At 64.0% G+C, this 55453-nt stretch carries 54 protein-coding genes and 1 riboswitch (1 of these 55 cut by a window edge); of the genes, 28 read left to right on the top strand and 26 right to left on the bottom strand.

Going from position 1 to position 55453, the window contains the following annotated elements; translation table 11 throughout:
* From FJ980_RS07090 to rpmG, 4 genes are all read left to right on the top strand, one after another.
* Positions 1-358: the 3' end of an MFS transporter gene (locus FJ980_RS07090; RefSeq protein WP_140542216.1), read on the top strand. 818 nt of this gene lie to the left of the window's left edge; only the last 358 of its 1176 coding nucleotides appear in the window; its start codon lies beyond the left edge, outside the window; its stop codon occupies positions 356-358.
* A 92-nt stretch (positions 359-450) separates the two neighbouring features.
* The gene (locus FJ980_RS07085) at positions 451-936 is read left to right on the top strand and encodes a hypothetical protein (RefSeq protein ID WP_140542215.1); all 486 of its coding nucleotides are present in this window, start codon (positions 451-453) and stop codon (positions 934-936) included.
* A gap of 32 nt (positions 937-968) precedes the next feature.
* On the top strand, positions 969-1331 hold the full coding sequence (locus FJ980_RS07080) for a nuclear transport factor 2 family protein (protein WP_140542214.1): 363 nt from the start codon (positions 969-971) through the stop codon (positions 1329-1331).
* A gap of 172 nt (positions 1332-1503) precedes the next feature.
* The gene (gene rpmG, locus FJ980_RS07075; RefSeq protein ID WP_006201775.1) at positions 1504-1671 is read left to right on the top strand and encodes a 50S ribosomal protein L33; all 168 of its coding nucleotides are present in this window, start codon (positions 1504-1506) and stop codon (positions 1669-1671) included.
* 490 nt (positions 1672-2161) lie between these two features.
* On the opposite strand, the gene FJ980_RS07065 is transcribed toward rpmG, so the two are convergent.
* Positions 2162-3535 (bottom strand): PleD family two-component system response regulator, encoded by a 1374-nt coding sequence (locus FJ980_RS07065; RefSeq protein ID WP_140542213.1) that lies wholly within the window; start codon positions 3533-3535, stop codon positions 2162-2164.
* 31 nt (positions 3536-3566) lie between these two features.
* Positions 3567-3938, bottom strand: coding sequence for a response regulator (locus FJ980_RS07060; RefSeq protein WP_040995610.1), 372 nt, complete (start codon positions 3936-3938; stop codon positions 3567-3569).
* Between the two features lie 240 nt (positions 3939-4178).
* Here FJ980_RS07060 and FJ980_RS07055 point away from each other — a divergent pair, with 240 nt between their 5' ends.
* A complete protein-coding gene (locus tag FJ980_RS07055) occupies positions 4179-4478 on the top strand; it encodes a DUF3572 domain-containing protein (protein WP_140542212.1) in 300 nt (99 codons plus the stop codon).
* Positions 4475-5128, top strand: coding sequence for a hypothetical protein (locus FJ980_RS07050; protein ID WP_140542211.1), 654 nt, complete (start codon positions 4475-4477; stop codon positions 5126-5128). Before FJ980_RS07055 ends, FJ980_RS07050 begins: the two co-directional genes overlap by 4 nt.
* A gap of 9 nt (positions 5129-5137) precedes the next feature.
* Here FJ980_RS07050 and FJ980_RS07045 read toward each other — a convergent pair whose 3' ends face one another.
* Both FJ980_RS07045 and FJ980_RS07040 read right to left on the bottom strand, forming a co-directional pair.
* Positions 5138-6715, bottom strand: a complete 1578-nt coding sequence (locus tag FJ980_RS07045; RefSeq protein WP_140542210.1) for a hypothetical protein — start codon at positions 6713-6715, stop codon at positions 5138-5140.
* Between the two features lie 125 nt (positions 6716-6840).
* Positions 6841-7416 (bottom strand): GNAT family N-acetyltransferase, encoded by a 576-nt coding sequence (locus tag FJ980_RS07040; RefSeq protein ID WP_140542209.1) that lies wholly within the window; start codon positions 7414-7416, stop codon positions 6841-6843.
* A gap of 65 nt (positions 7417-7481) precedes the next feature.
* On the opposite strand from FJ980_RS07040, the gene FJ980_RS07035 reads away from it, so the two are divergent.
* Positions 7482-8810, top strand: coding sequence for a DNA polymerase IV (locus tag FJ980_RS07035; protein WP_140542208.1), 1329 nt, complete (start codon positions 7482-7484; stop codon positions 8808-8810).
* A 4-nt stretch (positions 8811-8814) separates the two neighbouring features.
* On the opposite strand, the gene FJ980_RS07030 is transcribed toward FJ980_RS07035, so the two are convergent.
* Positions 8815-9318, bottom strand: coding sequence for a hypothetical protein (locus FJ980_RS07030; protein ID WP_140542207.1), 504 nt, complete (start codon positions 9316-9318; stop codon positions 8815-8817).
* Positions 9319-9497: 179 nt separating this feature from the next.
* Here FJ980_RS07030 and FJ980_RS07025 point away from each other — a divergent pair, with 179 nt between their 5' ends.
* Entirely contained in the window at positions 9498-10385 is an 888-nt protein-coding gene (locus FJ980_RS07025) for a DMT family transporter (RefSeq protein WP_140542206.1), read from the top strand.
* Between the two features lies 1 nt (position 10386).
* Here FJ980_RS07025 and dnaE read toward each other — a convergent pair whose 3' ends face one another.
* Together dnaE and FJ980_RS07015 are read right to left on the bottom strand one after the other, a co-directional pair.
* Positions 10387-13911 carry a DNA polymerase III subunit alpha gene (gene dnaE / locus FJ980_RS07020; RefSeq protein ID WP_140542205.1) on the bottom strand — a complete coding sequence of 1175 codons (3525 nt, stop codon included), beginning with the start codon at positions 13909-13911 and terminating at the stop codon, positions 10387-10389.
* Between the two features lie 113 nt (positions 13912-14024).
* Positions 14025-16037, bottom strand: a complete 2013-nt coding sequence (locus tag FJ980_RS07015) for an acetyl/propionyl/methylcrotonyl-CoA carboxylase subunit alpha (protein ID WP_140542204.1) — start codon at positions 16035-16037, stop codon at positions 14025-14027.
* Positions 16038-16305: 268 nt separating this feature from the next.
* On the opposite strand from FJ980_RS07015, the gene FJ980_RS07010 reads away from it, so the two are divergent.
* From FJ980_RS07010 to FJ980_RS06980, 7 genes are all read left to right on the top strand, one after another.
* Positions 16306-17433, top strand: coding sequence for an S-(hydroxymethyl)glutathione dehydrogenase/class III alcohol dehydrogenase (locus tag FJ980_RS07010; RefSeq protein WP_140542203.1), 1128 nt, complete (start codon positions 16306-16308; stop codon positions 17431-17433).
* A 66-nt stretch (positions 17434-17499) separates the two neighbouring features.
* The gene (gene gfa, locus FJ980_RS07005; RefSeq protein ID WP_140542202.1) at positions 17500-18069 is read left to right on the top strand and encodes an S-(hydroxymethyl)glutathione synthase; all 570 of its coding nucleotides are present in this window, start codon (positions 17500-17502) and stop codon (positions 18067-18069) included.
* Between the two features lie 65 nt (positions 18070-18134).
* Positions 18135-18602: a YaiI/YqxD family protein gene (locus FJ980_RS07000; protein WP_140542201.1), complete on the top strand. Its 468-nt coding sequence runs from the start codon at positions 18135-18137 to the stop codon at positions 18600-18602.
* Positions 18603-18628: 26 nt separating this feature from the next.
* Positions 18629-19300 (top strand): DUF1345 domain-containing protein, encoded by a 672-nt coding sequence (locus tag FJ980_RS06995; protein WP_140542200.1) that lies wholly within the window; start codon positions 18629-18631, stop codon positions 19298-19300.
* 98 nt (positions 19301-19398) lie between these two features.
* Positions 19399-20271, top strand: a complete 873-nt coding sequence (locus FJ980_RS06990) for a cytochrome b/b6 domain-containing protein (RefSeq protein ID WP_140542199.1) — start codon at positions 19399-19401, stop codon at positions 20269-20271.
* A 1-nt stretch (position 20272) separates the two neighbouring features.
* Positions 20273-21064 (top strand): molybdopterin-binding protein, encoded by a 792-nt coding sequence (locus FJ980_RS06985; protein WP_140542198.1) that lies wholly within the window; start codon positions 20273-20275, stop codon positions 21062-21064.
* The gene (locus FJ980_RS06980) at positions 21061-21495 is read left to right on the top strand and encodes a GNAT family N-acetyltransferase (RefSeq protein ID WP_140542197.1); all 435 of its coding nucleotides are present in this window, start codon (positions 21061-21063) and stop codon (positions 21493-21495) included. The genes FJ980_RS06985 and FJ980_RS06980 overlap by 4 nt, the downstream gene beginning before the upstream one ends.
* Here FJ980_RS06980 and FJ980_RS06975 read toward each other — a convergent pair.
* On the bottom strand, positions 21492-22496 hold the full coding sequence (locus FJ980_RS06975; protein WP_140542196.1) for a hypothetical protein: 1005 nt from the start codon (positions 22494-22496) through the stop codon (positions 21492-21494). The two genes, FJ980_RS06980 and FJ980_RS06975, sit on opposite strands and share 4 nt — an antisense overlap.
* A gap of 223 nt (positions 22497-22719) precedes the next feature.
* Positions 22720-22806, top strand: a riboswitch (glycine riboswitch).
* A 149-nt stretch (positions 22807-22955) separates the two neighbouring features.
* Here FJ980_RS06975 and gcvT point away from each other — a divergent pair.
* Genes gcvT through gcvP form a run of 3 tightly spaced genes read left to right on the top strand, consistent with a single transcriptional unit; the run spans position 22956 to position 27259 of the window.
* Complete coding sequence (gcvT, locus tag FJ980_RS06970) at positions 22956-24056, top strand: glycine cleavage system aminomethyltransferase GcvT (protein WP_140542195.1); 1101 nt, start codon at positions 22956-22958, stop codon at positions 24054-24056.
* 7 nt (positions 24057-24063) lie between these two features.
* Positions 24064-24432: a glycine cleavage system protein GcvH gene (gene gcvH, locus FJ980_RS06965; RefSeq protein ID WP_140542194.1), complete on the top strand. Its 369-nt coding sequence runs from the start codon at positions 24064-24066 to the stop codon at positions 24430-24432.
* Positions 24433-24448: 16 nt separating this feature from the next.
* Entirely contained in the window at positions 24449-27259 is a 2811-nt protein-coding gene (gene gcvP / locus FJ980_RS06960) for an aminomethyl-transferring glycine dehydrogenase (protein WP_140542193.1), read from the top strand.
* Between the two features lie 110 nt (positions 27260-27369).
* Here the strand turns inward: gcvP and FJ980_RS06955 are convergent, their stop codons facing one another.
* The 9 genes from FJ980_RS06955 to cpaB form a co-directional block, all read right to left on the bottom strand.
* Positions 27370-28542: a GGDEF domain-containing protein gene (locus FJ980_RS06955; RefSeq protein WP_140542192.1), complete on the bottom strand. Its 1173-nt coding sequence runs from the start codon at positions 28540-28542 to the stop codon at positions 27370-27372.
* 175 nt (positions 28543-28717) lie between these two features.
* Entirely contained in the window at positions 28718-29191 is a 474-nt protein-coding gene (locus FJ980_RS06950) for a hypothetical protein (protein ID WP_140542191.1), read from the bottom strand.
* 228 nt (positions 29192-29419) lie between these two features.
* Positions 29420-30382, bottom strand: a complete 963-nt coding sequence (locus FJ980_RS06945; RefSeq protein ID WP_140542190.1) for a type II secretion system F family protein — start codon at positions 30380-30382, stop codon at positions 29420-29422.
* 1 nt (position 30383) lies between these two features.
* Complete coding sequence (locus tag FJ980_RS06940) at positions 30384-31349, bottom strand: type II secretion system F family protein (protein ID WP_140542189.1); 966 nt, start codon at positions 31347-31349, stop codon at positions 30384-30386.
* A 4-nt stretch (positions 31350-31353) separates the two neighbouring features.
* Positions 31354-32775 (bottom strand): CpaF family protein, encoded by a 1422-nt coding sequence (locus tag FJ980_RS06935; protein ID WP_140542188.1) that lies wholly within the window; start codon positions 32773-32775, stop codon positions 31354-31356.
* A complete protein-coding gene (locus tag FJ980_RS06930) occupies positions 32772-33986 on the bottom strand; it encodes a response regulator/pilus assembly protein (protein WP_140542187.1) in 1215 nt (404 codons plus the stop codon). Before FJ980_RS06930 ends, FJ980_RS06935 begins: the two co-directional genes overlap by 4 nt.
* Positions 33987-33999: 13 nt before the next feature.
* Positions 34000-34272 carry a hypothetical protein gene (locus FJ980_RS06925; protein ID WP_140542186.1) on the bottom strand — a complete coding sequence of 91 codons (273 nt, stop codon included), beginning with the start codon at positions 34270-34272 and terminating at the stop codon, positions 34000-34002.
* A 4-nt stretch (positions 34273-34276) separates the two neighbouring features.
* Entirely contained in the window at positions 34277-35716 is a 1440-nt protein-coding gene (locus tag FJ980_RS06920; protein ID WP_140542185.1) for a type II and III secretion system protein family protein, read from the bottom strand.
* A 28-nt stretch (positions 35717-35744) separates the two neighbouring features.
* Positions 35745-36665: a Flp pilus assembly protein CpaB gene (gene cpaB / locus FJ980_RS06915; protein WP_140542184.1), complete on the bottom strand. Its 921-nt coding sequence runs from the start codon at positions 36663-36665 to the stop codon at positions 35745-35747.
* Between the two features lie 254 nt (positions 36666-36919).
* On the opposite strand from cpaB, the gene parE reads away from it, so the two are divergent.
* From parE to FJ980_RS06900, 3 genes are all read left to right on the top strand, one after another.
* Positions 36920-38974, top strand: coding sequence for a DNA topoisomerase IV subunit B (gene parE / locus FJ980_RS06910; protein ID WP_140542183.1), 2055 nt, complete (start codon positions 36920-36922; stop codon positions 38972-38974).
* Between the two features lie 42 nt (positions 38975-39016).
* Positions 39017-41098, top strand: coding sequence for an FUSC family protein (locus FJ980_RS06905; RefSeq protein ID WP_140542182.1), 2082 nt, complete (start codon positions 39017-39019; stop codon positions 41096-41098).
* Positions 41099-41180: 82 nt separating this feature from the next.
* A complete protein-coding gene (locus FJ980_RS06900) occupies positions 41181-41618 on the top strand; it encodes a VOC family protein (protein WP_140542181.1) in 438 nt (145 codons plus the stop codon).
* An 18-nt stretch (positions 41619-41636) separates the two neighbouring features.
* Here FJ980_RS06900 and FJ980_RS06895 read toward each other — a convergent pair whose 3' ends face one another.
* Positions 41637-42758 (bottom strand): DUF2336 domain-containing protein, encoded by a 1122-nt coding sequence (locus FJ980_RS06895; RefSeq protein ID WP_140542180.1) that lies wholly within the window; start codon positions 42756-42758, stop codon positions 41637-41639.
* Between the two features lie 152 nt (positions 42759-42910).
* Here FJ980_RS06895 and FJ980_RS06890 point away from each other — a divergent pair, with 152 nt between their 5' ends.
* Entirely contained in the window at positions 42911-43363 is a 453-nt protein-coding gene (locus FJ980_RS06890) for a MaoC family dehydratase (RefSeq protein ID WP_140542179.1), read from the top strand.
* A complete protein-coding gene (locus tag FJ980_RS06885; protein WP_140542178.1) occupies positions 43363-44244 on the top strand; it encodes a CoA ester lyase in 882 nt (293 codons plus the stop codon). Before FJ980_RS06890 ends, FJ980_RS06885 begins: the two co-directional genes overlap by 1 nt.
* A gap of 65 nt (positions 44245-44309) precedes the next feature.
* Here the strand turns inward: FJ980_RS06885 and FJ980_RS06880 are convergent, their stop codons facing one another.
* Positions 44310-44984, bottom strand: coding sequence for an isoprenylcysteine carboxylmethyltransferase family protein (locus FJ980_RS06880; protein WP_140542177.1), 675 nt, complete (start codon positions 44982-44984; stop codon positions 44310-44312).
* A 76-nt stretch (positions 44985-45060) separates the two neighbouring features.
* A complete protein-coding gene (locus tag FJ980_RS06875; protein WP_140542176.1) occupies positions 45061-45645 on the bottom strand; it encodes a nitroreductase in 585 nt (194 codons plus the stop codon).
* 285 nt (positions 45646-45930) lie between these two features.
* Between FJ980_RS06875 and FJ980_RS06870 the strand changes: the two genes are divergently transcribed.
* Positions 45931-46896 (top strand): hypothetical protein, encoded by a 966-nt coding sequence (locus tag FJ980_RS06870; RefSeq protein WP_140542175.1) that lies wholly within the window; start codon positions 45931-45933, stop codon positions 46894-46896.
* 9 nt (positions 46897-46905) lie between these two features.
* On the opposite strand, the gene FJ980_RS06865 is transcribed toward FJ980_RS06870, so the two are convergent.
* The 5 genes from FJ980_RS06865 to FJ980_RS34605 form a co-directional block, all read right to left on the bottom strand.
* A complete protein-coding gene (locus tag FJ980_RS06865) occupies positions 46906-47847 on the bottom strand; it encodes a GNAT family N-acetyltransferase (RefSeq protein WP_140542174.1) in 942 nt (313 codons plus the stop codon).
* 83 nt (positions 47848-47930) lie between these two features.
* Positions 47931-49904, bottom strand: a complete 1974-nt coding sequence (gene thrS, locus FJ980_RS06860) for a threonine--tRNA ligase (RefSeq protein WP_140542173.1) — start codon at positions 49902-49904, stop codon at positions 47931-47933.
* A gap of 164 nt (positions 49905-50068) precedes the next feature.
* A complete protein-coding gene (gene blaOXA / locus FJ980_RS06855; protein ID WP_140542172.1) occupies positions 50069-50881 on the bottom strand; it encodes a class D beta-lactamase in 813 nt (270 codons plus the stop codon).
* A gap of 145 nt (positions 50882-51026) precedes the next feature.
* Positions 51027-51407, bottom strand: a complete 381-nt coding sequence (yidD, locus tag FJ980_RS06850) for a membrane protein insertion efficiency factor YidD (protein ID WP_140542171.1) — start codon at positions 51405-51407, stop codon at positions 51027-51029.
* A gap of 65 nt (positions 51408-51472) precedes the next feature.
* Positions 51473-51634 (bottom strand): hypothetical protein, encoded by a 162-nt coding sequence (locus tag FJ980_RS34605; protein WP_181181129.1) that lies wholly within the window; start codon positions 51632-51634, stop codon positions 51473-51475.
* Between the two features lie 92 nt (positions 51635-51726).
* Between FJ980_RS34605 and FJ980_RS06845 the strand changes: the two genes are divergently transcribed.
* Entirely contained in the window at positions 51727-52632 is a 906-nt protein-coding gene (locus tag FJ980_RS06845; RefSeq protein WP_140542170.1) for a LysR substrate-binding domain-containing protein, read from the top strand.
* A 9-nt stretch (positions 52633-52641) separates the two neighbouring features.
* Here the strand turns inward: FJ980_RS06845 and FJ980_RS06840 are convergent, their stop codons facing one another.
* On the bottom strand, positions 52642-53088 hold the full coding sequence (locus FJ980_RS06840) for an iron-sulfur cluster assembly scaffold protein (RefSeq protein WP_140542169.1): 447 nt from the start codon (positions 53086-53088) through the stop codon (positions 52642-52644).
* A gap of 237 nt (positions 53089-53325) precedes the next feature.
* Here FJ980_RS06840 and folE point away from each other — a divergent pair, with 237 nt between their 5' ends.
* From folE to FJ980_RS06825, 3 genes are all read left to right on the top strand, one after another.
* On the top strand, positions 53326-53958 hold the full coding sequence (folE, locus tag FJ980_RS06835) for a GTP cyclohydrolase I FolE (protein ID WP_095765060.1): 633 nt from the start codon (positions 53326-53328) through the stop codon (positions 53956-53958).
* Between the two features lie 43 nt (positions 53959-54001).
* Positions 54002-54460 (top strand): phosphoribosyl-AMP cyclohydrolase, encoded by a 459-nt coding sequence (gene hisI, locus FJ980_RS06830; RefSeq protein ID WP_140542168.1) that lies wholly within the window; start codon positions 54002-54004, stop codon positions 54458-54460.
* An 84-nt stretch (positions 54461-54544) separates the two neighbouring features.
* A partial coding sequence (locus FJ980_RS06825) for a patatin family protein (RefSeq protein ID WP_140542243.1) occupies positions 54545-55453 on the top strand: 909 nt, incomplete at its 3' end.

The following is a 55453-nucleotide window of genomic DNA, read 5'->3' as shown; positions in this document are numbered from 1 at the left end:
CCGCCGCTACCTGCTGCTGGCCTGCGCCACGGTCGGGCTCATCGGCACCGTCTTCATGCCGTTCTTCGCGCAGAACTGGCATCTGATGGCGGCCCTTCTGTTCGTCTGGGGCGGCGTCGTCGCCGCCATGTACACGATCGGCCTTGCCCATCTCGGCTCGCAGCTGTCCGGCCACGAACTGGCATCCGCCAATGCTGCCTTCGTGCTTTGCTATGGCGTCGGCATGGTGCTGGGTCCGCAGGCGATCGGCATCGGCATGGATGCCTTTGGCCCATCCGGCTTTGGCTGGTCGCTGGCCTTTTTCTTCGCCGCCTACATGGCTCTGATCCTGGTCAGGCTGGTGCGCAAGATTCTCTAGGCAATGCCGCTGAAGCGTCGGGCATCCTGACATCACCGTGTCAGCAGCACCCCTGCTATAACCTGCCTCCGACGCGAGGTAGGAGAATTGCGATGGTCGACAGCGGCTTTGAAACCAGATCCCTCAGGATGGAACTGCTTCTGCTCGTCACATTCCAGGCGCCGGCCGCCGATGTCGAGCGCATCATGGAGGCCGTGGTGGCGATCACGCCGCTGCGCATGGGCAAGTATGACGCCAACGCCTATCAATCGGCGCAAGGCATCGAGCATTACCGGCCGCTCGAAGGCGCCGCGGCCGGCGCTGAGACCGAACTGCGCCGGCGACCCGGCACCGTCGAAGTGTCGTTCGAGATCGCCGATGACCAGGTGCTCGCCGCTCGTGTCGTCGAGGCGATATTCCAGGCCCATTCCTATCAGGAGCCCGTCATCCGCATCCAACCGCTGCTCGCCAGCCGTTCCAAGGGTCTTGACGACCGTGCCAATCCCAACCGCTGGTGGAACACCACGGGCGACTGGAAAAAGGCGGGTGAGGATCGACTCGGCAAGGCGCCACGCCCGGAATCGGTTGCGGCGGAGTAACGCCGGAGCCTTGCAGCGTTTGGAAATCGCCGATGAATGACGACGCAACCCGCATGCCCGCACGCGATCCTCAGGACCTGGCGCGGCTTTTGGTTGCTCGCCAGCAGGCGGGAGACGCTGAAGGAATGGCCGCTCTCTACGCGCCCGATGCCATCCTCGATATCGGCAGCGGGCAGTTGGCGCGCGGCAGGGACGCCATCCGCGCGTTCTACGCCAAGTTGGTGATGGCGGGGCCAAAGTTTGAACTTGGAGATCAGCGTCCGGCTATGATCAACGGAGATTTGGCTCTCACCTCCACGCGCCTTCCCAATGGCACGGTGACTGTGGAAATTGCTCGCCGGCAAGGCGACGGCACATGGCTCTGGGTGATCGACCAGCCATCCATCCTTCCATGAGCCGTGACTCATCGTCGTATCCGGAACGATCCTCGGACGCTCGCGGGCTCGGAGGGCGCTCGGGCTTGACTTTCCGGGCGCGTTCTTTATGTGTCGCGCCAAGTTTCCCGCGTCCGGGTGTTTCCCCGTGCTTCAGCGGCCAAAACTCCACGAACATTAACGGACGAAAATCATGGCCAAAGCCGCAAACATCAAGATCAAGCTTCTGTCGACCGCCGACACCGGGTTCTTCTACGTCACCAGCAAGAACAGCCGTACCAAGACGGACAAGCTCTCGTTCCGCAAGTACGATCCGGTCGCCAAGAAGCACGTCGAGTTCAAGGAAACCAAGATCAAGTAATCTGGTTATCCTGAGAAACCAAAAACGCCGCCCAGAGGGCGGCGTTTTTGTTTTAGGTCGCCCGTACGACAAAGGAGCCGTGCCACGATCAAGCACGGGGTTCCGATGTCGGTTTTTGAGAAAAGGGGGCCGGTCGGCGGTTGGCAGCGGTACGAGGAGGCCACTATGTGCCAGCGCCGGCCGGCCGACCCCACGGACCCAGGAGATGCGGCGGACCTGAGCATCATGGGGTATTTTTGGATCGAGCCGGCTACTCTACCCTCGCGCCGGCCTCGTCTTCTGTCTATGCGTCGCAGATTTGCGCAAGACCTTATAAAAATCAACCATTTCTTAACCACCGCTCACGAATCGCTTGGGTTAAGGTAAATTCGTAACCCTGTTGGGACGGCCGAGAATCGTCGCCTTTTTGCCGAGCATGTCTCCCGAAACTGGAAACCGGTTTCGGGATAAAGACCGGCGCGTGCGGGGTCTGAAAGATCGCGACGTGTTTTCAGGCAGCCTTGGCGACCACCCTGTTGCGGCCGCCGCTTTTGGCCTCATAGAGCGCAAGGTCGGCGCGCTTCATCAGGGCGGCGACGCTGTCGGTCCCTTTCAGAAGCGAGGACACGCCGACGCTGACCGTGACCTCGATCGCCTTGCCGTCGGCACCGATGGCAAAAGGCGCTTGCGCGATCTCGGCGCGAATGCGTTCGGCAACCTTCTCGGCGACCGCGCCGTCGGTGTCAGGCATAACCACGACGAACTCCTCGCCGCCAAAGCGGCAGGCGAGATCGATGCCGCGCACATTCTTGCGCAGCCGCCGGGCGAACTCGCGCAGAACGTCGTCACCGCCGTCATGGCCATGGGTATCGTTGATCGACTTGAAGCGATCGAGATCGGTGATCATCACCGACAGGGGCCGCCGCCGCGCCACGGCGCGATCGAACAGCGTCTGCAGATGGCTGTCGAGGTAGCGGCGGTTGTGCAGCCCGGTCAGCCCGTCGATCACCGCCATCTCGATCGTCTGCGCGACGCTGGCGCGCAATTGGTCGTTGTAGCGCTTGCGCCGCACCTGTGTGCGCAGGCGCGCCGTCAGCTCGTGCTGGTCGATCGGCCGGATCAGGTAGTCATTGATGCCAAGTTCCAGGCCACGCAGGATGCGGCCCTCCTCGCCCTCGTCGGCGAGCAGCATGATCGGCAGGAAGCGGGTGCGGTCGAGCGAACGCAGCTGCGAGCAGAGTCTCAGCGCATCGAAGTCGGAGAAGGCAGTCGAGATCAGCACGCATTCATACGCCGTCTCGGCCGCCTGGAAGAATCCCGCATTCGGGTCGGTCGCGACATCGAGCTCGGCGCTGTTGCGCAGCATCTTCTGGATGCGTTCGACGGAAGTTTTGCGCTCATCGATGAGAAGCACCCGCGGCTTGGCGTCTTCGGTCGCGAAATCGCGGCTCAGAAGCTCCTCGATGCCGATATTGCGCGTGGTCGAGGCGCGCAGCCTGAGCTCGTCGGTCAGCGACTTCAGCCTGACCAGGCTCTTGACGCGTGTCATCAGCTGCAGGTCGTTGACCGGCTTGGTCAGGAAATCGTCAGCGCCCGCCTCGAGGCCGCGCACCCGGTCCGACACTTGGTCGAGCGCCGTGATCATGACGACAGGGATATGCGAGGTCGCCGGATCACTCTTCAGGCGCTTGCAGACCTCGAACCCGTCCATGTCCGGCATCATCACATCGAGCAGCACGACGTCGACCTTGCCGTTCTCGCAGGTCTCGATCGCATCCGGGCCGTTATTGGCCGTCAGTACCTCGAAATACTCGGCAAGCAGCCGAACTTCCAGCAGCCGCACATTGGCGGGGATATCGTCGACGACGAGGATCCGCGCAGTCATCTCAAAACTCCGGTTCTGCTGGTCTCGGGCATCAGGCGTCGCCCAGATAGGATTTGATCGTCTCGATGAAGCGCGGCACCGAGATCGGCTTGGAAATATAGGCCTCGCAGCCGCCCTGGCGGATGCGCTCCTCATCGCCCTTCATGGCGAAGGCGGTGACGGCGATGACGGGGATCGAATGCAATTCGTCGTCTTCCTTCAGCCATTTGGTCACTTCCAGGCCGGACACTTCCGGCAGCTGGATGTCCATCAGGATGAGGTCCGGCCGGTGCTGGCGCGCGAGATCGAGCGCCTCCAGGCCATTGCGCGTGCGAACCGTGTCGTAACCGCTGGCTTCGATGAGGTCCCGAAAGAGCTTCATGTTAAGCTCATTGTCCTCGACGATCATCACCTTCTTAGCCATCAGTTTCCCGTCCCGACCGCCCTCGAAGCCGAAGGCCGTCGCAATGCGTCCCCTTCGGACCGCACCCAACCCATTTCCACTCTAGCCCAATATGATTGACGAAACGGAAACCGGAGGTTGGAAAGCTGCACCAATTCCACCTTCGGACGTTGCATGGGAAAGAGCGGAGGCTTGCCGCAAGCGACGCTTGCCGTTACTGCGGAAGGAGACTCGAAAAAATCCACCATTGCAAAGGTAACGATGGCGAACGCAGCGTCAATGCGCGAGGAAGCGGAAACCATTGCCGTCAAGGCCCTGGCCTTCGTCGCCGCCGACCCGGAGCTTCTGCCCCGCTTCCTGGCGATCACCGGCATCGAGGCGAACTCGATCCGCAGGGCCGCAGCTGAGCCGGGCTTCCTTGCCGGCGTTCTGCAATTCATCCTGGCGCACGAGCCGACGCTTCTGCGCTTCGCCGAGGAAACCGGCACGCCGCCAGCCGCCGTCGGCAAGGCGCTGCGCGCCCTTCCGCTGGGCAACGACGATCACGAGCGCTCGACATGAGCGACGATCCCGAGACGGCGCGGCAGATCGAAGAGCTTGCCGCCGATGACCGGCCGCTGCTGGTGCTCGATGTCGACGATGTCGTGCTCGAATTCGTCCGGCCCTTCCCGCATTTCCTGAAGTCGCGCGGCTTCAGGCTGACGCTGGCTTCCTTCCGCCTCACCGGCAACATCGCCGAGACGGCGAGCGGGCGGCTGATCGAGCAGCCGGAAGTGACGGCGCTGCTCGGCGATTTCTTCGACGCCCAGGCGGATTGGCAAAGCATCGCAGAGGGCGCGGCGGACGCGCTGGCGACGCTCGGCCGAAGCGCCGAGATCGTCCTGCTGACCGCCATGCCGCACAAGCACCGCGCCGTGCGCCGCGCGCATCTCGATGCGCTGGGACTCAATTATCCGCTGCTGACGACGGAAATGGCCAAGGGACCTGCCATCGCGAAACTGCGCGACGTCAAGGGCCGGCCCGTCGCCTTCGTCGACGACCAGCCTTCCAACCTGGTTTCGGCGCGCAATTCCGTGGCCGATGCCCACCTCTTCCATTTGATGGCTGACAACTCGCTGCGCGCCTTCCTGCCGCCGACGCCGGAAGACATCATCTCGGTCGACGACTGGCGCGATGCGGCGCCAAAGATCGCAGCCGCGCTCGGGCTTTAAGCCAAGTGCTCAGGGCTTCAGCTTCGCTCCGGCCCCGCCATTGTCACCGCCGTCCGAATCATCGCCGCCGGTGGAATCATCCGTTCCGTCCGCGCCGTCATCGCCTGAGTTGTCATCCTGGCCCGCGCTGTCGTCCTGGGCGGCGTCCGGTCCCTTCAGCATGGCGCCGTTGACCGTGACTGATCCATCGGCCTTGGTGTTGATCATCCACTCCAGCCGGCCGTCCGGCAGCGTCTTGCCAAAACCTTTGACGGCCAACGCAAATGGGAAGGCCTGCGCCATCTGCTCATCGCTTTTGGCGGCTTCCTTCAAGGCATCGACGATCTTGTCATAGCCGGCGACATCGACGGTCACGGTCGCATCGGGTTTCTCGCCGGGAAAGGTCATCTCGCCTTCCAGCGCAACCTCGATATTGCCGTTCTTCACCGTGCTGTGCCCGATCACGACCTTCGGATTCTTGGCCTTGAAATCAGCGACCAAAGCTTTGCCGAATTCGTCCGACAGCGGCGGATTCTTATTGAGATCAAAGGCTTCGATCGCCTTTTTCGCCATTGTATCGAGATCGATATTCGCGCCGCCGAAATTCAGGTCGATGTCCGTGGGCAGCAATGGGGTGGTCCATTCCGGCAGGGTCTGATGCGGGATCGTCAGGCCGGCAGCCTTGATCGCGTAATCGACCTTGCCGTTCTGGGAGACGCCGTCCATGCCGAATGCGGTGCTGAACTGCGTGGCGCCGAACTTGCCGACCGGGCTGTCCACCTCGAAATTCTTGAAGCCGTAATTGCCGTCGACCCTTTCCCAGATGGGCAGCGCGGCCAGCATCAACGATTTGAGCTCGGCCTGGCTGGCCTTGAGCTTGGCTTCGTCTTCATTGGCCACGGCAAAGGCAAGCAGGTCGAGCAGCGGCTTCGTCCGCACGCCTTTGCCGTGTGCGTCGACCGAAAGTTCCGGCGTCTTCAAGGTGAGCGGAAAGTTCATCCCGCTGTCGGGGTCGTTCACCTTGATCATCTCGACGAAATCCGAGACTTTCTGCGTAGCCGTGAAGTCGACGCCGCCATTGGCGGATTTGGTCGCGGTAACGTTGGCGGTGCCGGCGCCGGTCGAGACATCTGCCTGCTGCTTGGCTTGCCGGGACGTCATGGTCATTCCGGCCAATGAGCTGGTCGCGCTGGTGAAGGCGGCAAGAGCCGGATCGTAGACGCTGGTCAGCTTGCCGTCCTTGATCGTGAACTCCATGCTCTGACGGCCTTCCGGTCCTTCGAACTCGAAGGATGCGCCTTGCGAGAAATTCGACGAGACGTCCCAGGACCCGTCGCTGCGCGGCTTCACCATCAGCGCGTATGGCGCCAGGTCGAATTTCAGGAGCTTCTGTTCCGGCAGCGCATTGACGAGCGCCTTGACGTCAAGCGCGATCTTGTAGGCGTCGCCCTCGACCGAAACCTTGAGCACGCCCTTGTCGAACGCCTGCTTGCCGAAATAGCGCGCCAGATTGTCGGAAAGATCTTTGGCGCCTTGATTGTCGACGGTCTGGGCAAAAGCCGGCGCGCTGAGCGCGAGGGCAAAGGCAAATGGCAAAATACGCTTCACGTCAGTTCTCCGTGATTTCGGAAGACGAAATATTCATGCTTCTGGTAGGCAAGAAGCGTAACAGCCGCAAGACGCCGACTGTAGGCCAAAAGCGCATCCGGCTAAAGCACCAGACGCATTAGCGCCTAAAGCACCAGGCGCATTAGCGGCCGGCCGGGCTTGCGCTCCACCAGCCTCTCGAAGCCGGCCTTCTCGAATACCCGCGACGAGCCGACGAAAAGCCCGATCGAGCGCGAATCGCGCGACAGGTCGATCGGGCAGGCTTCCAGCAGCCTCGCTCTATTCTCGCGGGCGAAGGCGATGCCGCCCTCGACAAGGCGATGCGTGATGCCCCGGCCCCTCGCCCTGGCGCGGATGAAGAAGCAGGAGATCGCCCAGACATTCGGGTCGCCGGCATCGGCCGGATCGACCGGCGCCGAGCCCCTGCCCTGATTGTTCCACTCAGGCACATCGGCGCGCGGGCCGATCTGCATCCAGCCGACGGCCTTGCCGTCCTCGAGCGCCAAGAGTCCCGGCGGCGGGCCCGTTTCGATTCGCGCCTTGATGAGATCCTTGTTGCGCTCCTTGTCGCTGGCGCGGCGCTCCGCCGGCGACAACCGGAAATGCGTGCACCAGCAGCCGTAGCAGGCGCCCTGCTTGCCGAACAGGTCCTCGAAATCGGGCCAGCGTTCAGGAGTCAGCGGTGCTATGGTCGTGCTCATGCGTTCTCCCCAGGCCAAGCTTGTTGCCAGCCTTGCGCTGTCGTACCATTGCATTTGTTCTCTTTATGTTCGCAGCGATGGCGGCTCCTGTCAACAATCCCGAACACGGTTTTTGCCGTGACTGCCTGGCTTTCCAGCGCGGCGAGACGCGTCGCTGCGATCGCTGCGGCAGCCCGCGCCTCGTCCGTCACGCCGAGCTCTACCGGCTGCGGATCGCCCACATCGATTGCGACGCCTTCTACGCGGCGGTCGAAAAGCGCGACAACCCGGCGCTGAAGGACAGGCCGGTCATCATCGGCGGCGGCCGGCGCGGCGTCGTTTCCACCGCCTGCTATATCGCCCGCATCCAAGGCGTCCGCTCGGCCATGCCGATGTTCAAGGCGCTCGAACTGTGCCCCGAAGCGGTGGTGATCCCGCCCAACATGGAAAAATATGTCGGCGTCGGCCGCCAGGTGCGGGCGTTGATGCAGGCGTTGACGCCGCAGGTCGAGCCGCTGTCGATCGACGAGGCCTTTCTCGACCTCGCCGGTACCGAGCGGCTGCACGGCATGCCGGCGGCGCTGGTGCTGGGGCGCTTCGCGCAGACGGTCGAAAAGGAGCTCGGCATCACCGTTTCGGCCGGCCTCTCCTACTGCAAGTTCCTGGCGAAAATTGCCTCGGACTTTCGCAAGCCGCGCGGATTTTCCGTGATCGGCGAAGCCGAGGCGCCAAGCTTCCTCGCCGCGCAGCCGGTGACGATGATCTGGGGTGTCGGCAAGGCGCTGGCCGCGACACTGGAGCGCGACGGCATCCGCATGATCGGGCAGCTGCAGCGCATGGAGCGCGGCGACCTGATGCGCCGCTATGGCGTGATGGGCGACCGGCTCTACCGCCTGTCGCGCGGCGAGGACGACCGCACGGTCGATCCCGAAGGCGACGCCAAGAGCGTCTCGGCCGAAACCACCTTCGACAACGACATCGCCGCCTTGGCGGAGCTGGTGCCGGTGCTGCGCGGGCTGTCGGAAAAGGTCTCGGCGCGGCTGAAGAAATCCGGCATCGCCGGCCGCACCGTGGTGCTGAAGCTGAAGACGCAGGATTTCAAGACCCGGACCCGCAACCGCCAGCTCGGCGACCCGACGCGCCTGGCCGACCGCATTTTCCAGACCGGGCTCGACCTGTTGCGCCGCGAGGCCGACGGCACAAAGTTCCGCCTGCTCGGCATCGGCGTCAGCGACCTCTCCGACGACGAAAAGGCCGATCCGCCGGATCTGGTCGACGTGCAGTCGCGCAAGCGCGCGCTTGCCGAAAGCGCGATGGACACGCTGCGCGACAAGTTCGGCAGGAAAGCCGTCGAGACCGGCTATACATTCGGCAAGGGCCGCGCCGCCAATCCGCCCGAGCCGCTGGAAGATTGAAGCGTCAGGTCCGCTTGAGGTCGATCCGGCTCGTCACCACCATCTTGCCGGTTGCCGGATCCATGTCGGTCACCGTCATGCGCATATTGTCCGGCCCGATCTTTTCTACGGTCAGCTCCGCATTGCGGTCGCCATTGACGACTTTCGCCCAGTGGATGTCGAGGTTGATTGCGTCGCCCTTGCGGCTTCCTCTGAGCCCGGCAGGTCCGCTGCGCGAACCAATGTAAGTTCCGGTGTAGCTCGCCCCGTCGACCTTCAGGTCGGCGCGGATTTCCCGCGACATGATCAACAACGCACGACAGGTGCCGTCAAGCGAGAGCGAGTCGGCCGTCGCGTCCGAGGTGAAGTTGCAGTTGATGTTCATCACCGGCGTGTTCGTTCTGATCCTGACCGTCCCCTTGCCGGCGAACTTTCCCTGCAGCGATCGCAGGAAAGCCGCCTCGTCGGCATGCGCGGCCGTCGCGCAGAAAAGACAGGCAGCGGCCAGCACAGCGGCGGTCGATTTCATCAAGATGTTTCCCTCTCGCGATCATGCGCCCTCCGACGGAAGGCGTGGACTTAACGGATGCCCAGGCGCCAGGTTCCGCCGCCGCGATGACGGTTTTTTGACGCCCCGCTCCACTGGCCCAGTGGAATGATGCCGCTAACGGTTGCGGCCCGGGTCCGGGCTTGCGACATAGGACCCCAATGGCGCCCGCTCCCTCGATCCCAAAAGCTGCGTTCTGGATGGCTCTGTCAATCGCCTCGATGCTGGCGATGTCGGTTGCCGGCCGCGAGACGACGGCCGAGCTCAACGTCTTCCAGGTGCTGGAGCTGCGCTCGGTGATCGGTCTCTTCATCCTTTCGCCGCTGGTGATGATGAGCGGCGGTTTTGCCGCGATGCGCAGTGAGCGCCCCCTCGCCCATATCGCCCGCAACATGATCCACTATACCGGCCAGGCCGCCTGGCTCTACGCGCTGACGCTCATTCCGCTCGCCGTGCTGATCTCGATCGAGTTCACCACGCCGATCTGGACGGCGATCCTGGCGGTCAGCTTTCTGGGGGAAAGACTGTCCCGGTCGAAGCTCACGGCGATCGTGCTTGGCCTGATCGGCGTGGTCGTCATCGTGCGCCCCAGCGCCGGCTCGATGGATCCCGGCCACCTCGTCGTCCTGGGCGCCGCGGTCTGCTTCGGCATCTCGATGGTGCTGGTCAAGTCGATGACCAAAACCGAAAGCGTGGTGCGCATCATCTTCTGGATGCTGATCATCCAGTCGGCGGTTGGCCTGATCCCGGCTCTCTATAGCTGGCACAACCCTTCGCCAGGGCTCTGGCCGTGGATCTTCGTCATCGCCTTCACCGGTATGTCGTCGCATTTCTGTCTGGCCCGCGCGCTGGTCCATGCCGATGCCACGATCATCTCGCCTATGGACTTCCTGCGCGTGCCGCTGACGGCGCTGGTCGGCTGGCTGCTATACCATGAGCAGATCGACGTCTTCACCGCCGGCGGCGCAGGCTTGATCCTCGCCGGTAATCTGCTCAACCTGCAGAAGAAGACGCCGCGGGTGGCAGAGGCGGAGGCGGCAACGCCCTGAGCTAGACCAGCTCCACGTCCACCACGCCCTGCACCGCGCGCATGGCCGAGGCGATCTGCGGTGAGACGCGATAATTACCCAGGCCGATCTCAATCTCGCCCTGCGCCTCTCCCTTGAGAACGATGATGCTGACTTGACTGTCGCCACGCTGTCTGAGCTGCGATTGAATGATCGACGATGGTCCATCGTCCCGGACAAAGATGCGCAGCGCTTTCTGGATGCGGCTGGCTTCATCGTCCAGTGATTGCACCGAGTTGATGCGCAGGTTTACGCCCTCAGGCCTGTCTTCGGCCGCAACCATGATCACCACCGAACTGCCGGGCTCCAGCATGTCGCGATACTGCGCCAGGCCTTCGGAAAACAGTACGGCCTCATACTGTCCCGTCGTGTCGGAAAACTGCACGACGCCCATCTTGTTGCCGGTACGGGTCTTGCGCTCCTGCTTGGAGGTGACTGTGCCGGCGAGGCGCCCGGCGGCGGCGCCGCGTTTGACCGCAGCCGAGAATTCCGCCCAGTTCTGCACCCGCATCTTTTGCAGCGCTGCCTTGTACTCGTCGAGCGGATGCGCCGAGAGATAGAAGCCGACGATCTGGAATTCACGGTGCAGCTTGTCGGCAGCAAGCCACGGATCGGTCGCCGGCAGGTTGAGCGCCTGCGACTGGCTCCCAAGCGAAGCGCCGAAAATGTCGGCCTGGCCGGAGATGGCGTTTTGCTGCGCCAGCGAGGCCAGGCCCATCATCCGCTCGACGCCAGCCATCATCTGGGCGCGGTCGTGGCCGAAGCAATCCAGCGCGCCTGCCATGATCAGGCTTTCGAAGACGCGCTTGCCGACGATCTTCGGATCGACCCGCTCGCAGAAATCGGCAAGGTTCTTGAACGGCTTCTCGCCGCGTTTCTCGACGATGTGCTCGACCGCCGCGTCGCCGACGCCTTTCAGCGCCGCCAGCGAATAGAAGATCTTGTTCTCGCCGACCTCGAAGGGACGGAAGCTCGACATCACCGATGGCGCCACCACCTCTATGCCGAGGCGCATGGCGTCCTGGCGGAAATCGGCCAGCTTGTCGGTATTGCTCATGTCGAGCGTCATCGACGCCGCAAGGAACTCGACCGGGTAATGCGCCTTGAGATAGGCGGTCTGGTAGGAAACGACCGCGTAGGCAGCTGCATGCGACTTGTTGAAGCCGTAGTCGGCGAACTTGGCCAGGAGGTCGAAGATGAAATCGGCCTGCGGCTTTGAGACGCCGCGCTCGACCGCGCCCGTGACGAAGCGCTCTCGCTGCTTGTCCATCTCGGCGCGGATCTTCTTGCCCATGGCGCGGCGCAGGAGGTCGGCTTCGCCGAGCGAATAGCCGGAAAGCTCCTGCGCGATCTGCATCACCTGTTCCTGGTAGACGATGACGCCCTGGGTCTCCTTCACCAGATGGTCGATCTTGGGATGGATCGAGGCCATCTCCTCCTCGCCATGCTTTCTGGCGTTGTAGGTCGGGATGTTCTCCATCGGGCCGGGGCGATAGAGCGCCACCAGCGCGATGATGTCCTCGATGCAGTCCGGCCGCATGCCGATCAGCGCCTTGCGCATGCCGGCACTTTCAACCTGGAACACGCCGACCACCTCGCCGCGCGACAGCATCGCGTAGGTGTCGCGATCGTCGAGCGGGATCGTCGCGAGATCGATGTCGACGCCGCGCCGGCGGATCAGCTTCACCGCCGTTTCCAGCACCGTCAGCGTCTTCAGGCCGAGGAAGTCGAACTTCACCAGCCCCGCCTGCTCGACATATTTCATGTTGAACTGGGTGACCGGCATGTCCGAGCGCGGATCGCGGTACATCGGCACCAGCTCGGACAGCGGACGGTCGCCGATGACGATGCCCGCGGCGTGCGTCGAGGCATGGCGGTAGAGGCCTTCGAGCTTCTGCGCCGTGTCGAGCAGCGTCTGCACGATCGGCTCCTTCTCCGCCTCCTCGGCGAAGCGCGGCTCGTTGGCGATGGCATCCGCCAGCTTGACCGGATTGGCCGGGTTCTGCGGCACCATCTTGGAGAGCTTGTCGACCTGGCCGTAAGGCATCTGCAGCACGCGGCCGACATCGCGCAGCACGGCGCGCGCCTGCAGCGTTCCGAAGGTGATGATCTGCCCGACCTGGTCGCGGCCGTATTTCTGCTGGACGTAGCGGATGACTTCCTCGCGCCGGTCCTGGCAGAAGTCGATGTCGAAGTCCGGCATCGACACCCGGTCCGGATTGAGGAAGCGCTCGAACAGCAGCGAGAAACGCAGTGGGTCGATGTCGGTGATGGTGGTCGAATAGGCGACCAGCGAGCCGGCGCCCGAACCGCGCCCCGGCCCGACGGGAATGCCTTGCGCCTTGGCCCATTTGATGAAGTCGGCAACGATCAGGAAGTAGCCCGGGAACTTCATCTTCTCGATGATGCCGAGCTCGAATTCGAGCCGCTCGCGATATTGCTTTACCGTGTAGCCCGGCGTCGGCCCGTGCGCGGCCAGCCGCGCCTCCAGGCCTTCGCGCGCCTGCCGGGCTAGCTCGGCCGCCTCCGCCTTCTCGGCCGCGTCCTTGTCGGCAGCGTCGGCGCCGGTGAAACGCGGCAGGATCGGGCTGCGGGTCTTCGGATAATAGGAGCAGCGCATCGCGATCTCGACCGTGTTGTCGATCGCTTCGGGCAGGTCGAAGAAGAGCCGCGCCATCTCGGCCTGGCCGCGCAAGAAATTGTCAGGCGAAAGCCGCCGGCGGTTGTCGGCGGCGACGACCGAGCCTTCGGCAATTGCGATCAGCGCGTCATGCGCCTCATAATCCTCGCGTTTGGAGAAGAAGGCCTCGTTGGTGGCGACTAGCGGCAGGTCATGCGTGTAGGCAAGATCGACGGTCGATTTCTCGACCATGCGGTCATAGCCGGCGACCCGCTCCAGCTCGACATAAAGCCTGTCGCCGAACAGGCCCCTGAGGAACAGCAACCGCTGTTCGGCGAGATCGCGCCGGTCCGCTTTGAGCGCACTGCCGATCGGACCGCGCGGCCCACCGGTCAGACAGATCAGCCCGTCGCACCGATCTTCCAGCATAGCGCTGGTCAAATGCACCGGCTCGCCTGGCGGCGTCTCCAGATAGACCTTGCTGATCAGCCGCACGAGATTGCTGTAGCCGTCCTCGCTGGCGGCGATCAGCACGACCGGCGACATCTCCGGCCCGTGGCGGCGGCGATCACGCTGGCCGTCGCTCGCTTCCCCGGAAAAGGCCAGATCGATTTGGCAGCCGATGATCGGCTGGATGCCGTCCTTGACTGCCTTCTGGGCGAATTCGAGCGCGCCGAACAGGTTATTGGTGTCGGTGACGGCGATCGCCGGCGCCTCATCCTTGACGGCATGGCCGACGACCGCGCCAAGCTGCAAGGCGCCCTCGAGCAGCGAATAGGCCGAATGCACGCGCAGATGGATGAACCTACGCGCCGGCGTTTCGGGCCGGCTGGCCTTCACCGCCGCTTCGCGCTGCAAAGGATCGCGTGGAAGTCGTTCATCCGCCATGTTTTTTCACGCTGTGCCAAGACTCATCGGTGCAGATGTATTGTCCCGGACGGGGCCATACCAGTCCAGCACAATCGACCGCGACACAGGCTTGCGTCCCGCACCGCGCTTTCTCAGGCAAACCGCATGATCACCGCATCGACCGCCAGGCTGTCGCCGGGCTTCGCGTTGAGTTTTGCTATCGTGAGGTCGCGTTCGGCGCGCAGCACGTTTTCCATCTTCATCGCCTCGACCACGGCCAGCGTCTCGCCGGCCTTGACCTCCTGCCCCTCCGCCACGGCAATCGAGACGACGAGACCAGGCATCGGGCAAAGCAGCATCTTCGAGGTGTCGGGCGGCAGCTTCTCCGGCATCAGCCTTTCGAGCTCCGCGATGCGCGGCAGCATGGCGCGCGCCGTCACCGACATGCCTTTCCAGGCGATGCGCAAACCGTTCAGCGTCGGACGGATCTGCGCCGCGACCTTGTCGGCGCCGACCGTGCCCTGCCAGATCGCGTCGCCCGGCCGCCAGTCCGAAGCGACGGTCAGCGGCTTGCCGCCATCGATCGACAGATCGACCTCCATCGGGATGGAAATCATGCCGTCGACGATCTCGACCGGAAGATAGTCCGCGCCGATCTTTACCACCCAGTCGCGCTTGAGATGGCCGGAATGCGGCGCCAGCCTGCCGCTGAGGCGGTCGAGCCGGTCGCGCCGCAGCAGCTCGATCGCCGTAGCGACCGCGGCGAACACCGCCCTCTCCTCGCCATCCGGCCCGACCGGCGCAAAACCGTCAGGATATTCCTCGGCAATGAAACCGGTCGACAGCCGCCCCTCGCGCCAGCGCGGGTGCTGCATCAGCGCCGAAAGGAACGGTATGTTGTGCTCGATGCCGTCGACGACGAAGCTGTCCAGCGCCTCCGACATGGCGTCGATCGCCTCGAGCCTTGTCGGCGCCCAGGTGCAGAGCTTGGCCACCATGGGATCGTAGAACATCGAGATTTCCGACCCTTCGGCGACACCCGTGTCGTTGCGGACCACGACATCGCCGAACCTGCCTTCTTCCGGCGGCCGGTATCGCGTCAGCCGGCCGATCGAAGGCAGGAAGTTGCGGAAGGGATCCTCCGCGTAAAGGCGGCTTTCCACCGCCCAGCCGTTGAGCTTCACGTCGCTCTGCTTGATGCCGAGCTTCTCGCCGGCGGCGACGCGGATCATCTGTTCGACCAGGTCGATGCCGGTGACCAGCTCGGTCACCGGGTGCTCGACCTGCAATCGCGTATTCATTTCAAGGAAATAGAAATTCTTGTCCTTGTCGACGATGAACTCGACGGTGCCCGCGCTCTGGTAGTCGACGGCCTTGGCCAGGGCCACCGCCTGCTCGCCCATCGCCTTTCTCGTCTTGGCGTCGAGGAACGGCGACGGCGCTTCTTCCACCACTTTCTGGTTGCGGCGCTGGATCGAGCATTCGCGCTCGCCGAGATAAAGTGCCGTGCCATGCGCGTCGGCCAGCACCTGGATTTCGATATGGCGGGGATCGACGACGAACTTCTCGATGAAGACACGGTCGTCGCCAAAGGAGCTTTTCGCTTCCGAACGCGCCCGCTCGAAGCCGTCGCGCACCTCCGCTTTGCTCCAGGCGATGCGCATGCCCTTGCCGCCGCCGCCGGCCGAGGCCTTGATCATGACCGGATAGCCGATCTCGCCGGCGATCCTTTCGGCATGGTCGGCGTCTTCGATGACGCCCAGCCATCCAGGCACGGTCGAGACCTTGGCCTCGTTGGCGAACTTCTTCGATTCGATCTTGTCGCCCATGGCCTTGATAGCCTTGGGCTTCGGCCCGATGAAGACGATGCCTTCCTTCTCCAGCGCCTCGCAGAAAGAGGCGCGCTCCGACAAGAAGCCATAGCCCGGATGCACGGCTTGCGCGCCGGTTTGCTTGCAGGCGGCGGTGATCTTCTCAGGCAACAGATAGCTCTGTGCCGCCGGCGAGGGTCCGATATGCACCGCTTCGTCGGCCATCTCGACATGCACGGCATCGCGGTCGGCATCCGAATAGACCGCGACGGTGGCAATCCCCATCTTGCGCGCCGTCTTGATCACGCGGCAGGCGATCTCGCCGCGATTGGCGATCAGGATTTTCTTGAACATTCGGATGTCGTCCTCCGGCGAAGCGGTCCAGTTCTATGGACAATCCCGCCATGTCTCAAGTGTCCGGCCGGTGCGCATCTGACTTGCTCGAATTGCGACTGCCGCGCCGAAAAACGTCGCAAGGGAAGTTGGCCGCCAGCAAGGAAAGCGATAAGGTGGTCGATGGGCTCGGAGAAACAAACGGCGGGCAGAGATTTCGTCCCGCCAGGCGGGAACGGCGGCCTGCCGTCACCTGAAACTTACTGATTGCCTTGGGAGGAAACGCCTGATGAAAACGCGTGCCGCAGTCGCCGTTGCCGCCGGAAAGCCGCTGGAGATCATGGAGGTCGACCTCGAGGGGCCGCGCGAAGGCGAAGTGCTGGTCGAGGTCAAGGCGACCGGCATCTGCCATACCGACGAGTTCACCCTGTCGGGCGCCGATCCGGAAGGGCTGTTTCCGGCCATCCTCGGCCATGAGGGCGCCGGCGTCGTCGTCGATGTCGGCAAGGGCGTTACCTCGGTCAAGAAGGGCGACCATGTCATCCCGCTCTACACGCCGGAATGCCGGCAGTGCCCGTCGTGCCTGTCGCGGAAGACAAACCTGTGCACCGCCATCCGCGCCACGCAGGGACAGGGCCTGATGCCCGACGGCACCTCGCGCTTCTCGATGGGCAAGGACAAGCTGTTTCATTACATGGGCTGCTCGACCTTCTCCAACTTCACCGTGCTGCCCGAGATCGCGGTGGCCAAGGTCAATCCCGACGCCCCCTTCGACAAGATCTGCTACATCGGCTGCGGGGTCACCACCGGCATCGGCGCGGTCATCAACACCGCCAAGGTCGAGCAAGGCGCAACCGCCGTGGTCTTCGGCCTCGGCGGCATTGGCTTGAACGTCATCCAGGGCCTTCGCCTGGCCGGCGCCGACATGATCATCGGCGTCGACGTCAACAACGATAAGAAGGCCTGGGGCGAGAAGTTCGGCATGACGCATTTCGTCAATCCGAAGGAGATCGACGGCGACATCGTGCCTTACCTCGTCAACCTGACCAAGCGCGGCGCCGACCAGATCGGCGGCGCCGACTACACCTTCGACTGCACCGGCAACACCAAGGTGATGCGCCAGGCGCTGGAGGCCTCGCATCGCGGCTGGGGCAAGTCGGTCATCATCGGCGTCGCCGGCGCCGGCCAGGAGATTGCGACCAGGCCCTTCCAGCTGGTCACCGGCCGCACCTGGATGGGCACCGCCTTCGGCGGCGCGCGCGGCCGCACCGACGTGCCGAGGATCGTCGACTGGTACATGGAAGGCAAGATCCAGATCGACCCGATGATCACGCATACGTTGAAACTGGAGGACATCAACAAGGGCTTCGACCTCATGCATGAGGGCAAGTCGATCCGCAGCGTCGTGGTTTACTGAGGAAAACAAGCCGCCGACCTATGGCCAGCGACTTAAGTTGCACAGGTTCAACAAGGGAGGAACTCAATGCCTGAAAAACTGCATCCGAAGATCGACAACGGCTTGCCGAGGGAGAGCGCGAGCTTTGCCGGCGGCACGTTGGTATGCGCCTGCACCAGCAATCCGGTGAAGGTGAAGGTCAAGGGCCAGATCGCCCACAACCATGCCTGCGGCTGCACCAAATGCTGGAAGCCGGACGGCGCCATCTTCTCGGTCGTGGCCGTCGCCGGCACTGGCGATGTCACCGTCACCGAGAACGGCGACAAGCTGAAGGTGGTCGACCCCGCGGCGCTGATCCAGCGCCATGCCTGCACCGGCTGCGGCGTCCACATGTACGGCCCGGTCGAGCGCGACCATGCCTTCAAGGGGCTGTCCTTCATCCATCCCGAGCGCTTCGAGGAGGATGGATGGTCGCCGCCGGGCTTCGCCGCCTTCGTCTCCTCGATCATCGAATCCGGCGTCGACCCGAGCCGCATGGACGGCATCCGAGGCCAGCTGAAGTCGATCGGGCTTGAGCCCTATGACTGCCTCAATCCCGGCCTGATGGACTATATGGCCACCTGGACCGCCAAGAAGTCCGGAGCCTTGGCGGCCTGACAATTGCGACATTTCATGCGAAGGGGCCGGCCTGTGTCGGCCCTTTCGTACATTTGGAGATAAGGTTGCCTGCCCCCATCATTTACGTCGACGCGGATGCCTGTCCGGTCAAGGCCGAGGTCGAGAAGGTCGCGGAGCGCCACGGCGTCGTCGTCACCTATGTCTCCAATGGCGGCCTGCGGCCGTCGCGCGATCCGATGATCCGCAACGTCGTCGTCTCCAAGGGCGCGGATGCGGCCGACGACTGGATCGCCGAGAACGCCAGGGCCAACGATGTCGTGGTGACGGCCGACATTCCGCTTGCCGCGCGCACGGTGGCGCTAGGCGCGCATGTGCTCGGCCCTACCGGCCGCCCCTTCACTCCGGAATCCATCGGCATGGCGGTGGCGATGCGCGATTTGAAGCAGCATCTGCGCGAGACCGGCGAGAGCCGGGGCTTCAATGCCTCCTTCACACAGAAGGACCGTTCGCAGTTTCTCGGCGAGCTCGACCGCATCTTGCGGCGCGCGCTCAAATCCGTCACACCGGACTGATCCAACGTCTTCAAGGGCCCCGGGCCATGGGTGACGATCTCAAGACGCCGATGCATCGGCACATGCAGTTCGCCCTCGCCGCGGCCATCGGCATCGTGGCACTGCTGCTTGCCTTGTTGCTGCGCTGGCCGCTCCCCTACTCGATCGGCGCCAATGTGTTCTTTGCAAGCTATATCGCCCTGGTGCTGACCCTGATGCCGAGCCTTACCGGCCGCTATCTCAGCAAAAATGCGCGCGCGACCGACCTGCCCGTGCTGCTGATCTTTGCCATCACGCTCTTTGTCGTCGGCGCGGCCATCGTCTCGCTGTTCCTGCTGATCAACCGCAAGGATGCCGCGCATCCCCTGCAGCTCGCCTTCGCCATACTGTCGATCCCGCTCGGCTGGTTCACAATCCACGCCATGGCGTCGCTGCACTACGCGCACGTCTATTGGAAGGATGGCGACGGGATCGACGAGAAAACCCACAAGAAGATGCCGGTCGGCGGCCTCGATTTTCCGGGCGGCAAAAGGCCGGAAGGCTGGGATTTCCTCTATTTCGCGACGGTCATCGGCATGACGGCGCAGACGGCGGACACGGCCGTCACCACCTCGCAAATGCGGCTGGTCGTGCTTGTTCATTCGATCCTGACCTTTTTTTTCAACACGGTGATCGTCGCGGCGGCAGTCAATCTCGCGGTCAGCCTCGGCTCTCCGTAATAAATCCGTGATCGCATGAAACATTGCCTTGTGCGGCGACGTATTGAGGGGGAGACAATGACCTGAGAAGCCGCTTGCTTGAGGCGGCCGGAGGCAAGATGGACACTGTTGCCAACAACCATTCCGCCGCCGAGGCGGACGGCAAGGACACGACCCTCATCTATCGGCAATCGCGCTGGACGCGGTTGACCCACTGGATCTGGGCTTTCTCGCTCTTCTTCATGCTGCTTTCCGGCCTGCAGATCTTCAACGCGCGGCCGCAGCTCTATGTCGGCAAGCAGTCCGGCTTCGAGTTCAACAACACGATCCTCCAGATTGGCGCCGAAAACACCGCCAACGGTCCGCGCGGCTTCACTGAAATCTTCGGCCATCGCTTCGACACCACCGGCGTGCTCGGCTGGTCGGGTCCCCCGGGACAAGAGACGCCTCGCGCCTTCCCTTCCTGGGCGACGATCCCGTCCTATTACGACCTCGGCACCGCCCGCGTCGTGCATTTCTTCTTCGCCTGGATCCTGACCACGACCCTGCTCATCTGGCTGATCGCCAGCCTGGTCAACGGCCATATCCATCGCGATCTTGCCCCTCGCGTGTCGGACCTGCGCAAGCTGCCGCGCGACATCGTCGATCATGCGAAGCTGAAATTCCACCACACGCGCGAATACAACACGCTGCAGAAAATGGCCTATGGCGGCGTGCTCTTCGTGCTTTTGCCGCTGATGATCGTCACAGGCCTCGCAATGTCGCCGAGCATGAATTCGGTGCTGCCCTGGCTCAACGAAATCCTCGGCGGCAGGCAGACGGCGCGCACCATCCACTTCACCGTCATGGTGCTGCTCGTGCTTTTCTTCATCGTCCACATCCTGATGATCCTCGCCGCCGGCCCGATCAACGAGCTGCGCTCGATCATCACCGGCTGGTACCGCACCGACCCGCCTGCGAAGCACGACCAGCCGACCGAGAGGAGCGCCTGACATGGCAAAATTCCAGATCAGCCGCCGCAAGTTTCTCACCTCAGCCAGCCTCGGCCTGTCCGGCATCGCGCTGTCCGGCTGCGATGTGTTCGACAGCGGCCTCGGCATCGGCGGCGGATTGCGCAGCTTCCTCGAAAACGCCAATGGCCTGACCTGGCGCGCGCAGCGCCTGCTTGCCGGCCGGGACGCGCTGGCGCCGGAATTCACCGAGGCCGACATCCGCCAGCCGCAGCGGCCGAACGGCGTCACGGCGCCCGATGACGACACCTACAAGGGTCTGCTCGCCAACAATTTCGCGGACTGGCGGCTGGAAGTTACCGGCCTCGTAGAGAAGCCGCTGTCGTTGAGCCGCGAGCAGCTTCAGAACATGCCGAGCCGCACGCAGATCACCCGTCATGACTGCGTCGAAGGCTGGAGCTGCATCGCCAAATGGACCGGCACGCCGCTGTCGCTGGTGCTCGACCAGGCAGTGGTCAAGCCGCAGGCCCGCTATGTCATGTTCCACTGCCTCGACACGATCGAGCAAAGCCTGTCCGGCGACATCAAATACTACGGCACCATCGACCTGATCGACGCCCGCCACCCGCAGACGATTCTTGCCTACGGCCTGAACGGCAAGCCCCTGCCGGTCGAGAACGGCGCGCCGCTGCGCGTGCGGGTCGAGCGCCAGCTCGGCTACAAGATGCCGAAATACATTCACAAGATCGAGCTGGTCGACAGTTTTGCCAATGTCGGCGGCGGCCGCGGCGGCTATTGGGAGGACAATGGCTACGACTGGTATGGCGGGATTTGACGGCCCCTCGCCTTCAGGCCGAGCATGACCTTGCTGCGGCCGAGCTTGGTGCCATCGAGAAGCGTCTCGACAACGACAACCGGCGGCTGACCGGTCGTGGCGACGACCGTGCTCTCGTCTTTGCGCTGCGGGATGAGCAAGGCCGCGCCGTCGGGGCGGCCGCCGGCTATTCCTGGGCCGGCATTGCCGAGCTCACGCTGATGTGGGTCGACGAAGCCTATCGAGGCCTTGGCCACGGCAGGAAGCTGCTCGATGCCTTCGTCGCGGAAGCTGCCGCGCGCGGCTCGCTGCGGATATGGGTTTCGACCCACGAGTTCCAGGCGCCGGGCTTGTATGAAAAAGCCGGTTTCGAACGCATGGCCGAATTCACCGGGTGGCCCGAAGGCCATTCCAATATCATCCTTTGCAAGACGATTGCAGGAAACGCCTAAGCCACTTTCTCAAGCAGCGGTTTCAGCGTCGGATGGATTTCCGGCGCCGCGTGCTTGATCAGCGTCAGCAGCGCGCGCTCGTTGTCGCGCAGCGGCCGCCGGCCGCCGCCGACACGCTCGGCAAGCCATTCGGCCTCGCTGGCGTCGATCGTCTCGGCGCGGCGGGCAAGCGCTTCGGCGGCCCGATTCCTGGCTTCCCATTCGGCCTCGATATCGCCGGGCGAATGATAGGCTTCGAGGATCGCCGCGAAACCACCCGAGACCATCCGGCTGAAGAAGCCGCCAAGCGTCGGCGCTGCCTCGTCGAGGAAGTTCTCGTGGCGCAGCGCCACTTCCCGAGTCGGCGGCTCGTAGCCGGTCGAGCACATGACGTAGTTGGCGATCGCCTTGACGAAGAGGTCGCTCCAGGACGGATCGTTGTCGGCTGCCGCGGTCCGGTCGTTGATCCTGAACAGGACCTCCGCCTCGGCCTTGCTGATGGCGATGTTGCCGTCGCCGCCATAGGCATAGAGGATACGCCGCAGCAGATCGACCTCGGCCTTCGCGATATGGCCGGGAACCAGGCTGCCGCCATGCATCAGCGGACCCTTGCCGTCGATTACCGCATGCGCGACCTGTTCCAGCGCATAGGCCGAGAGCTCGCTGGGCGAGGACTTCGCTTCCTCCAGCACATGCACCAGCAGTTCAAGCTCGGTGCGGCCGTCGACTATGCCGTCGCGCGAGACGGTGCGGACCAGCCAATCGGCATTCTGCTCGGAGATATAGCCGTCTGGCTTTTCCTGGTGGACGATGTAGTCGGTCACCGCCTCGACGAAGAACGGCGCCCATTCGCCGCACTTGTCGCGCGCCGTCTGGTCGAGCGCGAACAGCGCCTCCGCCTCGCCGCGACTGACCAGGCCGTCGGCGAAGACGTCGCGCCGCAGCATCGTCACGTCTTCGGCCGTGATCTTGTTCTTCGAGGTCAGCCCCGCGACCGGAGCGCTCATGATCAATTCGCCCATTTGCCTTCCCTGCCCGTCGCCCGTAGCCGGCGAACTGAGTGCACTACCCCGCCGAGCTTTATCAGCATTGTCTTGAGAAACCGGCAAACGGCGTGGTTAGCGAAGCCTTGTCGGCCAAATCATATCGCTGAAAAGCAGGGCGCGCTTAAAATGTCGCTGGGAGGTGACAAGGTGTCGCCGACGGGCTATGGATGACATGTCGAGGACTCAGGCGACTGAGTCCTACCTGTTTGCGGGAGAGAGCAGCGCGAGCTGTCGCCGAAGGGGAAATCGCCCGAAATCTCTCAGGCAAAAGAACCGTGGACGGGAAAGACAACTCTGGAAAGTCGGGATTCGTCCCGCGCCGAAGGTGTAAGCGCTGCCGACAGAGTTACGGGGCGCGAGTCTCTCAGGCTTCAGACAGAGGGGCACGGACTGGACCGCGGACGGCGGTCGATTGCGTGCGACTCTGGAGAAGACATGACAGGCGACGACACCAGACATCTGCCCCTTGAGGATTTGCACCAGGCCGCGGGCGCGCGTTTCGGCGCGTTCGCCGGCTGGTCGATGCCGCTCACCTACCCGCCCGGCGTGATGAAGGAGCATCTTCACACACGCGAGCATGCCGGCCTGTTCGACATCTCGCATATGAAGCTGTTCGAGGTCGTCGGTCCGGGCAGCGCCGCATTGCTGAACCGCGCCTGCCCGCTCGATGCCGGCGCGCTCGAAATCTCGCAGTCCAAATACACCTTCTTCCTCAACGAGGCTGCCGGCATCATCGACGACCTTATCGTGACTCGCCTGGGCGATGACCGTTTCATGGTGGTGGCCAACGCCGGCAACGCGGTGGAGGACGAGAAGCATTTGCACGCGCTTGCCGCCGGTTTCGATGCCAGGGTCGATCCGCTCGACCGCGTCTTCCTGGCGATCCAGGGACCGGACGCCTGGGCAGCTTTGGCGCGGGCCGGCATCGAGACCGGCTCGCTGCTCTTCATGCATGGGGTCGAGCCCCGGCAAAACTGGTTCATGAGCCGCTCCGGCTATACCGGGGAGGACGGATTCGAGATCGGTCTGCCGGAAGCGGATGCGCGGGATCTGGTCGCCAAGCTGCTGGGAGACGAGCGCGTGCAATGGATCGGGCTTGCCGCCCGCGACAGCCTGCGGCTCGAGGCCGGGCTTTGCCTGCACGGCCAGGACCTGACGCCCGAGATAGACCCGGCAAGCGCGGGATTGATGTGGGCAATTCCCAAGGAAGTTCGCGCTTCCGGCCATTTCATCGGCGCCGACGCGCTGCGCTCGATCATCGAGCGCGGGCCGTCGCAGAAGCGCGTCGGCCTGAAGCCCGACGGACGCCAGCCGGTGCGCGCGGGCGCCGCGTTGATCGATGCCGGCGGCCATCCGGCCGGTCATGTCGCTTCGGGCGGCTTCGGTCCCTCGGCGGGCCACCCGGTCGCGATGGGCTATGTCAACACCGCGCTTGCCAAGGCCGGCACGAAACTCTTCGCCGATGTCCGCGGAACGAAAATTCCGGTGGACGTCACGCCCCTGCCCTTCACTCCACACCGCTACCGCAAAGGATGATTTCCAGATGGCAAAGACCTATTTCACGGAAGACCATGAGTGGCTGCGCGTCGACGGCGGCGTCGCTACGGTCGGCATCACCGACTATGCGCAGGAACAGCTCGGCGATCTCGTTTTCGTCGAGCTGCCGGAAATCGGCCGCAAGCTCGCCAAGGGCGATACCGCCGTCGTGGTCGAATCCGTCAAGGCGGCCTCGGACGTCTACGCGCCGGTCGACGGCGAGATCACCGAAGCCAACGCCTCCCTGTCGGCCGACCCCTCGCTGGTCAATTCGGCCGCGACCGGCGACGGCTGGCTCTGGAAGATGAAGCTGGCCAACGAAAGCCAGCTCGACAGCCTCATGGATGAAGCCGCCTACAAAGCCCATATCGGCTGATATCAGGATCCTGGAAATGACCGCAGCACCTATTCCCTTCTCGGCCCGCCATATCGGCCCAGGCGTCAACGACGTCAGGGCAATGCTCGCCGTCATCGGCGTTCCATCCGTCGAAACGTTGATCAGCCAAGCCGTGCCGAGATCGATCCGCCTCGACCTGCCGCTCAACCTGCCCGCTCCGGCGAGCGAAGCCGAAGCGCTGGCCGAATTGTCGGCGATCATGGCGAAGAACACGGTGCTGAAGAGCTTCATCGGCGCCGGCTATCACGGCGTCTTCGTGCCGCCGGTCATCCAGCGCAACCTGTTCGAGAACCCGGCCTGGTACACGGCCTACACCCCATACCAGGCCGAGATCAGCCAGGGCCGGCTGGAGATGCTGTTCAACTTCCAGACCCTGGTCGCCGAGCTCACCGGCCTGCCGGTGGCGTCGGCCTCGCTGCTCGATGAAGCCACCGCCGTTGCCGAAGCCGTCGGCATTGCGCTGCGCCACCACCGCGACAAGCGCACCAAAGTGGCGCTTGCCGGCACGCCGCATCCGCAGACGCTGGACGTCGTGCGCACCCGCGCCGAGCCGCTCGACATCCAGGTCGACGGCGAGACGATCGACGACAACACCGCCGCACTGCTCGTCTCCTGGCCGGACACGCTCGGCGTCTATGGCGACCACAAGGCGGCGATCGAGAAGGCCCGCGCCGCCGGCGCGCTGGTCGTCTTCATCGCCGATCCGCTGGCGCTGACGCTGACGGATGCGCCGGCGAAGCTCGGCGCCGACATCGCCGTCGGTCCGATGCAGCGCTTCGGCGTGCCGATGGGCTTCGGCGGCCCGCATGCCGCCTATTGCGCCGTCTCCGACAAGCTGACCCGCCTGATGCCCGGCCGCCTTGTCGGCCAGTCGACCGATACCAAGGGCCGCCCGGGCTACAGGTTGGCGCTGCAGACGCGCGAGCAGCATATCCGCCGCGACAAGGCCACCTCCAACATCTGCACCGCGCAGGCGCTGCTGGCCAATATGGCGACGGCCTATGCGATCTGGCACGGCCCCGCCGGCCTGCAGGCGATTGCCGGGCAGATCCACGCGTTGGCCGGCCGCCTCGCCTCGGGCCTCAAGGCAACCGGCGTTTCGGTGCTCGGCGCGAGGCGCTTCGATACGGTCACGGCCGAGGTGAACGGCAGGGCCGCTTCGATCGCGCAAGCCGCCGAGAAGACCGGCCGGCTGTTGCGCGTCATCGATGCCGACCATGTCAGCATCGCCTTCGACGAGACCTCCACGGAAGCCGATCTCGAGGCGATCGCGGCCCTGTTTGGCGCCAAGCCCGGCGCGGCTGAAGGCAGCTCCATGCCGGGCAAGCCGCGCGGCAAGGAATTCCTCACCCAGCCGGTCTTCCACGACAATCATTCCGAAACCGAGATGATGCGCTTCCTGCGCAGGCTGGCCGACAAGGACCTGGCGCTCGACCGCACCATGATCCCGCTCGGCTCCTGCACCATGAAGCTCAACGCCGCCGCCGAGATGATGCCGGTGAGCTGGCCGAGCGTCGCCAATCTGCATCCCTTCGCGCCAGCCGGCCATTCGGAGGGCTATCGCAAGATGGCCGCCGACCTGGAGGCATGGCTGTCGGAAATCACCGGCTTCGACGCCGTCAGCCTGCAGCCCAATGCCGGCAGCCAGGGCGAATATGCCGGCCTGCTCGCCATCCGCGCCTATCACCGCGCGCGCGGCGAAGGCCACCGCACGATCTGCCTGATCCCGTCCTCGGCGCATGGCACCAATCCGGCGAGCGCCGCGATGGCCGGCATGAGCGTCGTCGTCGTGCGTTGCCTGGACGACGGCAATATCGACATGGACGATTTGCGCGCCAAGGCCAACGAGCATTCCAAGAACCTCGCGGCACTGATGTTCACCTATCCTTCGACGCACGGCGTCTACGAGGAAGGCGCGCGTCATCTGTGCGCGCTGATCCACGAGCATGGCGGCCAGGTCTATTTCGACGGCGCCAACCTCAACGCCCTGGTCGGCCTCGCCCGTCCCGGCGACATCGGCGCCGACGTCTGCCACATGAACCTGCACAAGACCTTCTGCATCCCGCATGGCGGCGGCGGCCCGGGCGTCGGTCCGATCGGCGTCAGGGCGCATCTGAAACCCTATTTGCCGGGCCATGTGACCGAGGGCTCGGCGCATGCCGTGGCGGCGGCGCCCTTCGGCAGCGCCTCCATCCTGCCGATCACCTGGACGTATATCCGCATGATGGGCGGCTCAGGCCTGAAGCAGGCGACGGAAACGGCGATCGTTTCGGCCAACTATGTGGCGACGCGGCTCGCGCCGCACTACCCGCTGCTCTACAAAGGCAGAAGCGACCGCATCGCCCATGAGTGCATCCTCGACACGCGCGTTCTCAAGGAAAGCGCCGGCATCAGCGTCGATGACATCGCCAAGCGCCTGATCGACTACGGCTTCCATGCGCCGACGATGTCGTTCCCGGTTGCCGGCACGCTGATGGTCGAGCCGACCGAGTCCGAGCCCAAGCGTGAGCTCGACCGTTTTTGCGAGGCGATGATCGCCATCGCCGCCGAGGCGGCGAAAGTGGCGAAGGGCGAGTGGCCGTCCAACGACAACCCGCTGGTCAACGCCCCGCACACCGCAGCGGAAGCGCTTGCCGGCGAGTGGAAGCATCCCTATTCGCGGCTGGAGGCGGCCTATCCGGCGGGCGACGCCGGTCTGGCGGCGAAATACTGGCCGCCGGTCTCGCGCATCGACAACGTCGCCGGCGACCGCAACCTGGTCTGCTCCTGCCCGCCGCTGTCGGAATATCTCGGCGCCGCCGAGTAACCGCTAGAGCGGTTCACCGTTGCACGGAAACGGCAAACCGCTCTATCTCTTTGTTTCAACGCAATTCCAGACGGAAAACCGTTCACACTTTTCCTGGAATTGCTCTCTGCTCAGGCAGTCTTCAGGGCCGGCCCGGCGTCGGGCTGGCCCGCTCTGTCCTGAACGACGACACGGTTGCGCCCGGCACGCTTGGCCGCATAAAGCGCGGCGTCGGCCTGCGCCAGCACCTCATGGAGTGGACGGCCCGCGATCGAGCCGAATCCCATGCCGCCGCTGACGCTGCTGCGCAGCGGCCCGCGATGGGTCGCGACGACCTCGGTGCCGAAAGCGACGCCGATCCGGCTTGCAATGTCATGCGCCTTTTCCGGTGTCACGCGCGACATGACGAGCGCGAATTCCTCGCCGCCCAGCCGGAACGCGTCGATCCCTGTCCTGCCGTATTTCCTGATCACCGCCGCGAAGCGGCAAAGCACCTGGTCGCCGACGGGATGACCGAAGACGTCGTTGGTCATCTTGAAATGGTCGAGATCGAACATGGCGATAGCCATGAACGGACCGAAGCTGCGCTCGCCGTAAAGCTCGGTGAGCGCCCTGCGGTTCATCAGGCCGGTCAGCGGATCGGTCATGGTTTCGGCCTTGAGCTCGATCTGCGCCTGCAGATGGTGCAGTGAAAGCGTCAATGCGCCGAGGCCGGTCATGCAGGCGACCGCGACGACGGAGTTCAATCGCTCCGCCCAATTGTCGGGCGCGGCGCCGAGAACCCATTGCTCTTGCGTCAGCAACGCCAGGCCGCACAGCGCGAAGGACAGGCCGCAGGCGCCGCTGAGGAACGAAACGACGAGCAATATCCGGCGGTCGTGATCCCCCTTCATCCAGAACATCGCCCCGATCGCCGCGAGCAACGTCGTCACGGCCGCATAGGTGATCTGGAAGCCGATGCCGTCGAAACCGAGAAAGGTGACGATCGCGCAGGCAGCCATCGCGGCCAGCGTCGGCACGATGGCGCGGCGGTAGTCGCGAAAGCCGAGATACTGCATCGCCGACAGGCAGAGGACCAGGAAACCCAGGCTCAGCAGCGCGAGCACGACTTGGCACAGCCAGGGATCGGCGTCCTTGCTATAGCGCCAGAACGCGACGACATGGGCGACGAGCACGAGGATGCCGCAGGCGACCGTGAGCACGAAGCGCGCCCGCGGTGTGGCGAGCCAGATCGCAAACATGGTGATGCTGAGGCATGTGCCCGACAGCGCCGCCGCGAGCAGGAGCGAACTGAAATCCAACATCGGTGAAGAACTGCCTCTAGCGGGTGCCCGTCGCTCCTCAATGTAGGCTGGCGACGGCTGGCGCAAACCGTTTTCGGCGGACACCCAACGCTACCTCGACACAGGGTTTACAAAGCGTCGACATGTGAGGCGAAATCCCATGACGGCACACGGAATACGCGAACCGGGAGCAGGATCAGCCCTTGTCGAGCAGCGCCAGATTGGCATTGACCACCGTCTGGTCGGCCATGCCGGCCTTGGCCTCGAGCAGCAGCGCGCGCGCTTTTTTCTTGTTGCCGCGCAGAAGCTGCGAATAACCCATATTGTTGACGATCTGCGGCTTGCGCCCGGCGACCTTCAACAGCTGCATATAGGCGCGATCGGCGAAGTCGAAGCGGCCAAGCTCGTCATAGGATGCGGCAAGCCCCATCCAGGCCTCGGCATTGTCGGACTTGAGCTCGACCGCTTTGCGGAAATGCTGTTCGGCAAGGCCGAAATTCGCCTCGCGGAACTGCGCCTTGCCTTCAACGAGGTCGTTGGCGCTGACGTCCTTGGCCACCGGCTGGATCGCCGTGGTCTTGGTCGTGTCGACATTGTTGTTCGTCGTGCAGCCGGTAATCATCAAGACGGCCGCCAATGCCGCCGCTGCCCTGGGAAGTCTCTGACGCATGCCCCTGCCCCATCGCCCGATTTGCCGGGTCGTTCTTCAGGAAAAACGATACAGGACAGCGATTAAGCTTCGGTGCCGAAATGCAGATAAAATTCGGTCGCGCGCCAAGGATACGTTAATCATGGCAATGTCCTGGATTCAGGCCAGGCCGAGTCGAAAATGGCGGATTCCGAGAACCGGGGCGGAGCGCAGGAAGCTGCCATTTGCAGGCCGGCCTCACCTGAATAGTCAGTGTGCGGTCAGCTTCACGATGATCGGAATGATGGCGATCATCAGCACCACCGGCAGGATGCAGACCGTCACCGGGACCGACATCTTGGCCGGCAGGGCATGCGCCTTCTCCTCGGCTAGCGACATGCGCTTGTGGCGCATTTCGTCGGAAAAGACGCGCAGCGAGCCCGATAGGCTGGTTCCGAGTTCCTTGGATTGCTGCAGCAGCGTCGCGAAGGAGCGAACCTCGTCGAGGCTGAGGCGATCGGCAAGCGCCTTCAGCGCGTCGTCGAGGCTGCGCCCGGCCCGCAACTCAAGCGACACCAGGATCAGGTTCTGGCTGAGCGACGGATAGGTCCTGGCAAGCTCCCTGGAGACCCGCTCGATGCCGGCCTCCATGCTCATGCCGGCATCGGAGCAGACGATCATCAAATCCATGAAATCGGGAAAGCCGTTGCGGTATTCGCGCATCTTTTCCCGAATCTTCTGCGTCAGCACCAGGCCAGGCAGGAAATAGCCGCCGGCAGCCGACAGGATGATGAAGGTCCAGCGGCTGGTCATGGTCGACTCCGCACTTGCCGCCCAGTGATTGACCAGGAATGCGCCGAGCGCCGCGCCGACCAGCGCGGCGAAACGGATCAGGAAGAACATGCCGACGGCGCGCGGTTCCATGTAGCCGCCCTGGATGAGCTTCAGGCGCAGCCGCGCGACGTTTTCCGGATCGCTCTTGGCGTAGAACTCCTGCGCCCGTTTCACCGCCTTCTCGCGCACGGCGTTGGTGCTCTTCTTGGGCGCGGGCTCCACCTGCTCGGCCGGCTGCAATGTCTCCAGCTTCAGCCGGCGCTTGACCTCGCCCCGATCGCCCTTGGCGAGTACCAGCGGCCAAGCGACGGCGCCCCCGCCCAGCACAAGGAGCAGCATGGCGACTGGCATCAGCGAGGTCGGCGCGAGCGAAGCGAGGAAGCGGATCACGTCTTCCATCTCAGAACCTGAAATTCGACATCTTGAACATGATGGCGTTGCCGAGCAGCAGCCAGATGATGGAGCCGCCCATCATGTACCAGGTCTTCGGCACGTCCCAGACATCCTGATAGAATTGCGGCATCAGCACCATGATGGCGGTGAACAGAAGCACCGGCACCGCGGTCAGGATGTAGGCCGACATGCGCCCTTCCGTCGAAATGGCGCGCACCTTGCGGCGCAGCTTGCCGCGGTCGCGGATCGTCGCCGACAGGCCGTCGAGGATCTCGCGCAGATTGCCGCCCGAACTGCTCTGGATCGACACCGCCGTGACGAACAGCGGCAGGTCCTCATGCCCCACCCGGTCGAAAAGATTATTCAACGCCGAGACCAGGTCGGAGCCAAAGGTCACCTCGTCGGCCACGACGCCGAACTCGGTGCCGATCGGATCGGCCATTTCGCGCGACACCATGGCAATCGCCACCGGCACCGGATGGCCTGCCTTCAGGCCGCGCGTGATCAATTCAAGCGCCTCGGGCAGCTGCATCCCGAAACGCTTGTGCCGGCGCTTGCGCATCCAGCGCAATGCCATGACCGGCAGCACCGGCAACAGCAGGAGCAGCAGGATAAGGCCGAACAGGAGCGGCAAGCCCTTCCAGATCGCCACAAGCGCCAGGGCGAGAGCGATCCCCGACGTGATCGTCAGGAATTTCGGCAGCGGCGTGCTTATGCCGGACTGCGTGCGCAGGGCGCGGAAGCGGTCGAGCGAAAAGACAGAGGTGCCGCCGTCGATCCCGCGTTCCTTGCGCAGTTGGATCAGCACCTGCTCCTGGCTGATCTTGTTCTCCGCGAGCTTCATGCGGCGGTTGATGGCCGTGCGCTTGTCGCTGCGCCCGGCATAGAGCAGATAAAGGCCCTCGGCGATCATGATGCCGGTGAGCGCCGCTGCGGCGTAGACGACGTAGACCGGGCTGAATCCCTCGAACACCGGCCTAGTCCTGCGGCCGGCCGGGTTCGAAATACTTGCCCGGGAATTCGATACCCATGTTGCGCAGGTCCTCGAGGAAGCGTGGGCGGATGCCGGTCGCCTCGAAGTGGCCGAGGATCTTTCCGTCCGCCTCCATGCCGGTGCGCACGAAGCGGAAGATCTCCTGCATCTGGATGACGTCGCCTTCCATGCCGGTCACTTCGGCGACGCTGGTCACCTTGCGCTTACCGTCGGAAAGGCGCGTCAGCTGGACGATGATGTCGATGGCGCTGGAAATCTGGCTGCGGATCGACTGTACGGTCATCGGCATGCCGGTCATTCCGAGCATCTGTTCCAGACGCGAGATGGCATCGCGCGGCGTGTTGGCATGGATGGTGGCCATCGAGCCTTCATGACCGGTGTTCATCGCCTGCAGCATGTCGAAGGCTTCCTCGCCGCGGCATTCGCCGAGGATGACGCGGTCGGGGCGCATGCGCAGCGCATTCTTGACCAGGTCGCGCTGCTTCAATTCGCCGTGGCCCTCGATGTTGGCCGGACGTGTCTCCATGCGCGCGACATGCGGCTGCTGCAATTGCAGCTCGGCCGCGTCCTCGATGGTGATCAGGCGCTCGTCTTCCGGAATGAAGGCCGACAAAGCGTTGAGCATCGTCGTCTTGCCCGTGCCGGTGCCGCCGGAGATGATCGTGGTTTTGCGGGCATGTACCGCCGCCGCCAGCACTTCGGCCATGTTCTGGGTGATGGCGCCGAATTCGACGAGCTTGTGCAGGCCGAGCTTGTTCTTGGAGAACTTACGGATCGACACCAGCGGGCCGTCGACGCCGACGGGGCGGATCGCCGCGTTGAAGCGCGAGCCGTCGAGCATTCGGGCGTCGACCATGGGCTGCGATTCATCGACGCGGCGGCCGACCGCGGCGACGATTTTATTAATGATTCTAAGCAGATGCGCCTCATCCTTGAACGGGATGTGGACCTGCTGCAGCTTGCCCCGCTTTTCGACGAAGCAGTTCTGGTGGCCATTGATCAGGATATCGTTGATCTCGGGGTCCTTGAGCAGCGGCTCCAGCGGGCCGAGGCCGACCATCTCGTCGACGATGTCGTCGACCAGCGCGTCGAGCTCGGCATTGTTGATCGCCATCCGCTCCTGGCGCGTCTTTTCCGAGACGAAATCATGCACCTGCCGGCGCATTTCATCCCGAGGCAGCCGCTCCAGCGCCACGAGGTTGATCTCCTCGAGCAGCATGCGATGGATGCGCACGCGTGCGTCCAGCACCTTGTTGGCGCTCTTTGCGGGGGCTGCCTCGGGCCTGGGCGGCGCCGGTTTGCGGGTCGTCGGTATGATCACTGCATTGTGCGTGACCGGCGCGGGTTCGGGCGCCCGCTGCGGGCGGACGTCGCGGCTCTGCAGGTTGGAGAAGCGGCTGGTCATCCTGCCTTCCTCTTCAGCAAGCCCTTGCCGAGGCCGAACAGCGACCTCGACTTGGCCATCGTCTGGACGGCCTCCTCGGGCAGGATGATCTTCTTCAGGTCGTTGACGACATTGGCGTTGGGGTCGATGGCGTGCAGCGGCACGCCGCGGTCGACCGCCTCGCGCACCAGCCGGTAATTGTTGGAGATGCCGCCGACGAAATGCTCGCCGAGTATCTCCTGGACGTCGGCCTGCTTGATGCCGTTGTCGAACATCTTCTGCTCGAATCGATTGACGATGACGTTGGGCTTCACTTCCTTGCCGGCGGTCTCGTAGACGGCCTGGATGAGACGCTGCGTATGGCGCAGGCAGGGCACCGTCATCTCGGCGACGATATAGAGCTTGTTGGAACCCAGCAGCACCGTCTCGGTCCAGGGGAACCAGGTGCGCGGCATGTCGATGACGACATTGTCGAAATAGGCCGCCACGAGGTCGAGCATGCGCACCACGACATCGGTCTTGAATGAGCGCATGTCCGAGGGTCGCGTCGGCGCGGCAAGCACGCACAGCCCGCTCGCATGCTTGGACAGCATCACGTCGAGCAGTTGCCGGTCGAGGCGCTCCGGCTGGTTCTCGATTTCGGTGATGTCGAAGCGCGGTTCGAGGTCGAGATATTCGGCGCAGGCGCCCTGCTGGAAATTGAGGTCGACGACGCAGGTCGAGGCGCCCCGCATCACCGAATGGTGCAGCTGGAAGGCCGTCTGCAAGGCGAGCGTGGTTGTGCCGACGCCGCCGGCTGCCGGCATGAACGTATAGATATGCGATTCGGTATTCTCTTCCCGCCCCGGTCCTTGCAGCGCACGGATGACGGAACGCACGAGGTCGGCCGTGGTGATCGGCTTGACCAGGAAATCGGCGACCTTGAGCTGCACCAGGATGCGCACCGCCGCCGCGTTGAATTCCTGGGTAACGACGACCACCGGAACGCTGCCTTCCAGCCGCCGCATGACGCGCTGCAGCGACTCGATTTCCTCGAGCTTGGCTGCATCCATGTCGACGATGACCGTGCCGAAGTCCGCCTCGAGGATCTCGCCGCGCAGTTCGTTGACGCTCTTTTCCAGCGTCAAGAGCTCGATGACCTCGGAGGCCGCAAAAGCCGTCCGCGTGTCCTGCAAGAACGTCCTGTCCGTCGAAACGAGCAGGATCTTTTTGGTCTTGCTACCAGATGCCATCCTCGCCAGCCCATCAATTCGATGTTGTTGATGATGTCGTCGGTGACGACACGGAGCCGGCCTTCGCACCGACGGCAGCGCTCTCGGAACCCGGACGCTGGGCCGGCACCAGAAGCCTTGTGTTCTGCACGCCGTACTTCCAGGGATCGACCATCTGCATGGCGGTGTTGGACGCCTGCGCGTTGCCGGCCGCCAAGGTCACCCCTTCGGAGCGTACATAGTCGTCGCTGGTGCAACCGCCGGCGAAACCGGCGAGCAGCAGAGCGATGCAAACGGGGATGCGCATGGCCTTAATCCTTTGGCAGATCGAGGAAGTGGCCGGACGTGGCGGCAGCCACCGGGCGGGCGGCGCTGCCGTCTGCCAGCGCCACCGGACGCTTTGACGCCGAGGCATTCACTTCCTCGGTGTTGTTCAGGAAATAGTCGGCGGGACTTGCCGGCTGGGTGCCGTCGGTCGGCTCGACCATCTTCTTCGAGGGATCGACCGGCTTGACCAGGTAGGGCGTGACGATGATCACCAGATCGGTCTCGCGCCGCTGATAGGACTTCGAGGAAAACAGCGGGCCGAGCACCGGCAGCTTGCCGATCCCCGGCACCCGCGACGTCGTGATGTCGTTCTGCGATTGCAGGAGGCCGGCGATCATGAAGCTCTGGCCGTTCTTGAGGTCGACCGATGTCCTGGCGCGGCGCACGATGAAGGCCGGGATGGAAATGCCGCTGCTGACCTGGATGGAAGCAGACGGGTCGATCGAGGACACTTCCGGCGCGATGTCGAGGCTGACCAGCCCGTCCTTCAGCACCGTCGGCGTGAAATCGAGGCCGACGCCGTACTTCTTGTAGGTGACGCTGATCTTGCCATTGTCTTCGGAAACCGGGATCGGAAACTCGCCGCCGGCAAGGAAGCTCGCCGTCTGGCCCGAACGCGCAATCAGGTTCGGCTCCGCCAGCCGTCGCGCCAGGCCGCGTTCCTCCAGTGCTTTGATGGCGATGTCGATGGAAACGCCGTTCGAAAGCAAGCTGCCGATGATCTCGCCTGTTCCCGCAGCCGTCAGGTCTCCTCCATCAGGGTTCAGCACGACTTTGCGGTTGCCGATGCCATAGGCGAAATTGGCGGCGTATTTGGCGCCGAGGTCCTGGCCGGCCTGGCGGTTGATCTCGACGAATCGGACGTTGAGCTGAACCTGCTGCGAGGACGAGATGTTGACCGAATTGATGACTTCCTCATTGCCGGAGAAGCGCGACGCAATCTTGCTGGCCTTGTCGGCGGCGACCGCATCGTCCGCCTCGCCCGACAGCACGACGCGCCCGTTCGCCGAGCCGACCTTGATCTTGGCGTCGGGCACGCTGGCGCGGATGGTGCTGGCCAGCTGGTCGGTATCCAGCGTCACCTCGATGTCAATGGTGCCGACAAGCTGCTTGTTCTGGTCGAACAGGGCGATGCCGGTGGTGCCCAGGTTGTTGCCCAGCACATAGAAGGACTTGTCGGTCAGCGGGTTGACGTTGGCGATCTCCGGATCGCCGATGACGATCTGGTAGAAGGCGGCGCTCGTCATGATCGTCTTCGGCTTGCCCTTGGCGACCTTGATCGAGGCGTTCTTGTTCGCCGAGACATAGACGACGTCATTGCCAGCCCTTGCCGGCGCGGCGACGGCAAGCACTGTCGCCGCCAGCGCGATCACGCCGAGAAGACGCCATCCCCCGGTCGTCCGAAATGCATCAAACCCGAACATCTTGCCCCGTCCCGCCGGTCCCCACCGGCTATTGCTGCAGTTCCTGCGGCGGTTGCCGCGAAGGAACCTTGTATTCCTCGACCTTGTCGCCGCGCGTCACGATCACCGTCTTGAATTTCGGCTCGTCCTGGTCCTTCGTCACCGCATTGACGAGCGAGGCGGCGCTCGCCTGCGCATTTGCGGCAACCGAGCCGCCGAAGGACGAGATGGTCGTAAGCCCGCCATTGCTGGCAGTTGCGTCGGCGGCCGACCGCAGCGACAACGACAGCGTGCCGACGGTGCGGGCAAGCGCCACTTTCTGCGCCCCTTCGTTGGTCACCTCGATGGTCACCGAATTGGCGACTTGCGGCTCGGTCTTGCGTTCGTCGGCGCCCTGTCCGACCGAAAGCACCTTGACGTCGGCAACGACGACCTCGGACGTGACGGTCGAGCCGGCGGCCCCTTGAGCATTCTTGGATACTTCCTGGATGTCCCCAGCATCGCGCGTCAGCACGACATCGACGCGGTCTCCCGGCGTGATGAAGCCACCGACACCGGCGATCTCGTCGGTGCGGACGGTGACGGCCCGCATTCCCGGCGACAGCATGTTGGAAAGGGTAGCGCGGCCGTTCGGCCCCGACAGCTTGGTGAGCAGCACCGGTTCGTTGACCTCGATCGGCGACAGCACGACCCGGCCGCCGTCCGCGAGCAGCTTGTCGATGGTCGGGAAAGCGCCTTGCGGCAGGGAATCCTGCGGCCACGGGATCTCGGCGAGCTGCGGCCGTGCGAGCTCCATGCCGTAACGCAGCGGCGCTTGCGCCACCACGATGGTCTTGAACTCGACCTTGGGCTGCTGCGGCGCCGTGACGGAGACGACCTTGATCTCGGCCTGGGCCTTTGCCTGGCTCTTGACCCAGAAATCCGCCGCAAAGATCGAGATCGCGCCGAAAACGGCGGCGATGCCGATCATGGTTATGGCCCTGCCCCTCACAACGAAACCCCTGACGCCCGTGGTCTTTTGTTAGTTGGGTCTCACGCTAGGCGTTAATGTTAAAGAATCAGGGATCCCACGACCCGCCGATCGCCCTATTTCGGCCGGCTTGGTTATCGAATGGTTTTGGAATAAGAGACAGTTTGATCCCTGAACGGAACAGGAACTCGTTCGCCCGCCAAAAGCGTGGCAGTATCGAGGAATGATTCGCATTACCGGACGCTAGGCCCAGCATGGACGACAGCAACGACCTCTTCGGCAAGATGGAAAAGCCGGCACAGCCGGTGCGCGCGCCCTCGCGGCCCGCCGATCCGCTGGTGCAGGCCGCGAAGCGTTCGACCGCCACCCGCGACGGCAGCGAGGGCTACAGCGCCGCCGATATCGAGGTGCTGGAAGGGCTCGAGCCGGTGCGGCGCCGTCCGGGCATGTATATCGGCGGCACCGACGACAAGGCGATGCATCACCTGTTCGCCGAGGTCATCGACAATTCGATGGACGAAGCGGTGGCCGGCCACGCCACCTTCATCGACGTCGAGCTTTCCGCCGACGGCTTCCTGACCGTCACCGACAACGGCCGCGGCATCCCGGTCGATCCGCATCCGAAATTCAAGAAGCCGGCGCTCGAAGTCATCATGACGACGCTGCATTCGGGCGGCAAGTTCGACTCCAAGGTCTACGAGACCTCCGGCGGCTTGCACGGCGTCGGCGTCTCGGTCGTCAATGCGCTGTCCGACCACCTCGAGGTCGAGGTCGCGCGGGGTCGTCAACTTTACCGCCAAAGATTCTCCCGCGGCGTCCCGGTCAGCGGTCTCGAGCATCTCGGCGAGGTCCACAACCGCCGCGGCACAAAGACCCGTTTCCATCCGGACGAACAGATTTTCGGCAAGGGCGCCGCCTTCGAACCGGCGCGCCTTTACCGCATGACGCGCTCGAAGGCCTATCTGTTCGGGGGCGTCGAGATCCGCTGGACCTGCGATCCGTCGCTGATCAAGGACAAGGACCAGACGCCGGCCAAGGCCGAGTTCCATTTCCCCGGCGGCCTCAAGGACTATCTCAAGGCGACGCTCGGCGACGAATTCCAGGTCACGCGCGAGGTCTTCGCCGGGAAGAGCGACAAGCAGGGTGGCCACGGTTCGCTCGAATGGGCGGTGACCTGGTTCGGCGGCGACGGTTTCCTCAACTCCTATTGCAACACCATTCCGACCCCCGAGGGCGGCACGCATGAGGCCGGCTTCCGCAACGTACTGACGCGCGGATTGCGCGCCTATGCCGACCTCATCGGCAACAAGCGCGCCTCGATCATCACCACCGACGACGTGATGATCTCGGCCGCCGGCATGCTGTCGGTGTTCATCCGCGAGCCGGAATTCGTCGGCCAGACCAAGGACAGGCTGGCGACGATCGAGGCGATGCGCATCGTCGAAAACGCCCTTCGCGACCCGTTCGACCACTGGCTGGCAGACAATCCGCAGGAAGCCTCGAAGCTCCTCGACTGGGTCATCGCGCGTGCCGACGAACGCGTGCGGCGCCGCCAGGAAAAGGAAGTCTCGCGCAAGAGCGCGGTGCGCAAGCTGCGCCTTCCGGGCAAGCTTGCCGACTGCACGCAGAACGCCGCCGCCGGCGCCGAGATCTTCATCGTCGAGGGCGACTCGGCCGGCGGCTCGGCCAAGCAGGCGCGCGACCGCGCCAGCCAGGCAGTGCTGCCGCTGCGCGGCAAGATCCTCAACGTCGCCTCCGCCGGCAACGACAAGCTTGCCGCCAACCAGCAGATTTCCGATCTCATCCAGGCGCTCGGCTGCGGCACGCGTTCGAAATACCGCGACGAGGATCTGCGCTACGACCGCGTGATCATCATGACCGACGCCGACGTCGACGGCGCGCACATCGCTTCGTTGCTGATCACCTTCTTCTATCAGGAGATGCCGAACCTGATCCGCGGCGGCCATCTCTACATGGCCGTGCCGCCGCTCTATTCGATCCGGCAAGGCGGCAAGGTCGGCTACGCCCGCGACGACGCGCACAAGGACGAACTGCTGCGCACCGAATTCTCCGGGCGCGGCAAGGTCGAGATCGGCCGCTTCAAGGGCCTGGGCGAGATGATGGCCGCGCAGCTCAAGGAGACCACGATGGATCCGAGGAAGCGCACGCTCTTGAGGGTCGACGTGATCGACGCCGAGCAGGCCACCAAGGATGCCGTCGACGCGCTGATGGGCACCAAGCCCGAGGCGCGCTTCCGCTTCATCCAGGAGCGCGCCGAATTCGCCGAGGCCGACGTGCTGGATATCTGATCGCCTGCCGGTCCATAACAGTCTCCTGCACGGAGAACCGGTGTGACCTGGACGCGGTTTAAAGAGCTTGTCGAGACACCCTTAAGCGGTCTGACGCAGCCGACCCGTTCGGACTGGATTTTTGCCCTGCGCACGGTTTCGGCCGGACTGGTCGCGCTGCTTGCCGCCTATGCGCTGAAGCTCGATCATCCGCAATGGGCGATGATGACGGTGTTCATCGTCGCGCAGCCGGTCGCCGGCATGGTGCTGGCGAAAGGTTTCTATCGGCTGCTCGGCACGCTGGCCGGCGGTCTGGCGGCCGTCGGCATCACATCGCTGTTCGGCGCCAATCCCTGGCTGTTGGTGAGCGTGCTGGCGCTCTGGATCGGAGTCTGCACGCTGGTTTCGTCGCTGTTGCGCAACCCGGAAGCCTATGGCGCCGCGCTTGCCGGCTATACGGCGATGATCATCAGCCTGCCGGCCCTCGGACAACCGCATATTGTCGTCGACCTCGCCGTCGCGCGTTGCGCGGAGATCGTGCTCGGCATCGTCTGCGCCGGCGTCACCAGCCGGTTGATCCTGCCAAAGCTCGCGGCCGACGCTATCATTTCCAGGTTGAAGCGCAGCATCCTCGACCTTGCCGAATATGCCGGCGGCGCCTTTTCCGGCGGCGACCCGGCAAGCCTCGCCGCGCTCCAGCGCAAGCTGATCGCCGATGCCCAGACGCTCGCCGAGATGCGCACCTATGCGCGGCTGGAGGCGCCTAGCTTCGCCACTCGCGCCCACCCGGTGCGGCGCACGATCGGTCAGCTTCTGTGGGCGCTTTCGGCGGCGCGCGCCCTGCACAGCCACCGCAGACCGAAGAACGCGGCGCTCATTCCCATGCGCAGCGAATTGAAAGCCTTCGTCGGCGAACTGGCGGCGACGCCCGGCGCGCTCGATGACACAGGGCCATGGGTGGCACGTCTTGACGCGATCGCGAGCAAGGCCAGGGAGATGCCCGAACTGCCCAACGATACCAGCCCCAACGACAACGGAGAAGACAAGGTCGGCACCATCACTCGACTGACCATTGCCGGCGATTTCGCTGAGGCGCTGAAGCAGGTGGTGCGGGGGCTGGAGGCGCTGCGCTCGCCCGTCTCCCGCAAATCGAGCGAGCGGGGCCAGCCGGCGCTGGTTGTCCACCGCGATTACCAGGCCGCATGGCGCAATGCCGTGCGCGCCGCGCTGGCGACGTTGCTCGTGGCGATCTTCTGGCTGACGACCAGATGGTCGGAAGCCGCCGGCACCGTCATCCTCGTCGCCGTCGTCTCCAGCCTGTTCGCATCGCGCCCGGATCCCGTGCAGTCCGCCTGGGGTTTTTTCACCGGCACGCTGATCGCGCTGCCTTTTGCCTTCCTTGTCGGCCAGGTCGCGCTGCCGGCGTTGCCCGGCTTCGGCTGGTTCACGCTCTTCGTCGTGCCGATCCTGGTGCCCGCGGCGCTCGGCATGGCCAATCCGCGCCATGTCGGCGTCGCCACCGCCTTCGCCATCAACTTCCTCGCCTTCCTCAGCCCGCATCAGCAGATGATCTACGATCCCGGGCCGTTCTTCGCCGGCTCGGCCTCGATCCTGGTCGGCATCCTGATTGCCATCGGCGTCTTCATCATCGTGCTGCCGGCCGATCCCTGGGCCACCGTGGAGCGCATCTCGCAGGCGATGCGCGAGGACCTGGCGCGGCTTTGCCTGCATGAGCGCATTCCCCGCCGCTCGGCCTTCGAAAGCCTCGCCTATGACCGGATCAACCAGTTGATGCCGCAGGTGCAGCAGACGGGCCGCAAGGGCGATCCCATTCTCGGCGGAAGCATCGCGGCCGTCACCGTCGGGCTGGAGGTGCTGCGGCTGCGCCAGGCGCAACTGAACTCCGCCGTCCCGCACGAAACAGTCGAGTCCATCGGCAATTTCCTGCGCGGCCTGGCGCGCGAATTGCTGTTTCGGCAACCGGGCGAGCCGCAGACCGCGACAATCGCGGTGGCGAGGCAATATGCGGCCAGCATCGCCCAACGCAGCGATCGGCTCGAAATGCTGCAGATCGCCGCCTCGCTGCGCATCATCGCCGCGGCGATGGAAGATTACCCGGATTTCTTCGCGAAGGGTCGCGCTTAACCAGCTCGGGACGTGCCTGGTTTGGGGCCCTTTCCGAGAATAGGTCCTTGCTGGACCCGTCGACACCTTTTAGGTTGGACACATGGCGCTCAAACGGATGGACAACGTCGGAATCGTCGTCGATGACCTCGACAGGACGGTCGATTTCTTTCGCGAGCTCGGCCTTGAACTCGAAGGGCGTGCCGCGATCGAAGGAGAGTGGGCCGGGCGTGTCACTGGGCTCGGCGACCAGCACGTCGAGATCGCCATGATGCGCACGCCGGACGGCCACAGCCGGCTCGAGCTGTCCCGCTTTCTCAGGCCGCCTGTCATCGCGGATCACCGCAATGCCCCGGTGAACGCATTGGGCTATCTCCGGATCATGTTCGCCGTGGACGACATCGACGACACGCTGGAGAGGCTCCGCAAGCGCGGCGCTGAGCTCGTCGGCGAAGTCGTCCGGTACAAGGACGCGTATCGGCTTTGCTATATCCGTGGGCCTGAAGGGCTTCTTATCGGACTCGCCCAGGAACTCAGCTGAGACCTGATTGTGATCCGATCAGGCCGCGGCGATGGCCAGCGCGTGTCCGCGCGCGTTTTCGCGCAGCGCGTCTAGGTGGATCGACTTCACCAGCCCGGCAAGATCGCCCTCGGCCGATTGGCCGCCGAGCTCCTTCAGCATCAGCCAGCTCACTTCCTGAACGCCGGCGACACGCCGGCCATTGGCGACCTCGCGCCAGACTTTCAGCGCCCTCAGGATGATGCCATGCGTGGCCGGCGCAAGCCCGGCGCTGCGGAACAGCGCCTGCAGCGCAACGTCGTGCCCGCCGGCGAGAAGTGCCGTCACCCGTTGCTCGGACTGTTGGGCTAAAGCCACCAGCGTCGAGCCGAAGAAGTCGACCTTGCCATGCGCGATGGTGCGGACGATGAAACCGGCGGTGAGGTCGCCGCGCAGCCGCAGATGCTCGATCAGCGCCGCATGCTCCTCCATGCGCGTTCCCTCGATCAGCGTCACCGAGGCTTTCACGCAGGCGTCGCGCATGACGCGATCGGCGCGCGCCGCCCCCATCATCGCCAGCACCAGCGGCGAACCTTTCAAGGTCTCGCCGAGCTTGACCAGCAGCATGTGCCGGCAGTCGGCCGGCAGGCGCCGATCGGCAATCAGCGCCTCGCGCACCAGCGGCAGGTGGCCGTGCCGCTCGGCCATGCGGCGGAAGCTCAGCGAAGCGATCTCGGCGCCGCTGTTGCCGATCAGCGCGGCGCAGGCTTCCGGTTCGCCGATCTCGGCGATTGCCGCCGCCAGCGACATCGAGACCACCGGGCGGTTGGCGATCAGCTTCTGCGTCGCCTTCTGGCCGCAGGCGACGCGCTCGACCAGATCGGCGTCGGTAAGCAGCGGCGAACGCGCGAGCACCAGCGCCGCCACTTCCGGCTGGTCGGCGGCCAAGGCGCTGATCACCTGCGGCGGCGCGTGATGGCTCATCGACAGCGCCTCGGCAAGCGCCAGGCGCACCTTGGACGAAGCGTCGTCCAGAAGCAGCGTCAGCGCCGCCTCGGCGGCACAGCGATCCTCGAACGGCAGATCGGAATTGATATAGGCGCGCGCCAGCGCGCTCGCGGCGGCGGCACGCTCGGAAACCCTTGCCGTATCAATCCATTTTAGAAAATGCGAAACAACCATACCGACCAGCTGCGCCCTTGCCGGAAAGGTCCCGGCCCCGTTGTGAACGGTAGGCTGCAAATGGTTTACGAACGGTTCACCATATTTCTTAACCGGCTTGATGGGGCCGCAGCCAACGCCTATCAAGCAAGGACATCGGAGGAAATCGAACCATGGCCGGGCTTTATCTGGAAGAGTTTGTCGTCGGCCATGTCTTCCGCCACACGCTGCGCAAGACCGTGACCGAGAGCGACAACATGCTGTTTTCGGCGATGACGCTCAACCCCCAGCCCTTGCACATCGATTTCGACTTCGCCGCGAAAACCGAGTGGGGCAAGCCGCTGGTGAACTCCCTGTTCACGCTCGGCCTGATGATCGGCATCTCGGTGAACGACATCACCGTCGGCACCACGGTCGCCAATCTCGGCATGAAAGAAACGGTGTTCCCGCACCCCGTCTTCCACGGCGACACCATCCGGGTCGAGACGACGGTTGTCTCCGTGCGCGACTCCAAGTCGAAACCCGATCGCGGCATCGTCGAGCTCGAGCACCGCGCCTACAATCAGAATGACGTTCTTGTCGCCAAATGCACCAGGCAGGCGATGATGCTGAGGAAGGCGGCCTGATGCGCTCGCTGCTGTTCGTGCCCGGCGATTCCGAGCGCAAGCTGGAAAAGGGGTTCGAGGCCGGCGCCGACGTGGTCATCGTCGATCTCGAGGATTCCGTTGCCGCCACTAGCAAGGCGGCGGCGCGCGCGACCGCGGCCGAGTTCATCTCAAGTCAAAGACACCGGACGGGTTCGGCCATCTATGTGCGGGTCAACGATCTTTCCACCGGCCTGACAGACGCCGATCTCGCGGCGCTCGTCCTGGCGAAGCCCGACGGCATCATGCTGCCGAAGTCGAACAGCGGGCAGGACGTCCAGCAACTGGCGGCAAAGCTGCGAGTGCACGAAGCCGAGGACGGGCTGCCGGACGGCGCCATAAGAATCCTGCCGATCATCACCGAGACCGCGGCAGGCGTGCTGGCGGCGGCAAGCTATGCCGGCTCAAGCGCGCGGCTTGCCGGCCTGACCTGGGGCGCGGAGGACTTGTCCGCGGCGATCGGCGCGCGCGCGACCCGCGACGAGAGCGGCCGCTATACCGACGTGTTTCGCCTGGCGCGGACCATGACCATTCTGGCGGCCGGCGCGGCCGAAGTCGCCGCCATCGACACCGTCTTTCCCGATTTCCGCGATATGGCCGCCCTTGGGAAGGAATGCCGCGAGGCCGAGCGCGACGGCTTCACCGGCAAGATGGCGATCCACCCGGCGCAGGTGCCGGTCATCAATGCCGCCTTCACGCCGTCCGCCGAAGCGGTCGCGCGATCGCGGGCGATCGTCGATGCCTTCGCGGCGGCGGGAAATCCGGGCGTCGTCGGCATCGACGGCAAGATGTACGACCGGCCGCATCTGCGGCTGGCCGAACGGCTGCTCGCGCGCGCCAGAGCAATTCCAGGAAAAGTGTGAGCGGTTTTCCGTGCGGAATTGCGTAAAAACAAGGAGATTGAGCCGCAGGCAGCTCCGCCTGACCGCTACCACACCATCGGGATCAGTTTGTACCGAACGCGCGTGGCGTAATCGTCATAGCCCCGCAAGCCGGTCCGCAAGGTCCTTTCCTCGATGAAGGTGCGGATGCCGAGCAGGACGATGAAGACAAGCACCGATGCCAGCCCCCACCAGGAACCAAGCAGCAGCGCCGTGCCGGCGAAATAGAGTATGGCGCCGGCATACATCGGATGGCGGACATAACTGTAGGGGCCTGTCGTGATCACCTTCTGGCCACGCTCGTCCTGGATCTTCACGACAGGTGCCGCGAAGCTGTTTTCCAGCATCGTTAGATAGCAGATCCAGATACCGACAAGCAGGACCAGCACGCCTATCGCCTGCACCCACACGGGAGCTGCCGACCAGCCGAAACGGATGTCGAGACCCATCAGAGCCAGCCAGGCGAAGATGCCGAGCAGCAATATGCTCAGCAATATCTTGTCGGCCGCTGTCTGGGTCTTCTGGATCGGCGGGCGGAGACGCTCATTCATCAGGCCTGGATCGCGCCGGGCGAGCGCGACGCCCATGGTCAGGCTCAGCCCAACCATCACGGCTATGTACATCCAGGCTCCGGTCCAGTGCAGAGTGCCTGCCGACAGAAACAGCAGCGCGCCCATGATGCCGAACCATACGAATGTCTGGAAAATCAATCTCGAGATCATGACCAACCTTCCCGTGATGTCCCTGCCGCTATTGGCCGCCCGCCGCGCCGTTTCCTCCGAAAACCCGCAAATAATCTTAACCGGCCCAGTGACCGGCGTAATCGCCATAGAGCTTTGCCGGATCGGGCCGCGGCCGCTCCGGCGCCGGCCCCTGATAGGAGCCGATATGGACGAAGCCGATGACGCGCTCCTGCGGCGACAGCCCGAGGATCGCCCTGCCCTCGGCCACATCGGAATACCAGTTGCTGATCATGTTGGTGCCATAGCCCAGCGCGTTGGCCGCGATCATCAGGTTCATGGCTGCCATGCCGCCCGACAGGAACATCTCCCATTGCGGGATCTTCGGGTTCTCCTTCGGCACCGACACGACGCCGATCACCAGCGGCGCGCGCGAGAAGCGCGCCAGTTCCTGGTTGCGCCGGCCTTCCGGCAGCGGCCCCTCGCGCTGTTCGGCAAGTGCTGCCAGCTTCTTGCCGATCTCGATGCGCGCCTCGCCGCGATAAAGAATGAACCGCCATGGCTCGAGCCGGCCGTGGTCGGGGACGCGCGAGGCCGCCGCGATCATCGTCGCGATCTCGGCATCGCTCGGCGCCGGTTCCTTGAGGTCGGGGATCGGCGCGGAATTGCGGGTGAGCAGGAAGTCGATGATCGGCGACGCCATGGGCGCAAGTCTCCTAAGCATTCAAATAGCATTCAATTTTGAGCTGAAGCACGCCATCGGGAGGTCGGGCGGCTCGGGCGGTGGCGTTTTGCGCCGGATAAGAAGCCGCCGCGCAAGGCGGCGCGCTTCTAGAGCATGATGCCGAAAAGTGTGAAGCGGTTTTCGGACGACATCATGCTCTACTTCTTTGACTTAGAGCCGGATTCAGATTTCAGGTCAATTCGACCTGAAATCATCCGGCTCTAGGCCTTGAAATTGCCACCGCCTTGGGCTTCAACGCAAGGCATGTTTGAGGGGTACCTGCGCCTTTTCGTGATCGCACTCGTCGCTGCGTTGTTCGCGGTGCCGGTTTCCTTCGCGCTGGCCCAGAACGCCAACGATGTCGGCGACATCAAGCTTCCAGGCATTTCGAGCTACGCGACGCCGAAGGCCGGGACGCCGCTGGCGCTCGGCAACGGCGGCGCCATCACGCTGTCGGCGCAGTTGACGGACAAGGGCGCCGACATCACTCGCGGCATCGTCTGGCGGGTGTTCAGGCCGCAGCCCGCCAGTGACGGCAAGCTGCCGATGGTGGCGTCCGCGCATGGCGGCACCGCCGTGTTCCAGCTCGACCCCGGCAGCTACCTTGTCCATGCCTCCTACGGACGCGCCGGCGCCACCAAGCGCATCACCGTCGGCAAGGAGGCAAGGCGCGAAAGCCTTGTGCTCGATGCCGGCGGCCTGAAGCTTGACGCGGTGACATCGGGCGGCGCGCCCATCCCGCCGAAGAAATTGCGCTTCTCGATCTATGAAGGCCAGGCCGCGGCCAATGGCGACCGGGCGCTGATCGCTCCCGACGTCGCGCCGAACACCGTGGTGCGGCTGAACGCCGGCACCTACCATGTCGTCTCCACCTATGGCGCGGTCAACGCCGTGATCCGCTCCGACATCCGCGTCGAGGCCGGCAAGCTGATGGAGGCGACCGTCGAGCACCGCGCCGCCGAAATGACGATGAAGCTGGTGCGCGAGCCCGGCGGCGAGGCCATCGCCGATACCTCCTGGTCGCTGCTCAACGAGAGCGGCGATCCGATCAAGGAAGCGGTCGGCGCCTTCGCCTCGATGGTGCTGGCCGAAGGCCAATACACCATCATCGCCAAGAACCGCGACCGTATCTACCAGAAGGATTTCACGGTCGTTGCCGGCCAGAACCAGGAAATCGAGGTCGTGGCCAATGAATCCTCAGCCATCGACCCCGAGGAAGGCGCGGACTGATCGGGTTGATCAGGCCGCTTTGCGCATCCGCTTCGGCAGAAACGGCACGCGCCCGCGCTGCGCGGAAGGCGTCGCCAGGTCGAAGACCGCGCGATAGAGGCGATCGAGCAGCGCCTTGCGGTCGCGCAGCGGCTCAAGGTCGCTCCATCTCAGCACGTCGCCGATGCGCACCTCGATCGCCTTGCCCGACAGTCGCGCGAATTCGCGGATAAGCAAGGAGGTGCGCAGCGTCAGCGACGCCTTGCCGATGAACTTCGCCACGCGGTTGTCGCGCTCGGCCATGTTCATCGGGCCGCTGACGAGATGGAACAGGCGGCCGTTCTGGCCGGAGAAATGCATCGGAATGACCGAGGCCTTGGCGTCCTGGACGAGTTTGGCCGGGAACATCTTCCACGGCAGGTCGATGGCGCGGCCGAAACCCTTGGGCGCCGTGGCGACGCCGCCGGCCGGGAACACGACGATGGTGACGCCTTCCTTCAACAGCCGCACCGCTTCATGGCGCACCGCCATGTTGTTCTTCAACGCTTCCTTGGTCTCGGAAAAATCGATCGGCAGCGAATAAGGCTCCATCTCGCGAATCCTGAGCAGATCCTTGTGGATCATGACCCGGAACGGCCGGCCCAGCTGCTCGACCAGCGACAGCACCGCAATGCCGTCGCCGATACCGAAGGGATGGTTTGCGATGATGACCAGCGGCGTGTCCGGCAGCGCTGGCGGCGGCCATTGCACGGCATTGCGGACCTTGACGTCGATCAATTCCAGCATGCGGCTGAATACGCGGTCGCCGGTCGGCACAACCTGGCGGCGCCAGAAATCGTAGAGCACGGCGAAGCGGTCGCGGCCCGAGAGGCCCTCGACCGAATGGATGAACCAGCGCGTCAGCACCGGTTGATGCGGGTTGGCGTAGGAAAGCTCGGGAAACCGTCTTTCCCGCAGTTTCAACTTGAGCATGGCGGCTCGTTACAAGGTTGGCGTGACAGGCATATGAAAATGGCGGTGGACACGCCACCGCCATTCAAGGAAGCGCTGGTAAGTCAGGCTGCGCGACGCTTGCGGTCGGGCGAGACCGCCTCGTCGGAAAGCTGCTTCACCGCGTCGTCGAGCTTCAGCGATTCCTGGTCGCGGGAGCCAAGCCGGCGGACATTGACGGTTTCCTCTTCCGCCTCGCGCCTGCCGCAGACGAGGATGACCGGCACCTTGGCGAGCGAATGCTCGCGCACCTTGTAGTTGATCTTCTCGTTGCGCAGGTCGACTTCGGCGAGCAGCCCCGCGGCCTTCAGCCGCTCGACCACATTCAAGGCGTAGTCGTCCGCATCCGAGGTGATCGTCGCCACCACCACCTGCAGCGGCGCGAACCACAGCGGGAAATGGCCGGAATAGTTCTCGATCAGGATGCCGAGGAACCGCTCCATCGAGCCGCAGACGGCGCGATGCACCATCACCGGCTGCTTCTTCTCCGAATCCGAGCCGATATAGAAGGCACCGAAGCGCTCCGGCAGGTTGAAGTCGACCTGCGTGGTGCCGCATTGCCATTCGCGGCCGATGGCGTCCTTCAGCACATATTCGAACTTCGGCCCGTAGAACGCGCCCTCGCCCGGATTGATCGAGGTCTTGATGCGGTTGCCGGAGCGCGTGCGGATCGTCTCCAGCACGTTGCTCATGATCGCCTCGGCATGGTCCCAGGCCTCGTCGGTGCCGACGCGCTTGTCCGGCCGCGTTGACAGCTTCACGCTGACCTCGTCGAAGCCGAAATCGGCATAGGTCGACAGGATCAGGTCGTTGATGCGCAGGCATTCGGCCGCGAGCTGCTCCTCGGTGCAGAAGATATGCGCATCGTCCTGCGTGAAGCCGCGCACGCGCATCAGCCCGTGCAGCGCGCCCGACGGCTCGTAGCGATGCACATTGCCGAACTCCGCAAGCTTTACGGGCAGTTCGCGGTATGACTTCAACCCATGCTTGAAGATCTGCACATGGCCCGGACAGTTCATCGGCTTCAGCGCGAAGACGCGGTCGTCGTCGGTGTCGTCGCCGGCGACCGTGACCTTGAACATCGCATCGCGGTACCAGCCCCAGTGTCCCGACGTCTCCCACAGGCTCTTGTCCAGCACCTGCGGCGCATTGACTTCCTGATAGCCGTGCTCGTCGAGGCGGCGGCGCATGTAGTTGATCAGGTTCTGCACCATCTTCCAGCCCTTGGCGTGCCAGAAGACGACGCCCGGTCCCTCTTCCTGGAAATGAAACAGGTCCATCTCGCGGCCGAGCTTGCGGTGGTCGCGCTTCTCGGCCTCTTCCAGCAGGGTCTGGTAGGCATCGAGCTGCGCCTGGTCGGCAAAGGCTGTGCCGTAGATGCGCGTCAGCATCGGATTGTTCGAATCGCCGCGCCAATAGGCGCCCGCCACCTTCATGAGCTTGAAGGCATTGCCGATCTGCCCGGTCGAAGCCATGTGCGGCCCGCGGCACAGGTCGAACCAGTCGCCCTGAGCGTAGATCTTGAGGTCCTGGTCCTCCGGAATGGCGTCGACCAGCTCAAGCTTGTAGCGCTCGCCCTTTTCGGCGAAGACCTTCTTCGCCTTCTCGCGCGACCACACTTCCTTGGTGAACGGCTTGTTGCGCGCAATGATCTCGCGCATCTTCTTTTCGATCACCGGAAAATCGTCCGGCGTGAACGGCTCGTTCCTGGCAAAGTCGTAATAGAACCCGTTCTCGATGACCGGGCCGATCGTCACCTGCGTTCCCGGCCACAGCTCCTGCACGGCCTCTGCCAGCACATGCGCGGCATCATGGCGGATAAGCTCCAGCGCGCGCGGATCCTCGCGGGTGATGATCTCGACCTTGCCGGACGTGCCGAGCGGATCGGAAAGATCGCGAACGATGCCCTCGAGGCTATAGGCGACAGCCTTCTTGGCCAGAGACTTGGAGATCGATTCGGCAAGACCGGCGCCGGTCAGCGCCGCGTCGTAGTCGCGGACCGAACCATCGGGAAATGTCAGGGAAACGGAATTCGGCATCAGGATTCTCCTATCCAGTCCCGCAAACGAGCGCGGGTGGTGAAATGCATGTCGCAGGATGCGTTGCGGCTTGCAGAGGGTTAGCCGGAGGCGTCCGGCGCGGCAGTCTTTTATGAGGAGTTTCCGCCGCCGTAAAGCCGCCAGCCATCTATTTGATGGTCGTTTTATTTGATGAGGCCGGGCAAATCCTTCAGGAACGCCGCCCGCGTCGCGAGACCCTTCGGCTCTCCGGTACGCTTGGCATCGACGACCAGTCTTGCAAAGACGATGCGGCGGCCGTTCTTCTCGGCCCAGCCGACGAACCAGCCGAGCGAGCGCTTGCCGTCCTGGCCGAGTCTGGTGCTGCCCGTCTTGCCTTGCACCGTCCAGTCCCCTGCCGCGAAGGTCGGCAGGATCGCCCTGGTCATCTCGTGCGCCTTCGCCGACACCGGCATCTTGCCGGCGAGCAGCTGGCGCAGGAACGCCGTCTGCTCGGACGGCGATATCTCGAGCGAGGAATTGATCCAGGATTGCGTCAGCCCGTTGTCCTTGCCGGCATCGCCCGAGACGTCCTTGTTGCCGTAGCCGATTTTCGACACGTAGCCGGCGAACTTCTCGGCACCGAGACGCCGCGTGATCTCGCGCGAGAACCAGACGATCGAATCTCGTTCCCAGATCGTCGGATCGACGGTCTTCTGGTCGCGCTTCGCCGCCTTGAACTCCGGCTTGTATTCCCACCTCGGTATATGCCGGTCGCCCAGGATGCCGGCATCGTAACCGATCAGCGCCAGGGGCACCTTGAAGGTCGAAGCCGGGCTGACGCGCTGGTCGCAGACGCCGTCCTGGTAAAGCGCCTCGCCGCTTTGCGCATCCTGGATCAGCGTGCAGTGGATGTCGCCGAGCGGCGCCGATTGCGCCCGCACCGGCAAGCCCAGCATCCAGGCCAGCAGGAAAAGGACGATGGCGAAAATGAAGGGGTAGCGGTCCATCTGGCGCATGGCGAAGTCACTCCGGTATGAGATTACGGGAGCGGCTTAGCGAGGCGACTTGTCTCGATTTTGTCTCAAACTCGCAGTGTTCGTGCAGCTTCGCGTTAACCCTACCGGTTCGTTAAAATCCGCGTCGCGCGGGACGGCGAAGCGATCAGCTTTCGGGCTCGCCGTGCCTTTTGCCGATCCGCCAGTAGCGCCAGGGCATGAACCAGACATAGCGTTGGGCAAGCGTCTCCGGCACGCGGTCGATGCCATGCGTCCCAAACGGCCCGCAGCGAAGGACCCGGAACAATCCCATCCAACCGCCGGCCCACAGGCCATGGCGGGCAATCGCCTCATGCGCATATTCGGAACAGGTCGGCAGGTGCCGGCAGCTGTTGCCGACGAAACCTGAGAGCGTCAGCTGATAGAGGCGCACGAGCGAGGTGCCCAGGATGCGCCCGGGCGTCTTGCGCCAAGGTCCTGGCCAGTTGCGCCCGCGCTGGATTGGCCCGCCGCCATGCGTATGTCCGGGATGGTCGCCCACCCGCATCTCCGCGGTTGTTTTGCTACGCGATAGATGTGTCCTTCCGACCTCGAACGCAACGCCCTTTCCCCTCACGGCGTAGCGCGACGGACAGGATGCCGGTCGGCCACTGGCGCATGGCGCATGCAACTGCCGGGCATTTCCTCGCACCAGCCGGGGTGCCGGCTCTTGTCGCGCCACTGAAACGTCGCGATCAGCATGACGTCGCTCAGAATGGCCAGGAACTGGTTCATGGCAGTGCTCCTTTGAGCACCGATTAGACTGCCGCTGGCCTTCCGCCTCAAACGAGTATAATTTCCGCGTCGGATAACCTGAGGTTATGCGAATGAAGCGTGGGCGGCTGCCGCTGACGGCGCTCAGGAGTTTCGAATCTGCCGGCCGGCACCTTAGTTTCAGCCTGGCGGCCGACGAGCTTCATGTCTCACAGGCCGCGATCAGCCGGCAGATACGCGAGCTCGAGGCCTTTTTGGGCAGACCGCTGTTTCTGCGCCTCCATCGCCGCGTCGAGTTGACGGATGCGGGATATCTGCTGCTCGACCGACTGGTCAGAAGCTTCGACGACATCGACCGCGTGCTTTCGGAGCTCACGGCCTCGCCGGCGCAGGCGATTGTCCGCGTCAGCGTCGAACCGTCCCTTGCCGCCATATGGCTGCTGCCCCGGCTCAATCGCTTCCGCCGATTGCGGCCCGATATCGACGTGTCGCTCGAAGTCGATCCGCGGCCGATCGAGTTCCGCAGCGACCAGCCCGAGCTCGCCTTGCGTTTCAGCGCCCACGCCACCTCATGGCCGCGCAGCGAGGCCGTGCGCCTGGCCTCGACTGTCGATTCACCGGTCCTGTCGCCGGCGCTGCTCGCCTCCGGACCTCCCCTGGAGAGGCCGATCGATCTTCGCCATTACACGCTGCTGCATGAGGAAAACCGCCAGGGTTGGGCGCGCTGGTTCCTGGCCGCCGGTGTGCCCGCCGATGCGGTGCCCGCGCGTGGCCCGATGCTGGCCGATGTTTCGCTGTCGAAGCAGGCCGCGCTGCTCGGCCATGGCGTGGCGCTCGGCGATCTTTTGCAAGTCGGCGAAGAGCTCGCGTCGGGCACTTTGATCAAGCCGTTCGATATCGATGTCGCTTCCGGCGCCTACTGGCTAGTGGCCAGGAGCATGGCGGATCTGCCGGAACCCGCCAGGGCGTTCGCCGACTGGATCCGAAGCGAGTTCGCCGTGACCAGGGAAGCGGTCTAAGCGCTGCCTTCAAGCCGCCTGTTCGGCGCGCTTCTTCTCGATCTGGCCGATCGCATCGACCACCGCGTCGAAGGTCAGCATGGTCGAGGCATGGCGCGCTTTGTAGTCGCGCACCGGCTCCAAATATTTGAGGTCGGCGAAACGGCCTTCCGGCGGTGCGCCGTTCTCCTTCAGCATCTTCAGCATGGTTTCGCGCACGGCGCGCAATTCGTCGGCGCTGGCGCCGACCACATGCTGGGCCATGATCGAGGACGATGCCTGGCCGAGCGCGCAGGCCTTCACGTCATGGGCGAAATCGGTCACCACGTCGCCGTCCATCTTGAGGTCGACCGTGACGGTCGAGCCGCACAATTTGGAATGCGCCCTGGCCGTCGCGTCGGCATCGCCAAGCCGGCCGATCCGCCCTATATTCCCGGCGAAACCGAGAATTTTCGCATTGTAGACGTCGTCGATCATATTTTTCCAATCCGTCGCCGCCAAGCGAACAGGCTTTGCCGCTCTCGCGTCTTCCTTTCGCGCCGCTCGAAACATATATAATGGTCGCAGTCGGGCATCGACAAGGCGACGAAAAAGCCGTTGTCCCTGCCCATCTGTTCACGCCGCTTGCGGGATGGAAATGGGCGATTTTCACCCAAAAGGTCGTGGTCCGTTCAACTCGTTCCACCTTTGAGTGGGACTACGGGAGACGCCTTTATGGATGCCGTCATCAAGAAAATCATGCCCCCGTCTGAATATTTGGAAAAGCCCGTCACCGACCGGCCGAGCGAAGCCGAGGTCGAAGCCGCCGTGCGCACGCTTTTGCGCTGGACCGGCGACAATCCGGATCGCGAAGGCCTGATCGACACGCCCAAGCGCGTCACCAAAGCCTTCCGCGAAATGTTCAACGGCTATGACATGTGCCCGGCCGACGAGCTTGGCCGCACCTTCGAGGAAGTCGCCGGCTATGACGATCTCGTCATCGTCAGGAACATAAAATTCCATTCGCATTGCGAGCATCACATGGTGCCGATCATCGGTAAGGCGCATGTCGGCTATCTGCCGGACGGCAAGGTGGTCGGTCTGTCGAAGATCGCGCGCGTCGTCGACATCTTCGCGCACCGCCTGCAGACGCAGGAAGCGATGACCGCGCAGATCGCAGGCGTCATCCAGGATGTGCTCAACCCGCGCGGCGTCGCCGTCATGCTCGAGGCCGAGCATATGTGCATGGCCATGCGCGGCATCCGCAAGCAGGATTCGACCACGCTGACCTCCACCTTCACCGGCGTCTTCAAGGACACGCCGGAGGAGCAGGTCCGCTTCGTCACCATGGTGCGCGCCGGCGGCTGATCGCCGGCCATCGCCGGCCACTAGAAAGAAAGATCTACCGGCGATGTCGGCACTGCAATTCCCCAAAGCCCCATCCGATAAGAAATCGCTGGAGGAAGGCTCCGTCCTTTCTCCGCGCTTCGATGCGGCCGGCCTCGTCACCGTCGTCGTCACCGATGCCGGCGACGGCATGCTGTTGATGGTCGCGCATATGAATGCCGAGGCGCTGGCGCTGACGCTGGAGACCGGCATCGCCCACTACTGGTCGCGCTCGCGCAACGCGCTGTGGAAGAAGGGCGAAACCTCGGGCAATTTCCAGCAGATCGTCGAGATGCGCACGGATTGTGACCAAGACGCGATATGGTTGCGCGTCAAAGTGTTGGGCCACGACGCAACCTGTCACACCGGACGGCGTTCCTGCTTTTATCGGACGGTGGGGCTGAATGACGGCAAGGCGACGCTTGCCGGCGACGGCAGCAGGCCGCTGTTCGATACGGACCAAACGTATCGGAAGCCGGTGTGAACCATTCAATATTCACAAACCACTCAGATTCACTATTCTCAAATATCCTTGCGATAGAAGGGATACGGGACAAGGGAGATCATGATGCTCGAATGGGCGTCATTGCGCAGCAGACCTGACGTTCGGGAGGCCAACGGCCCCGCATCGTCAGGCGGCGCGTCCGACCCGAAGCCAGATGGGAAAGCCGGTATCTCGCTGGCGCTCGGCGGCGGCTGCGCCAGGGGCTGGGCCCATATCGGCGTGCTGCGCGCGCTTGACGAGGCCGGCATCGAAGTATCGATGATCGCCGGCACCTCGATCGGCGCGCTGGTCGGCGGCTGCTACCTTGCCGGCAAGCTCGACGAACTGGAAGAATTCGCCAGAAGCCTGACCAAGCGGCGCATTTTTGGCCTTCTCGATCTCAATCTTCGCGGCAGCGGCCTGTTCGGCGGCATGAGGCTCGATCAGCGCCTGCGCGAGCATCTCGACGGCGCCCGCTTCGAAGACCTGGCGAAACCCTTCGTCGCCGTCGCGTCCGAAATCCGCACCGGCCATGAAATCTGGCTGTCGAGCGGTTCGCTCGTAACCGCCATGCGCGCCTCCTATGCGCTACCGGGCGTCTTCGAGCCGGTGGCCTGCAACGGCCGCATGCTGGTCGACGGCGCGCTGGTCAATCCGGTGCCGGTCTCGGTCTGCCGCGCCTATGAGCAGCCGCTCGTCGTTGCGGTCAATCTGCATTACGACCTGTTCGGCCGCGCCGCCGTCATCAAGCACAGCGCCGGCGAGCTGCTTGTCGAGAACGACGCGCCGCGTCCCGGCCAGGTCAATCCTCAGTCACACCAGACGCGCCTTGGCATCACCGGCGTCATGGTCGAGGCTTTCAACATCATTCAGGACCGGATTTCGCGGGCCAGGCTGGCCGGCGATCCGCCGGATATGTCGCTGCAGCCCAAACTCAGCCATATCGGCCTGACGGAATTCCATCGCGCCGATGAGGCGATCAGCCTCGGCTAT

It is taken from the genome of Mesorhizobium sp. B1-1-5 (genome assembly GCF_006443065.1).
Lineage (GTDB): Bacteria > Pseudomonadota > Alphaproteobacteria > Rhizobiales > Rhizobiaceae > Mesorhizobium.
This window is presented reverse-complemented; position numbering and strand designations above follow the sequence as displayed.

What these genes read in the sequence shown, in the direction of transcription:
- FJ980_RS06975 (WP_140542196.1), bottom strand. Translation starts at nt 22,496, where the DNA reads ATGGGCGAATTGATCATGAGCGCTCCGGTCGCGGGGCTGACCTCGAAG.
- FJ980_RS06950 (WP_140542191.1), bottom strand. Translation starts at nt 29,191, where the DNA reads ATGCGTCAGAGACTTCCCAGGGCAGCGGCGGCATTGGCGGCCGTCTTG.
- FJ980_RS07060 (WP_040995610.1), bottom strand. Translation starts at nt 3,938, where the DNA reads ATGGCTAAGAAGGTGATGATCGTCGAGGACAATGAGCTTAACATGAAG.
- FJ980_RS07040 (WP_140542209.1), bottom strand. Translation starts at nt 7,416, where the DNA reads ATGAGCACGACCATAGCACCGCTGACTCCTGAACGCTGGCCCGATTTC.
- FJ980_RS06955 (WP_140542192.1), bottom strand. Translation starts at nt 28,542, where the DNA reads ATGTTGGATTTCAGTTCGCTCCTGCTCGCGGCGGCGCTGTCGGGCACA.
- FJ980_RS07065 (WP_140542213.1), bottom strand. Translation starts at nt 3,535, where the DNA reads ATGACTGCGCGGATCCTCGTCGTCGACGATATCCCCGCCAATGTGCGG.
- FJ980_RS06935 (WP_140542188.1), bottom strand. Translation starts at nt 32,775, where the DNA reads ATGACCAGCCGCTTCTCCAACCTGCAGAGCCGCGACGTCCGCCCGCAG.
- gcvH (WP_140542194.1), top strand. Translation starts at nt 24,064, where the DNA reads ATGGCAAAGACCTATTTCACGGAAGACCATGAGTGGCTGCGCGTCGAC.
- FJ980_RS06995 (WP_140542200.1), top strand. Translation starts at nt 18,629, where the DNA reads ATGGGTGACGATCTCAAGACGCCGATGCATCGGCACATGCAGTTCGCC.
- FJ980_RS06945 (WP_140542190.1), bottom strand. Translation starts at nt 30,382, where the DNA reads ATGGAAGACGTGATCCGCTTCCTCGCTTCGCTCGCGCCGACCTCGCTG.
- FJ980_RS06880 (WP_140542177.1), bottom strand. Translation starts at nt 44,984, where the DNA reads ATGATCTCGAGATTGATTTTCCAGACATTCGTATGGTTCGGCATCATG.
- gfa (WP_140542202.1), top strand. Translation starts at nt 17,500, where the DNA reads ATGCCTGAAAAACTGCATCCGAAGATCGACAACGGCTTGCCGAGGGAG.
- hisI (WP_140542168.1), top strand. Translation starts at nt 54,002, where the DNA reads ATGTCGGCACTGCAATTCCCCAAAGCCCCATCCGATAAGAAATCGCTG.
- FJ980_RS06890 (WP_140542179.1), top strand. Translation starts at nt 42,911, where the DNA reads ATGGCCGGGCTTTATCTGGAAGAGTTTGTCGTCGGCCATGTCTTCCGC.
- FJ980_RS06985 (WP_140542198.1), top strand. Translation starts at nt 20,273, where the DNA reads ATGGCAAAATTCCAGATCAGCCGCCGCAAGTTTCTCACCTCAGCCAGC.
- rpmG (WP_006201775.1), top strand. Translation starts at nt 1,504, where the DNA reads ATGGCCAAAGCCGCAAACATCAAGATCAAGCTTCTGTCGACCGCCGAC.
- FJ980_RS07035 (WP_140542208.1), top strand. Translation starts at nt 7,482, where the DNA reads ATGTTCGCAGCGATGGCGGCTCCTGTCAACAATCCCGAACACGGTTTT.
- FJ980_RS07025 (WP_140542206.1), top strand. Translation starts at nt 9,498, where the DNA reads ATGGCGCCCGCTCCCTCGATCCCAAAAGCTGCGTTCTGGATGGCTCTG.
- FJ980_RS06895 (WP_140542180.1), bottom strand. Translation starts at nt 42,758, where the DNA reads ATGGTTGTTTCGCATTTTCTAAAATGGATTGATACGGCAAGGGTTTCC.
- FJ980_RS07080 (WP_140542214.1), top strand. Translation starts at nt 969, where the DNA reads ATGAATGACGACGCAACCCGCATGCCCGCACGCGATCCTCAGGACCTG.
- FJ980_RS06840 (WP_140542169.1), bottom strand. Translation starts at nt 53,088, where the DNA reads ATGATCGACGACGTCTACAATGCGAAAATTCTCGGTTTCGCCGGGAAT.
- folE (WP_095765060.1), top strand. Translation starts at nt 53,326, where the DNA reads ATGGATGCCGTCATCAAGAAAATCATGCCCCCGTCTGAATATTTGGAA.
- FJ980_RS06845 (WP_140542170.1), top strand. Translation starts at nt 51,727, where the DNA reads ATGAAGCGTGGGCGGCTGCCGCTGACGGCGCTCAGGAGTTTCGAATCT.
- FJ980_RS34605 (WP_181181129.1), bottom strand. Translation starts at nt 51,634, where the DNA reads ATGAACCAGTTCCTGGCCATTCTGAGCGACGTCATGCTGATCGCGACG.
- FJ980_RS06990 (WP_140542199.1), top strand. Translation starts at nt 19,399, where the DNA reads ATGGACACTGTTGCCAACAACCATTCCGCCGCCGAGGCGGACGGCAAG.
- FJ980_RS06900 (WP_140542181.1), top strand. Translation starts at nt 41,181, where the DNA reads ATGGCGCTCAAACGGATGGACAACGTCGGAATCGTCGTCGATGACCTC.
- FJ980_RS06930 (WP_140542187.1), bottom strand. Translation starts at nt 33,986, where the DNA reads ATGGCATCTGGTAGCAAGACCAAAAAGATCCTGCTCGTTTCGACGGAC.
- cpaB (WP_140542184.1), bottom strand. Translation starts at nt 36,665, where the DNA reads ATGATCGGCATCGCCGCCGTTTTCGGCGCGATCTCGATCTTTGCGGCG.
- FJ980_RS07010 (WP_140542203.1), top strand. Translation starts at nt 16,306, where the DNA reads ATGAAAACGCGTGCCGCAGTCGCCGTTGCCGCCGGAAAGCCGCTGGAG.
- FJ980_RS06920 (WP_140542185.1), bottom strand. Translation starts at nt 35,716, where the DNA reads ATGTTCGGGTTTGATGCATTTCGGACGACCGGGGGATGGCGTCTTCTC.
- FJ980_RS06925 (WP_140542186.1), bottom strand. Translation starts at nt 34,272, where the DNA reads ATGCGCATCCCCGTTTGCATCGCTCTGCTGCTCGCCGGTTTCGCCGGC.
- FJ980_RS07030 (WP_140542207.1), bottom strand. Translation starts at nt 9,318, where the DNA reads ATGAAATCGACCGCCGCTGTGCTGGCCGCTGCCTGTCTTTTCTGCGCG.
- thrS (WP_140542173.1), bottom strand. Translation starts at nt 49,904, where the DNA reads ATGCCGAATTCCGTTTCCCTGACATTTCCCGATGGTTCGGTCCGCGAC.
- FJ980_RS06875 (WP_140542176.1), bottom strand. Translation starts at nt 45,645, where the DNA reads ATGGCGTCGCCGATCATCGACTTCCTGCTCACCCGCAATTCCGCGCCG.
- dnaE (WP_140542205.1), bottom strand. Translation starts at nt 13,911, where the DNA reads ATGGCGGATGAACGACTTCCACGCGATCCTTTGCAGCGCGAAGCGGCG.
- parE (WP_140542183.1), top strand. Translation starts at nt 36,920, where the DNA reads ATGGACGACAGCAACGACCTCTTCGGCAAGATGGAAAAGCCGGCACAG.
- gcvP (WP_140542193.1), top strand. Translation starts at nt 24,449, where the DNA reads ATGACCGCAGCACCTATTCCCTTCTCGGCCCGCCATATCGGCCCAGGC.
- FJ980_RS07085 (WP_140542215.1), top strand. Translation starts at nt 451, where the DNA reads ATGGTCGACAGCGGCTTTGAAACCAGATCCCTCAGGATGGAACTGCTT.
- FJ980_RS07015 (WP_140542204.1), bottom strand. Translation starts at nt 16,037, where the DNA reads ATGTTCAAGAAAATCCTGATCGCCAATCGCGGCGAGATCGCCTGCCGC.
- FJ980_RS07050 (WP_140542211.1), top strand. Translation starts at nt 4,475, where the DNA reads ATGAGCGACGATCCCGAGACGGCGCGGCAGATCGAAGAGCTTGCCGCC.
- FJ980_RS06865 (WP_140542174.1), bottom strand. Translation starts at nt 47,847, where the DNA reads ATGCTCAAGTTGAAACTGCGGGAAAGACGGTTTCCCGAGCTTTCCTAC.
- gcvT (WP_140542195.1), top strand. Translation starts at nt 22,956, where the DNA reads ATGACAGGCGACGACACCAGACATCTGCCCCTTGAGGATTTGCACCAG.
- yidD (WP_140542171.1), bottom strand. Translation starts at nt 51,407, where the DNA reads ATGCGGGTGGGCGACCATCCCGGACATACGCATGGCGGCGGGCCAATC.
- FJ980_RS07055 (WP_140542212.1), top strand. Translation starts at nt 4,179, where the DNA reads ATGGCGAACGCAGCGTCAATGCGCGAGGAAGCGGAAACCATTGCCGTC.
- FJ980_RS06870 (WP_140542175.1), top strand. Translation starts at nt 45,931, where the DNA reads ATGTTTGAGGGGTACCTGCGCCTTTTCGTGATCGCACTCGTCGCTGCG.
- blaOXA (WP_140542172.1), bottom strand. Translation starts at nt 50,881, where the DNA reads ATGCGCCAGATGGACCGCTACCCCTTCATTTTCGCCATCGTCCTTTTC.
- FJ980_RS06885 (WP_140542178.1), top strand. Translation starts at nt 43,363, where the DNA reads ATGCGCTCGCTGCTGTTCGTGCCCGGCGATTCCGAGCGCAAGCTGGAA.